The following is a 57,671-nucleotide window of genomic DNA, read 5'->3' as shown; positions in this document are numbered from 1 at the left end:
TATCAAGAGCCCATGTATCACGTTTTGGTAGATTACGAGAAGTGTCTTCGAGACATAAACTTGGAAACTCGCGCATTTGGTCGTCTGTTAGCTTGCCGCTTATATTCGCTAATGGGTGTTTAGGGCTCGCCACACACATCCATGACATAAAACCCATATCACGGAAACTATATCTTTCACCAATCGGTGAGGCTCGAGTAGCTCCAATAGCAACATCTACACGCCCATCAGCAAGTGCATCCCAAACACCATTAAATACCTCAGGATGAATGAAAAGTTCAATATCTGGAAAGTGACGATAGAAATCCAGTATCAATTGCTCTGCTCTCTGTGGTTTTACAATGCAATCAACAGCAATACTAAATTGCCCCCGCCAACCATTAGCAACCTGCTGGCATTGATGCCTTGTATCTGTCATTTTTTTGATAACAGAACGACTTTCCTTGATAAATATCGTTCCAGCTTCTGTAAGAACAACATCGCGATGTCGACGCTCAAATAGGGGAACCGCAAGCCATTCTTCAACTTGCTTGACGGTATAACTGATTGCAGAAGGTACACGGTGTAACTCTTCAGCAGCACCACTAAAGCTCCCTGTTCGGGCAACAGCATCAATCACTTCGAGTGCATGCGCAGACCACATAACCTCTCCTTTCAAAAATTTTGATAGCAAGATCCAAATATTACCGTTTCACAACCTAAAAAAATAGCCTATACAATGGCATCATCATTAACATTTTTTTTAAATATCAGATAAGTAATAATTATGTCGAATACTGTGAAAAAAAATTCCCCTGGATTTATGGTTTACCTTGCAGGACTTAGCATGCTGGGGTTTTTAGCTATTGATATGTATTTACCTGCATTCGGTGCTATGCAAGACACCCTGCATACATCAGAAGGCGCTATCAGTGCTTCTCTCAGTATATTTTTAGCCGGTTTTGCCTTCGCTCAATTGTTATGGGGGCCATTGTCAGACAAACTTGGCCGTAAGCCTGTGCTCATTGTGGGCTTAACTATTTTCATTATCAGTAGCTTAGCTATTTATTGGGTGGAAACCGCAACACAGTTATTAACACTACGATTTTTACAGGCTGTTGGTGTCTGCTCCGCTGCAGTTTTATGGCAAGCTCTTGTTATCGACCGCTATGATGAAGCAAATACCCAAAAAGTTTTTGCTTCTATTATGCCGTTAGTTGCGCTATCCCCTGCTTTAGCACCATTATTAGGAGCATGGGTACTAGAACACCAAACATGGGAAGCAATTTTCCTGATCCTAATGGCTGTGGGTATATTACTTTTATTGCCAACACTCTTTTTGAAAAATGTTTCAGTTAAAACAATAATTGATGACAGCCAACCACAAGCTAAGATTTCTTTCTCAAACTTACTCAGTTCGCCAGTTTTCAGCGGTAATGTGCTCGTTTACGCTTCATGCAGTGCGGGTTTTTTCGCTTGGCTAACCGGCTCGCCTTTTATCTTACGTAATATGGGTTTCAACCCTGCGGATATCGGTTTGAGTTATATTCCACAAACTTTAGCCTTTATTGTTGGTGGGTATGGCTGCCGTATTTTATTAGCAAAAGTCCGAGCAGAAACAATATTTCCATTGTTACTTGTTGGTTATGCGGTAAGCATGTCTATTTTATTCATCATGGCTATTTATACCACACCATCATTAACTATGATCTTGATCCCATTCTGCTTTATGGCAGCTATGAACGGAGCCTCTTACCCAATTGCAGTATCCAAAGCACTAAATGCATTTCCTAGCGCCAGTGGTAAAGCTGCCGCATTACAAAATGCCTTACAACTAGGTTTATGTTTTTTAGCCAGTCTACTTGTTTCTGCTCTTACTTTCGACCCATTGTTAGCAACAACTGGGGTGATGGCAGTAACGATCATTCCAATGGCCATTGGCTATTTTATGCAACGCTGTGCAAGCAAAAATAACCAAACTATTAAGCAGGTTGATTGCCAAACGAATTCATAAAGTATAGCTTACCGACTCAATCATGCCGAATCTTATCGGCATGATTTTTATTTTAGCAAATTCATAAAAATTTCCTTCAGTGTATAGCACTAGTGACCATACGGTAATATATGTTCAGTATTTTGCTATATAACCAATAGCCGATTATTCTTGGCTGGTAAAACCTTACCTTTCTCATCAATTTTCTTAATTCAAAGCGGATTTCACTAAAAATTAAAGTTTTAATTTTGTCATCTACTAAGATATAGATATTTCATGGTTAATTTTCTTGTTAAAAAACGTTATCATTGCGACATTAAATAATGAGTGCTCAAGAATGATGTTAAAACAGTACTATCCACCAGATGAATTAAAATCCTTTGTTAGTTCTATTTTGATAATCAAAGAGTTTACAGAAGCAATTAAAATTTTCCCTGGAACAGGTGCTGAAATCTGGGTTTCATCAGATGCATTTCGCATGACAACTGATAACGATTCAATAACAGACCCTTACCAGCTGATTATTCCTAGGGTTAATACATTTACTGCTAGCCCTAATCATTCAAAAGTAATGGTATTACGTATTCGTCATGATGCCTTACGTTTTCTACTGCCTCAAAAAACATTAAACTATACTGACACCCCAATCGCACTAAATGAGATATGGAAAGACCGCTGGTTTGAAGCTTTAGCTAATTCTTCATTTAAAGAGTTGTTAGATTGCTTTAATAGGACTAAAGCTAAGAAAAAGCCTCACTTCATTGATGAAGTTTTAGAATTACTGTATCGAAATCCAACAAAAAAATCACAGAAATTGCTGAAGAGACAGGATTACACGTCCGAGTCATTCAAAAAGAATTTTTGAAAGAATACGGCATTACACCAAAAAGGTACCAGATCAATTGCCGCTTAGAACATGTTTTAAAAAGTATGGTAGTAGAACAAGACACCTACCGTTGGTTTGAAACAGGGTATTATGATCAATCCCACTTTTACCGTGATTTTAAAAGATACTTTACTATGACGCCGTCGGCATTTTTAAAATCGAGTTATTCGCTTTTTTACAATACAAAAACTAAGTACCCATTAAGATAGTTCTTAATACATAAGGAGAACGGAATGAGTATTGTTGTGTATGCCCAAATTACAACAGAAAGGACAGATGGGTATTTAACGAAAGAAATCGTTCGCGACTTAGCAAAACTGAGCCGCCGAGAGAAAGGATGCATTCAATATGATCTTATGGCTAAAGAAAATGGTTATATTGTTTTTGAGGAATGGGAAGACACTCAAGCATTAGAGATGCATAAAAATAGTCCGCATTTCAGGCGATTAGTTGAAGCAATTGAACGTGATAACGCCAGCTTCTCTGTCAACTTCAGTGAAAAATGATCTATTAATATTGAAAACCGGAACTAGTCATATTTTTTGATAATGTTAATTTTCATTATTTAATAGAACTTCATGACAGACATTCAATAAACAAAGACTAACCATATTTTATTTAGGCTATAGCATAAATCATTATAGCTATAGCCTACTTGGCTGTTTCTTCTGCTATTTTTCTTTAAAGTAAATAACGCGGTTATCACCTTTTACGTCTGTTTACTCTGTTTTCGCTATATCCGCCATCTCTTCTGCTTGCTGTAGTAATTTTTCTTGTTCTTTTTGATTTAAAACACGCTCAACGGTATCAACAATAGCCTGAGTTTGAGGGTCTATCTCAATATTTATTTTATCACCCAATCGTTTTTTACCTAATGTTGTTCTCTCTAATGTTTCAGGGATGAGATGTACGCAGAACCGATTGTTGATTACATCTCCGACCGTTAAACTGATACCGTCAATCGCGACAAAGCCTTTATGCAAAATATATTTCATCAAAGATTTATCACGAATTGATAACCAAATCTGGTGGTTATCTTCAGATGTGAAGATCTTACTAATTTCAGCTGTTGTCATAATATGACCTGAAACAACATGGCCACCGATTTCGTCACCATATTTTGCAGCCCGTTCGATATTAACAACATCACCTTCTTGTAATTCCCCCAAGTTAGTTAATCTCAGGGTTTCTTTAATTAGATCAAAACTAACTCTTTCACCATCAATCTTTGTTACCGTCAAACAACAACCATTATGTGCAACGGAAGCCCCTGTTTCTAAACCTATAAGTAATTCTGGGGTAAATTTCATTACATGAGTTCGAAAGTTGGCCCTTTCTGTAATTTCAACAATAGGAGCAGTCGCTTGAACAATGCCTGTAAACATAATGATTCTCAGTGTAGTGGATTAATAGGCTCAGTTTACATCAGAATTGTTAGAGATCTATCCTATTTGAGTGATAAACAAAACGATAATAAACCTAGTATGTAACAATATATTAGGTTCTAAAATGCTCTTTTATAGTTTGTTACCATATCATTATTGGAATCCATTTAGAAACGGGATAGAATAAGCGGTTTTTAGCAATCGATGTGTTTTTAGTAACTCATTTATTTTTCTAGTTTTTTTCTCTTACTTGCTTTTATTACAAAGGTGTATGCGTGCAGAAATATTTTACAGAAGCGCGTAGCTTGTTGGCACTTGGTATTCCTATCGTTTTAGCTCAATTTTCACAAACTGCAATGGGGTTTGTGGATACGGTTATGGCTGGAAGTGTTAGTGAAATTGAGATGTCCGCAGTTGCAGTTGGGTTTTCCATCTGGCTGCCAGCTATTCTTTTTGGCCAAGGAATTTTGATGGCATTAACCCCAATCGTTGCACAAATGAATGGGTCAGGCCGTCGCAACCTAATAGGCGACCAAATTCAACAAGGTCTATGGTTAGCGCTACTTTTAGCCTTAGGCATTATGTGCCTTCTTTATAACAGTCAGCTTATTATTAGCAATATGCCCCATATTGATAAAGAATTGGCAGATAAATCTGTCCGTTTTTTACATGCCATTATGTGGGGAGCACCAGGCTACTTATTTTACCAAGTATATCGTAGCCAATGTGAAGGGCTTTCAAAAACCAAGCCGGGGATGGTGATTGGTTTTCTTGGCCTAATGATTAATATTCCTATTAACTATATCTTTATTTATGGTCACTTTGGTGCACCTGCTTTAGGTGGTGTGGGTTGTGGTGTCGCCACTGCATCAGTGTATTGGGCTATGTGTCTGATGATGAGATGGTATGTGAAACGTGCTACTGCGCAGCGTGATATTCGCCCTACACTCTCTTTCACATCGCCAAATCCATTAATCTTAAAGCGAATTATCGTGTTAGGTACGCCTATTGGTCTGGCACTTTTCTTTGAAGTCACTTTATTTGCTGTCGTTGCACTGCTAGTCGCCCCATTAGGTGTTGTTGCAGTAGCTGGTCACCAAGTTGCGTTGAATTTCAGTTCTGTGATGTTTATGTTCCCATTATCATTAGGAATAGCAGCAACCATTCGCGTAGGTTATAACTTAGGACAGAAATCGACTGAAGCTGCTAAAGTTTCATCTTATACTGGTATTACTGTTGGCTTAATGGTCGCTTGTTTTACTGCAGTTCTCACCGCCGTTTTCCGTGAGCCGATTGCAATGATGTATAACAAAAACCCAGAGGTAGTTGTTTTAGCAAGCAGCTTAATGTTATACGCCGCTATTTATCAGCTGTCAGATTCTGTGCAAGTTATAGGTGCCGGAATTTTACGTGGTTATAAAGATACTCGTTCCATTTTCTTTATTACCTTCACCGCATATTGGTTACTTGGCTTGCCTTCTGGTTATATTTTAGCGTTAACTGATTTTATCGCACCGGCTATGGGGCCTAAAGGCTTCTGGATTGGCTTTATTATTGGTTTAAGTGCCGCTGCAATAGGAATGGCAACACGAATTATATGGATCCATAAGCAAACAGAGGATGTTGTCTTACTTCGCTCAGCTCGCTAATTGACGGTTTTTTAAGCTTTTTATTATGGGAGAAGATGTATTTCGCACCAGATAGTTTTAAATACGAACAAACTATCGCGAAAATACATTTTCCCCTTGCCAGATGAACTTCATAACGTTAATATTCATCCCCGTTGTCACCTAGATATCTTTTAGATGCGTCCGTAGCTCAGTTGGTTAGAGCACCACCTTGACATGGTGGGGGTCGGTAGTTCGAGTCTACTCGGACGCACCATTTCTAGTGAACACAATGTTAATTTTCAGCGCGTCCGTAGCTCAGTTGGTTAGAGCACCACCTTGACATGGTGGGGGTCGGTAGTTCGAGTCTACTCGGACGCACCATTTCAAATTAACACAATCAAATTTTCCAGTGCGTCCGTAGCTCAGTTGGTTAGAGCACCACCTTGACATGGTGGGGGTCGGTAGTTCGAGTCTACTCGGACGCACCATTTTATTTATCTCCCTGCTACCTAAAATTTCTCTTGATTGTCTATTATTATTCCCTTAATTTGTTGCGCAACAAATTAACTTCCTTAATTTTAAATGAATTTTTGATCTGAATGGTCTCTTCTTTCAATTTAGTAAAATTTGATTTGTCTCACAGTTTTTTGTTGTCTATAATACTCACACTGGCTGAAAGGTTTCACCAGTAGTAAATCAATACGTTAGCTTTAATTGAATTTGTCATCTACACTATAATAAGAAACAAAATGTGACAAATTTAAGTGTAAAAATGCATTAAACACCAGACTGTCGCCTATTCTTATAAATGAGTTGCGCAACAAAATTTACCATGCGTACGATTTATAAAATGTACTAAGCATCGGCGACAATACCGATTTCCTTTATAACATTAGATAGACTGCCATGAAAAAAACCAAAATTGTTTGTACTATCGGTCCAAAAACCGAATCAGAAGAAAAACTGACCCAACTTCTTGATGCTGGCATGAATGTCATGCGCCTCAACTTTTCTCACGGTGACTATGAAGAACATGGTCAACGAATCAAAAACCTTCGTTCTGTTTGCGCCAAAACCGGCAAACAAGCAGCTATTCTGCTAGATACCAAAGGCCCTGAAATTCGCACCATGAAATTGGAAGGTGGTAACGATGTTTCTCTCGTTGCGGGTCAAACTTTTACATTTACTACCGATACCTCTGTTGTAGGCAATAAAGATAAAGTTGCCGTGACCTATGCAGGCTTAACTTCAGATTTAAAAGTTGGCAATACCGTATTAGTTGATGATGGCTTAATCGGCATGAAAGTGACTAATGTCACTGCAACTGAAGTCGTTTGTGAAGTTTTAAATAACGGTGACCTCGGAGAGAAAAAAGGGGTTAACCTGCCAGGCGTTTCTATTGGCTTACCTGCATTAGCAGAGAAAGATAAAGAAGATTTAGTTTTTGGTTGCCAACAAGGTGTTGATTTTGTTGCTGCTTCATTTATTCGTAAACGCTCAGATGTCGAAGAAATTCGAGCTCACCTGAAAAAACATGGTGGTGAGAACATCCAAATCATTTCTAAAATTGAAAACCAAGAAGGTTTGAATAATTTTGATGAGATTTTAGAAGCCTCTGACGGCATCATGGTTGCTCGCGGTGACTTAGGGGTCGAAATCCCGGTTGAAGAAGTTATTTTCGCCCAAAAAATGATGATTGAAAAATGTGTTGCTGCGCGTAAAGTCGTGATTACTGCTACACAAATGTTAGATTCAATGATCAAAAACCCACGCCCTACTCGTGCAGAAGCGGGTGACGTAGCCAATGCTATTTTGGATGGTACTGATGCAGTTATGCTTTCAGGTGAAAGTGCGAAAGGTAAATACCCTGTAGAAGCCGTAACTATTATGGCGACTATCTGTGAGCGTACTGACCGCATCATGCAAACTCGTATCGATAGTCAAAAACCAAGCCAACGCCTACGTGTCACTGAGGCTGTATGTCGTGGTGCAGTGGAAATGTCTGAAAAATTAGATGTTCCACTAATCGTTGTAGCAACCTACGGCGGTAAGTCTGCTAAGTCTGTTCGTAAATATTTCCCTACTGCACCAATCCTCGCGTTAACGACTAATGAAGAAACTGCACGTCAGTTATTGTTAGTAAAAGGTGTGATCCCAATGATAGTTGGTGGATTTACATCTACAGATGACTTTTATCGTGAAGGTAAACGCGCAGCTCTAGAAAGTGGATTAGCGGTTCCTGGTGATGCTGTTGTGATGGTTTCCGGTGCGTTAGTACAAAGCGGTACAACCAATACCTCTTCAGTTCACGTGCTGTAATTAAATTTTATTTGTCTTTTAAAAGGCCGATAGAGATCACTTGAAGTGAACCCATAAAGTTGGACACTTTTAGTTAAGCGGCTTGTAAGGCCTGATTTCGATATTCAATCGGAGTCAGGCCTTTTAATTTGAATTTAACATATAGTGCTGCCCTGATGTAACTATTCATTTATTTCATTTTCTCTAGTAAATATCTTATTGCTATTTAAGCGTAATATCATAAAACGCACTCAAATTGGTCAAATAACAACCTTCATTGATCTTAATTTAAATTTTTCTTCTTTTTCCTAGTACTAAATATAAAGTATTTCTAGCAAAACTTTATATTTAGTACTAGCATAAGACATAGTAAGTGCCATACCCTAATTTTCATTAGGTTGTTTTAAAGGGATATAGCAAGCTGTAAATAACAGTCTTAGCTCTATTGTTTGGTGACTTGCTTTTTATATTTTCAAGATAAATCAATCTAGAGGGTAAAATAATGATTCGTACTAAAATTGTACTGGGCTCTATCGTATTAGCTTCAGCATTACTAGCGGGTTGTTCTAACAGCACTGAAGTGCAAAAACTCTCTTCAGACGTACAAACTCTGAATGGTAAAGTTGATCAACTGAGCAACGACGTTCAGTCTCTGCGTTCTGACGTACAGACAGCTCAAGAAGAAGCAGCACGTGCTAACCAACGTTTAGACAACCAAGTTCGTACTTACAAAAAATAAGTTAGATTTGGTCGTTGTCTAGTTGAAACGGCGCTTCTTTGAAGCTAATAGTATTTATGAGGGCCTATGAAAATAGGCCCTTATTATTTTGGAGTAGTTATTCAACTACAGAGGAAGAGCGATATTTAGTGGGTAGCACTGCGCTGACTTTATGGTCATAGATAGGCTGTGGCTGTGAAATAGTAAAAGGTTCAATAGGCACTAACCCTTCGTGCTGCGTTTCAGAGTCTGAAGAACTATTACCCTTATCATTATTCACACGCACAGGCATCCCAGAACGTCTTGCTAGCTCTTTTTCTACTAAAGCCTTATCAACCCCTTCATTTTCCAGAAAACGCTTGAAATCGTCAGTCAGTTTGATTGGCATTGTTTGTGGGTCATCATTATTTGTCCGAGATAATGGCTGATGCACCTCAATGTAATAACTGCCATCAGTTTCTTTGGAGTATTTTACAGGCTGATCAATAACTTGGACACGAGTTCCTTTTGGTACTGTCTTGAATAACGCTTCAATATCATCAGGACGTAAACGAATACAACCGGAGCTCACCCGCATACCAATACCAAAATCTGCATTAGTACCGTGGATCAGATATTCACCACGCCCATATGCTAGTCGTAATGCATACAAGCCCATTGGGTTTTCAGGACCTGCTGGAACAACAGCAGGAAGCGTTATACCTTCTTTAGCATAATTTTTACGGATGTTCGCCGTTGGCGTCCATGTTGGGTCTTTAATTGATTGGCTTACTGAAGTTACCATTTCAGGTGTATCACGACCTAATTGGCCAATACCTATAGGGTAAACAATCACTTCTTCGCTGTTCGCCGGATAATAATATAAACGCAGCTCTGCTAAGTTAATCACAATTCCGGTTCTTGGCGTTGACGGTAACAACATTTGTGCTGGAATGATAAGCTCTTTTCCAGCTTCAGGAAGATACGGGTCCGTTCCAGGGTTTGCTTCAAGCATGCCTAGTAGCCCAATTTGGTGCTCACTGGCAATGGCTTCCAGTGGACGCCCGTCATTGGGTACGATATACGTGTAATTTTCCCCGATAAGTCGAGTGTTACTGTCAGGTAATGGATATTCTTTTGCTTGAGCTGGAGCCAATAAGGCGCTCATGACAAACAAACTTGCCACCGTCAAAACTCTTTTCATACCTACTCCAAGGAAAATAATGTTCTTACAATAATTCAATGATTATTGTTCATAATAGCAACTATCTCTCATATCTTTAATACTAAATAAATATTTTTATTAAGTATTAATATGGAAGTAGTCTTTTTATGATAACTAAATACGATGACTTTAAAGAATTGCTCGGATAAAGAATAATACCCAAGAAGTAAAATATAAGAGAGGGAGCATAAGGCTCCCTCGGTAAGATTATACTAATTGTGCCGCTCGCGATAAAATTGTGCGGATCATCGCATTCAAACCTTGAGTACGTGAAGGTGTTAAATGCTGCTCTAATGCTAATTGTTCAAAAAATGACTTCACATCAAGTGCTAATATTTGTTGCGCTGTTTTACCTTGAAAAAGAATAATAACAATTGCAACTAGCCCTTTAACGATGGCTGCATCGCTATCACCTGCAAACGTAATTGTCCCGTCCGCTTGTTTTTGCATATCAATCCACACTTGGCTTTGGCATCCAGCGATTAAATTATTATCGCTTCTTTGTGCCTCAGAGAGTTCAGGTAAACGCCCCCCTAGCTCTATCATATAGAGGTAACGCTCCTCCCAGTCCTGACAGCGAGAGAAATTACGTAATAACTTACTTTCATCGGGTAATGCGGGCATGCTCAGTTCCTTTACCATCTGTTTCTTATGTGCTTAGCCTAACAATTTTTTGATGCGCTGTAACGCATTGCATAAAGAATCGATTTCTTCTTTGGTGGTGTATATCCCTACAGAAGCGCGGCACATAGCGGGAACTTGGTAATGTTCCATTAATGGTAAAGCACAATGATGCCCAGTACGGATTGCAATGCCATACCTGTCAAGGAAAGACCCAACATCATAAGCATGGTGCTTGCCTAAATTGAAAGCCAGAACACCTTCCCGTTGGTCATTGCCATATAATATAACTGAAGGTATTTCTTGCAATTTCTTAGAAGCATAAGCCATCACTTCAGCTTCATGAGCAAATACATCAGATAAATTTAGTGCATTTAAATAATCAAATGCCGCCCCTAAACCAATAATTGCGCTTACATTCGGTGTTCCCGCTTCAAAGCGCCAAGGTGCGTCAGCAAAAGTGATCCCTTTGGTCAGGCTGACTTGGCGGATCATCGCCCCACCACCTTCCCATGGTGGCATCATATCCAAAATAGCTTTTTTACCATAAAGGATACCAATACCCGTCGGGCCATATAGCTTGTGACCTGAAAACACATAGAAATCACAGTCTAAGGCTTGTACATCAACCTGCTGATGCATTGCACCTTGCGCACCATCAACCAATACCGTGATTTCACCGCCTTTTGAAGCAGCAATTGCTCGTGCTTGCTTGATTATCTCCTGTACGGGATTAACTGTTCCCAATACATTAGAGATATGTGTAAAGCTCAATAATCGCGTACGTGAATCAATGACATCATTTAATACCTCTAACTGTAGCCTACCATCATCAGAAATTGGGATAACTCGGATTTCAAAACCAATTTCTTCAGCTAACATATACCAAGGTACAATATTCGCATGATGTTCCATTTCAGTGATGACAATATTGTCCCCTTCATGGAAATACTTTCGACCAAAACTATTTGCTACTAGGTTAATACCTTCCGTTGTGCCTTTAACAAACACAATTTCTTCATTTGAAGCTGCGTGAATGAAAGCGGCCGCTTTTTGACGAACCTCTTCCATCATTGTCGTGGCATTTGCACTGAGAGTATGTATGCCGCGGTGAACCGCGGCATATTGATGCAGCGTAAACTCACTTTCTTTTTCAATGACTTGCAAAGGCTTTTGTGCACTTGCTGCACTATCCAAATAGACTAATGGATGATTATTGACAGACTGAGATAAGGCAGGGAAATCCTGCCTGACTGAAGCGACATTGAATAGCATGGGGATTAAACCTCCGCTAAGCGCTGGCGGATGTTTGCCATCACAGCGTGTTTTAACTCTTCCGATTCAATAGATTCTGTAAGTTCTGCAGCAAATGCGATGATAATCATATGTTTTGCTGCTTTACCCTCAATGCCTCTTGAACGCAGATAAAACAGTTGTTCGTCATCAATACGACCGACCGTTGCACCGTGACCACACTTTACGTCGTCCGCATAAATCTCAAGCTGAGGTTTAGTATCAATTTCAGCTTTTTCACCTAACAACAACGTATTGTTAGTCATCTGACCATCTGTTTTCAATGCATTCGGCGCTACTTTAATCATGCCATTAAAGACAGCTTTACTGCTATCCATCGCAATGACTTTATGTAGTTGGCGGCTATTACAGTAACCCTTATTGTGCTCCAAATACGTACGAGTATCTGCAATTTCATTGCCTTTAGGCAGCAATAAACTGTTAAGTTCAAATTCTGTATTTTCACCATCAAGGCGAGCACTGGTATGGTTTCGCGTTAATAATGCGCCAAGTAAAAAGCTCGTACTTTTCACCCGACTATCACGCCCAATAACAATATCATTGTGAGCAAAATGCTGAGCCAGACCATTTTCAATATTTAACTTAAAGTGACTAAAATCTGCATTATCACCGACTTCAACCGTTAAACGACTGCCCGTCATGTGCATTTGGTCATTCAAGCTGACATAATGCTCAATCACTTGAGCTTTGCTGTTCGCATCTAACGTTAAATGGTAGCGATACTGGCTAATATTCGTAGCCTGTTTATCACTGCTACCCGTTGAAATATTCAGCAGATACAATGGTTTCTCTGCTATTTTATTTGCAGCAAGATGAACAACTAACGGTTGTACCGCCAAGCTTTCTGTTAAATGCAAGAAAATCTCGCTATTTACAGGCGAAGGAAGCAAGTCTTGGTTATCAAGCAAAGACACTTGGAATGGCCCCATATCAATGGAGCTTAGTGCTGAACTATAGCGCCCATCAATTAAAACAAGGCGATAGGCGTCAATCGGCAGAGCCAATGCTTCACAGTCTTTTGCTTCAACATCGCTATCACTAAAACGATACTGAGCCTCAAGTACCGTATTTAGTGGTGTATAGTGCCAATCTTCATGGCGAAACGCAGGCAAGCCAACTTGTTTTGCCATTTCCCAATGCGTTTTAGCATGTTGAGAATTCACACCGTGTCGTTGCTCAAACAATTCAGAAAAACGTGACATTGCTTGCTCATTGAGCTTTGCAACTTCAGCACGTTTTTGTGCTCTTTCACTGTTGGTCAATAAGCCAGCCATAACCCTGCTCCTCCAGTTTTTTCGCTAAACTGAAATCACCTGATTTGATGATTTTCCCTTGATATAACACGTGGACAAAGTCAGGCTTTACATAATCCAAAATGCGTTGATAGTGGGTTACGATAATAAATGAACGTTCAGGCGAACGTAATGAATTCACACCGTTAGCCACAATTTTCAGCGCATCAATATCTAAACCGGAGTCAGTTTCATCAAGAATACACAATTGAGGCTCTAGAGCTGCCATCTGCAAGATATCGTTACGTTTTTTCTCACCACCGGAAAAACCCACGTTAACAGAACGAGCAAGTAAATCTTCTGGCATTTCTAATAATTTGATTTTATCTTCAATAAAATCTTGGAAATCAAAACGATCTAATGCTTCTTGCTGGCGATATTCTCTGACCGCATTAACGGCGGTTTGTAAGAAAAATTGGTTACTGACCCCTGGAATTTCAACAGGGTATTGGAATGCGAGGAAAACGCCTTCCCCTGCACGCTCTTCTGGATCTAACTCAAACAGGTCTTTACCTTTAAACGTCACTTCACCGCTATCAATTTCATACTCTTCGCGGCCAGCAAGTGTGGCTGATAATGTACTTTTACCAGAGCCATTTGGGCCCATGATGGCGTGAACTTCCCCTGGTTTTACTTCCAGAGATAACCCTTTTAAAATCTCATTACCTTCTACACTCACGTGTAAATCTTTAACACTTAACATATTTACATGCCTTTAGCGCCTTAGCGCAAATAAACTCGATTAGGATCAACCAACACTGTGCTCTAAGCTGATTGCCAGTAATTTTTGTGCTTCTACGGCAAATTCTAATGGAAGCTCCGAGAACACATCTTTACAGAAACCATTTACAATCATTGATATCGCATCGTCTTCGCTGATACCACGTTGTAAACAGTAAAATAACTGGTCTTCTCCAATACGTGAGGTTGTCGCTTCATGTTCGAGCTGTGCCGTATTATTTTTAACTTCCACATACGGGAAAGTATGTGCACCGCACTGTGTACCAATTAACATAGAGTCACATTGGGTAAAGTTACGAGCATTATGTGCACTTGGTAAAATTTTCACTAAACCGCGATAACTGTTTTGGCTTTTACCTGCTGAAATACCTTTAGAAATAATCGTTGAACGGGTGTTTTTCCCGATATGGATCATTTTCGTTCCGGTATCTGCTTGCTGATTACCATTTGTTAATGCAACAGAGAAAAACTCACCGACAGAGTTATCCCCCTTAAGGATAACGCTTGGGTATTTCCATGTGATGGCAGAGCCAGTTTCTGACTGCGTCCATGACATTTTTGAATTTTCACCTTCACACAATGCACGCTTAGTCACAAAGTTCAGGATCCCACCGGCTTCGCTATCTCCACCGGAGAACCAGTTTTGGACAGTCGAATATTTAACTTCGGCATCTTTATGAATAATCACTTCAACAACCGCCGCATGGAGCTGATAGCTATCACGAACAGGCGCAGAACACCCTTCGATATAACTGACATAACTACCTTCATCGGCAATTAAAATCGTACGCTCAAACTGGCCTGTTTTGGCTGCGTTGATCCTAAAATAAGTTGATAGCTCCATTGGACAATGTACGCCTTTTGGTACATACACAAACGTACCATCTGAAGCTACCGCCGCATTTAATGCCGCAAAAAAGTTATCATGGCTCGAAACGACTGACCCGAGATATTTCTGCACCAGTTCAGGGTACTCTTGAATAGCCTCACTGAACGAACAAAAAATAACCCCATGTTTGGCTAAGTCATCACGGTAAGTTGTAGATACCGAGACCGAGTCAAAAATGGCGTCAACCGCAACAGCCTTCCCTTCACGTACAGGAACACCCAATTGGTTAAAAGCTTCTTCAACTTCAGCCGTTAAATAATTATTGGTTTCCGCTACACCTGTGCCTTGGGTTGCACCAGATTGCGAACCACAGGTATCATCACATGAGCCACAAGATGGCGCAGAATAATAGCTATAGTCTTGATAATCGAGATTTGGGTAATTCGCTTTAAGCCAATGAGGCTCTTCCATGCCTTTCCAGTGATTAAAGGCATCAAGACGGAATTGGAGCATCCACTCAGGCTCATTACGTTTTGCTGAAATTGCGCGGATCACATCTTCGTTGATGCCTTTCGCCATTTCATCAGTCGCGACTTCGGTAAAGAAGCCTTCTTTATAACGCTGGTCATCAAGCCAGCTTTGAACATCATCGCCAACTTCTACATTGCTCTGTGACATAATCTGACTTCACATGTTAAACGCCGAAGCTTTCACCACACCCACAGGCATGTTGGGCTTTCGGGTTATTGAATTTGAAAATTTGATTCAGCCCTTCTTGGACAAAATCAACGACTGTGCCATCAATAAATGGCATTGCTTCTTTTGGCACATAAAGATGTGCGCCATCGAGTTCAAATAACAGGTGTTGCTCTGTTGGGTTTTCGATCATTTCAAATACATAACCAAAACCCGCGCAGCCGGACTGTTTTACGCCAAGTGAAAGCCCTTTAGTGTTTGGGTTTTGCACCATCAATTTTTTGATTTGTTTTGCAGCGCTTTGTGTCAGGCTAACTCCCTGCCAATTGTTTTCATCAAATGAAAATGTCTCTACACCGTCAGTCATATTGACCCCACATTTCTTATGGCTTTTCAGCCTGTTATCAGGAGATTAACTCTGCCTACCCTATGGTAATGATTAGCTAATTGACTTCAACCATTTGTTTTAAGAGGTTATAGCTATTTTAGCTCTTTTCTTGCTCATTATCAGGTTAAAAAACAAACAAGCACCTAGCAAAATAAGATTAACCCATTGATAAATAATGAATAAGTAGAGTTGTGTTTTTTATTCAAATTTGTACTAAATAATACACTTAAATGACACAAATTAATAAAGATGCATTTATTATACAACTTAATTAACTTGATAAAAAATGAATTTATAGAAAGAATGGCCATATAACCATACAAGAACAAGGGTTTTATAGGGTGTTCTGGCATTTAATTAGCCAAAAAACCCTATATATAGAATGGTTATTATTCAAATAATACCGCAGTTGTCAGGCGAGAAGTACAACACAATTTGCCTTGTTCATTGAAAATTTCAATATTCCACACTTGCTGGCGACGTCCTAAATGAATAGGCTTACAAATACCTTTTACAACCCCTGAGCGAGCAGCACGAACATGATTTGCATTGATTTCCAACCCGACCACCTTTTGTTCCCCTTCCGAGCACATATAACCCGCAATTGAACCCAAGGATTCGGCTAACACAACAGAAGCACCGCCATGCAATAACCCAAAAGGCTGTTTGGTACGATGATCGACAGGCATTATTCCCTCTAAATAATCATCTCCAATTGCCGTGATTTCAATGCCAAGATGCCCTAACATGCAGGTTTTTGACATTTCAGCGAGTTGTTGCAAATTAAATTGACGTTTCCAAATCATTAAACTATCTCCAACAGTGCTTGAATCGGATGTTTTATCGATACATTTTCCATTCGCTTAACTTGGCTACGGCAAGAATAACCTGAACTTAAACAGCGATCTTTTGGCAAAGAAGACATCGCGCCTTTCCACGATAAATCATAAATTCCTTTTGAATTTTGAAGATTGGCCACTTCGTGCCCATAAGTCCCTGCCATGCCACAACAGCCAACACTAACATTATTTAATGTTTGCCCAAAGCGAGCAAATAACGCTGCCCATTGATTCGCACTATTAGGTAAAGCCGTTGATTCCGTACAATGACCGAAAAAATACCATGGTTGTGTCGAAGCCACTTGCACATTGTGTGGTTCAGGCAATGTCATTAACCACTCATGCGCCAACATCACCGTAAATTGGCACTGTTCTTTACCTAAAATTTCATGGTATTCATCGCGATAACAAAGTACCAGTGCAGGGTCAACACCGACCATTGGTAACTGCAATTTTGCCACTCGATTTAAAAAGTCCGCTGTCTTGCGAGCTGTTTTAGCAAATTTCGCTAAAAAACCTTTGATGTGTTGCGCTTTTCCATTCGGTGAAAACGGTAACAATACAGGTTTAAGACCTAACTTTTCAATTAAGCGGACAAAATCTGCCACCACTTTGGCATCGTAATAGCTAGTGAAAGGGTCTTGAACCACCAGCACATATTTTTCACGCTGTGAATCCGCCATACTTTCAAGTTGTTCAAGCGTAACAGAAACCGCGGCATGGCCTGAAAGTTCTTGTTTTAATGTGGGTTGAGAAAATAACGGTAAATCCACCATACCAATGGTGTGTTGGCTCAGTTTTTGCACCACCGGTTGACGTAAAAAGAAATTAAATACGCTAGGTACCTTGGAAAGTATTGGTGCACTCGCTTCGACGTTTGCAACAATATGGTCCCGAATAGGTCGCAAATAACGCCCATGATACAATGCTAAAAATTTAGCTCTAAATGATGGCACATCAATTTTAATCGGGCATTGTGTTGAGCAGGCTTTACAGGCGAGGCACCCAGCCATTGAAGCTTTCACTTCATGAGAAAAATCATAATCCCCTTGCTTCGCACGCCAAGTATTACGGGTTTTCTCGATTAAGCCTCTTAATGAAGGCTGGTTGTGCGTAATTCCTTTTTCAAGGTGTTCTGGTGTAACGCCTTGTTCCGCTAGCAACCTTAACCATTCACGAACAAGTGTTGCACGGCCTTTCGGAGAATGGACTCGTTGACCACTCACCTTCATCGATGGGCACATTGGGCTCTTTACATCAAAATTGAAACACAGCCCATTGCCATTACACTCCATAGCACCACGGAACTCTTGGCGCATTTGGACTGGAATTTGCCGGTCATACGTTCCTCGCTTGATGTCATCAACCTGCTTCATCGGTGCATCCAACCCCGCAGGTGGGCAAATTTTACCTGGATTCAAACGGTTATCGGGGTCAAATGCCGCTTTAATATTCCGAAGCTCACCGTATAATACATCGCCAAAAAATTCAGGACTATATTGCGCACGGAAACCTTTCCCATGTTCACCCCACAAAAGCCCACCATATTTAGCGGTTAATGCCACAATTTCATCAGAAATTTGTTTCATCAATACTTCTTGCTGCGGATCACACATATCAAGCGCAGGACGGACATGTAATACCCCTGCGTCCACGTGACCAAACATGCCATAATTCAAGTTGTGACTGTCTAATAATGCACGGAATTCCACTATATAATCAGCAAGATGCTCAGGAGGAACACAAGTATCCTCAACAAACGGAATTGGCTTTGCAGCCCCCTTGCTGTTCCCTAACAGCCCAACTGCTTTTTTACGCATGTTATAAATGCGCGTAATATCTTCAAGGTCATGACAGGTTTGATAACCAATCACGCCGGCTTGGTTATTCGCCATTAACTCATCAAGCCGCTGACAAAGGCTTTCAGTTAATTGGTTAATTTCCGCTTCATCATCACCACTAAACTCAACAATATTCAGCCCCAACATTTCCTTATTTGGAATGTCAGTAATCAATGCTTTAACTGAGTGCCAAACAATATCTTCACGCGCTAAATTCAATACTTTCGAGTCAACTGTTTCAACAGACAAGGCTTTTGCATCAACCATAAAAGGTGCATTACGCAATGCGGACTCAAAAGAGTCATATTTGACGTTTACTAAGCGGCGTACTTTTGGCAAAGGTGTGATATCAAGCGTCGCCTCGGTAATAAAGGCTAAAGACCCTTCAGACCCAGTCAAGATACGGGTAAGGTCAAATTCTGTTAGTTCATCATTAAATACATGACGTAAATCATACCCTGTCAGGAAACGATTTAACTTGGGAAATTTTTCTTCAATTAATGGACGTTGCTCTAAACAGCGTTCTAATACTGTTTTATATATACGCCCCACTGTTGAATCTTCTGACGCAATCGTTTGGGCGAGTTCGATAGGCATAGCACGTGTATCTAGGCATTCTCCACCTAACACCATGGCTTTAACGCCTAACACGTGATCAGAGGTTTTACCATATACTAATGAGCCTTGACCTGATGCGTCAGTGTTGATCATTCCACCTAATGTTGCTCGGTTGCTGGTAGATAGCTCCGGCGAAAAGAAATAACCGTAAGGTTTGAGGTATTGATTTAATTGGTCTTTGATGACCCCAGCCTCAACTTTAACCCAACCTTGCTCTGGGTTTATTTCTAAAATCCTATTCATATAACGGGACATATCCACAACAATCCCTTCAGTTAAGGATTGCCCATTAGTTCCCGTCCCACCACCCCGAGGTGTAAAGCTGAGCTCACGAAATTTCGCTTGCCCCGCAAGCCGAGTGATAATTTGTACATCTGCACTCGAACGCGGAAATACAACCGCTTGGGGTAATAGTTGGTAAATACTATTATCTGTTGCCATGGATAAACGCTCAGCATAGCTGGTGCCGTTATCCCCAGTAAAACCCTGTTCTTGTAGCTCATGCAAGAACTCAATAACTAGATGACTAAGATGAGGAGCTTCTGATATACGCGGGATCATTATTAACGATGACTCTTGTTGTTTAGTGTTCGCATTACTCGTTATGTACTATCTTTATTTTAAGTTGCACAATAGTGTCTTAGGTCTATGATGGGTTACCTTCACAGCCTGTAAAGACAGCACAGCCGCTGATGACATTGTCATTATGAACCATATCACAATATTGTTTTTTTTAACCGTGAAAAAAAATTACGTTATTTTCACCTAAAAATTTGCCACAGACACAGAATTTTCATTTGTAAAGGACCAGTCATTAATGGAAAAATCGCAAAAACGCTTGGATCTTCCCAAACTTATTTTCGGCCTATTATCCATCGTTTTAATGATAGCAGCCTGCTTTTGGGTACTTAATCCATTTATTCTTGGCTTTGTATGGGCTGGAATGATGGTAATTGCTACTTGGCCACTATTATTAAGACTGGAAGCTCGCTTATGGCATAAGCGCTGGTTAGCTACATTGGTGATGGTTCTTCTTATATTACTGCTGTTCGTTATTCCATTGGGTATTCTAATTGGCAGTATCATTGAAAATAGCACACCACTTATTGATTTAGCGAAATCGCCGTCAAGCCTAACATTGCCTGATTTAGAATGGCTCAATACCATTCCAATGGTGGGTGAGAAAATTTACTATGCATGGCATAGCTTAGTCGCCAGTGGGGGGAATGCTTTACTTGCTAAAATTCAACCCTATTTTGGCCAAGCTGCTGGCTGGTTTGCTACACAGGCCATTAGCGCAGGAAGATTTGTTTTTCACTTGATGCTAATGCTGCTATTTAGTGGCTTGCTCTATCTTAAAGGCGAATCTGTCATGGTTAGCATCCGTCACTTTGCGGTCCGTCTCGCAGGGATCCGTGGGGATGCTGCCGTCGTGTTAGCGGCACAATCTATTCGAGCTGTTGCCCTTGGTGTCGTCGTCACCGCGCTAATTCAAGCCATCGTCGGAGGAATTGGACTTGCCTTGTCGGGTATTGGTTATGCGGCCATCTTAACTGTCTTGTTGTTTATATGCTGTGTGGCGCAATTGGGGCCTCTACTCATTATGGTGCCATCCGTCATTTGGCTATTTTGGACAGGTGATACGACATGGGGAATTATCCTTGCTATATGGGCCGCCGTTGTTGCCACTATGGATGGCGTTCTTCGCCCATGGCTCATTAAAATGGGGGCTGACTTACCAATGGTTCTGATCCTTGTTGGTGTTATTGGTGGAATTTTATCATTTGGCATGATTGGTTTGTTTATTGGTCCTGTTGTATTAGCCGTTTCATATAGCTTATTAAAAGCTTGGATGAATGAGGTTGCAGTTCCAAGTGAAGACTTAACAGAAACTGAAAAATTTCTAGAAGAAGAGTTTTCGATTAAAAAGTAGTACGTAGTTGATTAGTAGCAGGCATGTTCAAGCAAGACATGCCTGCTAACTTAATAAGTATTGCTCCATTAATATTTAGAAACAATATTTAACATTCTAACGTTAGTATTTAGTCTAATTTATGTTAACATAAATCTATTGAATTAATTCTCTTTAAGTAACAATGAGTAATATTAATATTGAGAGTGTTCTTAATGATTGTATAATATGAATAGTTTAATATTCTATTATTGAATCATATGGATATAAAAAGCTATGCCCCTCCCTTTTTAGGCATCGCTTTATTTAACTGAATTGCTGTGTGTAGTCTTTGCCTGTCAGCCCATGATAGGCTTTTTTTTTATCCTCATTTAATATGAATATTATTCATATCGTAATCAGAACATCACTTTATAATTATTGATTAATATCAATTTTTGACATAACTAGCAGTTTTCATACTCCTTTAGCGTTATATAATTAAATAACTTTCGTTATTTCTATTTAAGATATATTTTCTGTTCAAATCAAATACACAAAATAAGAGTAATTATATTCGTTTTTTATTTATACCTAAAAAGTATTATATGAATATTTATTTAGAACTGTTTGCTATCAACCTATTAATAATAGTATTAATCAATTTCTGTAATAGGTAATTTTAATCAAATAAATGCGAAGGCTGAATGTTATTCACATTCAGCCTTGATAATTAAAAAACGAGATAACTATTGATTCTCAGCTATCGTCAGCCATGTTTGTACCACGGTATCTGGATTCAAAGATAAACTATCAATACCTTCATCTACCAGCCATTGAGCAAAATCTTGATGGTCGGATGGCCCTTGACCACAAATACCTACATATTTGTTTTGTCGTTTTGCAGCCTGTATAGCCATAGATAACATGGCTTTTACCGCATCGTTTCGTTCATCAAATAACTCAGAAACAACACCAGAATCCCTATCAAGACCTAATGTTAACTGAGTCATATCATTCGAACCGATAGAGAAACCGTCGAAATGTTCGAGGAATTGATCTGCCAGTAAAGCATTTGATGGAATTTCGCACATCATAATGACTTTTAGACCGTTTTCACCACGTTTCAAATCATGTTTAGCCAGCTCAGCAACTACAGACTCAGCTTGTGCAACTGTCCGCACAAATGGGATCATAACTTCAACATTCGTTAACCCCATAGTGTTGCGAACACGTTTAACCGCTTCACATTCTAATGCAAAACAGGCACGGAAGCTGTCAGATACATAGCGCCCTGCACCACGGAAACCTAACATTGGATTTTCTTCTTCAGGTTCATAAATATCCCCACCGACTAAGTTGGCATATTCATTAGACTTGAAGTCAGATAAACGGACAATAACGCGTTTTGGCCAGAAAGCAGCGGCTAGAGTAGAAATCCCTTCGGTTAATTTACCGACATAAAATTCAATCGGGTCATCATAACCCGCCATCATTTGGCGAATTTCTGCTTGTAACTCAGGAGATTGCTGATCAAATTCCAGTAATGCCCTTGGGTGAACACCAATCATACGATTGATGATAAACTCAAGTCTAGCTAGACCCACACCTTCATTAGGTAAGCAAGCAAAATCAAATGCACGGTCAGGGTTACCGACATTCATCATGATTTTGACATCTAGGTTTGGCATATCACTCACTTCAGAACTGTGAATTTCAAACGCCAGTTTACCTTCGTACACAAAACCCGTATCACCTTCTGAACAAGAAACTGTCACTTCTTGGCCTTCTTGCAAACGGTCAGTCGCATCACCACACCCCACAACCGCAGGAATGCCTAATTCACGAGCGATAATCGCAGCATGGCATGTACGTCCACCACGATTCGTAACAATCGCAGCGGCTTTTTTCATGATAGGCTCCCAATCAGGGTCTGTCATATCGGTAACGAGTACATCACCCACTTGAATTCTATCCATTTCACTCAAGTTATGTATGACTTTAACAGCCCCAGAGCCAATACGATGACCGATTGCACGTCCTTCAACTAAAACTTGTCCTTGTTGTTTTAATTGATAACGCTCCATCACTTGTTGATTAGAGCGAACGGTTTCTGGCCTTGCTTGGACAATATACAAACGCCCATTATGACCATCTTTTGCCCACTCAATATCCATTGGGCGACCGTAGTGCTTTTCAATCTGTATAGCTTGGCGTGCAAGCTCTTCCACTTCGAGATCAGTTAAAGAGAAACGATTGCGTAGTGCTTCTGGCACATCTTCAATTTGTACTTGTTTACCGTGCTCTTTACTGTTGGCGTACACCATTTGTAATTTTTTAGAGCCCAGGGTACGGCGCACAATTGCAGGACGGTTATTGGCTAACGTTGGTTTATGGACATAAAACTCGTCTGGATTCACGGCGCCTTGCACCACCATCTCACCTAAACCATACGCAGAGGTAATAAATACGACTTGGTCGAAGCCCGATTCAGTATCAATCGTAAACATAACACCCGATGAGGCTAAATCAGAACGTACCATGCGTTGAACGCCCGCGGACAGAGCTACACCGCGGTGATCATAACCTTGGTGAACACGATATGAAATCGCACGGTCATTAAACAATGAAGCAAAAACGTGTTTAATCGCAACTAATACAGCGTCAATTCCTTGAACGTTAAGGAATGTTTCCTGTTGCCCTGCAAACGAAGCGTCAGGCATGTCCTCAGCAGTTGCCGATGAGCGGACAGCAAATGAAGCTTCCGCTTCACCTTCTGACAGTTGTGCGAAAGCATCACGAATATCTTGTTCCAACTCCTTCGTCAATGGTGTATCAATCACCCATTGACGGATCTGAGCACCTGCTACAGCCAGTTGGTTCACATCATCAATATCCGTTTCATCTAGCAGGTTATAAATGCGTTGATTTACACCGCTCTGCTCCAGAAAATCATTAAACGCCTGTGCGGTTGTCGCGAAACCGTTAGGTACGGATACTCCCAGATCAGATAAGTTAGTGATCATTTCACCGAGAGAAGCATTTTTGCCCCCGACACGGTCAACATCATTCATCCCTAATTGGTTATACCAAAGTACATTACACGGAGTGAGGCCATTTGTGGACATTGAAAGCGATCCTTTTATAGCAATTTAGTGACAGAGTACAAATCGTAAAAAATCTCGTTGGCGAAATTTCGCCTCGTGAAATAGACTAGCACAGACGCTAAGAGAAGATGGACTGGTGAATCGTTCCATCACTGAAGAAAACTTTTTTGTTCTAAAAATCGTTCAAAAAATGGCTATAGTTTCCCCTATAAACTAATTTTTAAACTTTAAACAAAGATAATATTTCCCAATATCCAGTGATAAATACAATAGAGACGAATAATGATGAGCGAATTAGGAGCAATGAATAATATGGTAAGCCAAGTTCAACGTACTGTTTTTTTTATTTCTGATGGAACAGCGATAACCGCTGAAACTTTGGGACACGCCGTACTTTCTCAATTTCCTCTGTCATTTATTTCTTATACTCTGCCGTTTGTAACAAGCGAAGCTCGTGCACATGAAATTAAGCAAAAAATAGATATTATCTTCGAAGAAACCCAGTTGCGTCCTTTAGTGTTCTATTCGATTATCTCCCCTGAAGTTAAGCAAATCATTATCCAGAGTGCAGGTTTTTGCCAAGATATCGTCCAAAGTCTAGTCGCCCCAATTCAGAAGGAAGTCGGCCTAGAACCTGAGCCAAAACTCAACCGAACCCATGGCCTATCCATGCAAAATATGAATCAATATGATGCACGTATAGCTGCTATTGAATACACACTGGCTCACGACGATGGGATTTCTTTACGAAATTTAGACCAAGCTCAAGTGATACTAATTGGTGTTTCGCGTTGTGGCAAAACGCCAACAAGCCTCTACTTAGCGATGCAATTTGGTATCCAAGCGGCAAATTACCCATTTACGGCTGATGATATGGATAATTTACAATTACCTGCAGCATTACGCCCATATACACATAAATTGTTTGGTTTAACTATTAGCCCTGAACGGCTAGCAGCTATCCGCGAAGAGCGCCGTGAAAATAGCCGTTATGCATCCATAAGGCAATGCCGTATTGAGATAGCTGAAGTGGAAGCTTTATTTAGACAAAATAAAATCAACTACTTAAATACAACTAACTATTCTGTTGAAGAAATTTCAGCAAAAGTGATTGATACCATGGGCTTACAAAGACGAATCTTTTAATGAATACAAATAAAAAAAATATTCATTCCTGCTAAGTTGGAGGTTGAAATTAAGCCATATTCGTTTATTGTGATCTTAATCACTTATAGGGCATATGCCTATTAAAGTTCTTTGAGAAAGAAAATGCACAAAACTGATGAATTACGTACTGCGAGAGTGGACAGTTTAATTACCCCACAAACTCTTGCTGATGAGTTTCCTATTTCCCAAAAAGTCGCTGAAAACGTGACAGCGTCACGAAAACGCATAGAACAGATATTATCCGGCCAAGACCCACGTTTACTGGTCATTGTCGGCCCTTGTTCCATTCATGACATTGATGCCGCTATTGAATACGCTAAAAAACTAAATGTGTTAAGAGAGCGTCATCAAGACCGTTTAGAAATTGTCATGCGAACTTACTTTGAAAAACCACGTACTGTCGTTGGTTGGAAAGGGTTAATTTCTGACCCTAACCTCGATAATTCTTGCCAAGTCAACACTGGTATCCGGTTAGCTCGTAAATTATTGATTGAAGTTAACCAGTTAGGGTTAGCCACGGCAACCGAATTCCTTGATATGGTCACGGGCCAATATATTGCCGATCTCATTAGTTGGGGAGCAATTGGCGCTCGCACAACAGAAAGCCAAATCCACCGTGAAATGGCATCCGCATTGTCCTGTCCTGTAGGTTTCAAAAATGGCACCGACGGCAATATTAATATTGCTATTGATGCGATAAGAGCTGCAAAGGCGCAGCATATGTTTTTATCGCCGGATAAGAATGGCCAAATGACCATTTACCAAACCAGTGGTAACCCGCATGGCCATATCATTATGCGTGGCGGTAAACAGCCTAATTACACGGCTGGTGACTTAGCAGCAGCCTGTGACAAACTGCGTAAATTCGAATTACCAGAGCATTTAGTGGTCGATTTCAGCCATGGTAATTGCCAAAAAATTCATCGTCGCCAACTCGAAGTTGCACGAGATATTGCGGAGCAAATAAAAGATGGCTCGACCGCTATCAGTGGAGTGATGGCAGAAAGCTTCTTAGTTGAAGGCACACAAAAAGTGGTTTCTGACCAACCGTTAGTTTATGGCCAATCTATTACCGACCCATGTCTTGGCTGGGAAGATACCGAACAACTTATTGAAATTCTTGCTCAAGCTGTTGAGTCACGCTTTAAATAAGCCAAATCATTCCAATTTTTTTATTATGAGCCCTTTAGTGAACATAGAAACTAAAGGGCTTTTATATTTACAAAAAAAATAATTATCATTTAATGCATAATTAAATAATATAATAATCTAATTAATAAAATAAATACAGAATTTTAATCCAAAAAATCCTTGACCCACCTCGCGCCAACGATAATAATTCTCACTACAAACTAATTTATCCGTTAGAACTTCTGTAGCCTAGCCCATTATTCGCTACGACATTACAGGGCTAAATAGTTCTAATAAATAAATGAGTTACATAAATATTTATTGCATGCCACCCAGATTATTTATCCAGGCAGCCAGCAAATTCTGAAACCAAAGGAAAGGATTTCCTATGCTGTTTAAATCGATGCCTGCATCAATCCATCAAGATCATAAAATATCACTCTCAGCTATTGCTGCCACCGTTGTAATGACCGGGTTTAGCAACACCGCTTTAGGTGAAAACTTATCGACTCCAAAAGCGAATACCCGCGACATTATTCACGTTTCGACCTCACCTCTTAGTTTAGAAAATATCGCTGTAGCAGAACAAGTCGATGTAATTGATGCAAAAGCGCCTGAATATCAATCTGCGACATCCGCCTTAGATTTACTGAAAGGCCAAGCTGGAGTATTTGTTTCTGGTTCTAATAGCACTTATGGCCAGGGCATTCAAATGCGGGGTTATGATTCACGAGGTGTTAAAGTCACCGTTGATAATATCACCCAAGACTTTTATTCCGGCTTATATGAAGCTACATTTATTGACCCCACCTTAGTAAAAAAAGTCTACGTCCATAAAGGCGCATCATCTGTACATCATGGCGGCGGGGCGTTAGCCGGAGTCGTATCATTCAAAACAATAAATGCAGCTGACATATTAAAACCAGGGCAAAAAATCGGTGGTCAGGTCTTTAGCGGTATTAACCGTAATGATCACGGTTACTATGCAGGTGCAACGCTATTAGGCAGAACTGAATCAACAGATACTCTGTTTACCTATAGTCAACGTAAAAAGCACCTACTCGGCTCACCCGAGTTTGAAGAGGTTGATAATACTGAACAGCTAAGCAACTGGATGCTCAAAAGCAGCTGGCTTGCCCACCCTTCATATAACTTGACGTTACAATTAAAAGAATACCGCAACAACAGTTTAGGGGTAAAACAACCCGCTAAACCTTCAGAAAAAAATAGATATCCAAATACACCGCATGAAAGACAAAGCCATCAGCGAGATGTTGCCATTAGCCAATTTTTTACACCCAAAAATGAGGTAAATTGGCAAGCCCAGTGGGATATTTATTATACAGATTTATATTTAGATCAAACTGATACAGTTAAGGTCAAGAGCAAACCAAAAGAGTATGGCTCTGAAACGCGAAATCAATATACCTATGGGACTAAATTTACTAATAGCTTCACTTTACCTATGTATAACTGGGTAAATCATCATATTCAAAGTGGTTTCGAATATTATCAGCAAAAGCAAACGTCAAATCAGTATGCAATAAGTTATCCACCAGCAGAACTTGATAACCTGTCTGGCTGGTTAGTCAATGACATGACATTGCATCAATTACCGTTAACTTTATCAATTGGAACGCGCTTTACACAATACCGTGCATCGAGGAATAATTTCCCTGAAAATAAACATATCAACTTGTCATCCCGTATGGCTGTTAGTATTACTCCAACCCATTGGCTCAATCTTTACTCATCATACGCTGAAGCATACCGTACCCCACGTATGTCCGAGCTTTATAACAATTCTAACCATTTCACTATACCCTTTTTTGGCACTCCCTCGAACTTTCGCCCATCGCCTGATTTACGTCCAGAAACGAATAGAACCCTCGAAACAGGTATAAAAATCAGTTTTGATGGGGTATTTATTGATAATAGCGACCTTCAATTCGGTTCAACCTACTTTAAGACCAAAGCTAAAAACCATATTGCCCTTGAAGGTCTTTATACGCCAAGGTATGGCCAATGGTTCCCAGATGAGCTTTATTATATCAATATCCCCAGCGCATCCATTTATGGCATTGATAGCTTTATAAGCTACAGAACACGGTGGTTTGAATTAAATATCAATCACAATAAAACCACAGGTAGAGAAGACGGCTCACATTATTCTCTTTCGTCTATACGTCCTGAAACACTAACGGCTCGATTCAATGTACCGGTTGCTAGTACTGGCTTTACTCTAGGTTGGATAGGGGAATTCTCTGCAAGAACGCAACTTCAAGGTAACGATAAATATAAAAAGTGGCATCACAGATCTGATAAAGGCTTAGACCGCTATCATAAAGAAGTCATTCAATATGCGGGCTATAGCATTCATGATTTCTATGTGAATTACCAAGCAGATCAATTCATAAAAGGGTTAAGTTCGACTCTCACAATGAAAAATGCATTTGATAAGCCATATCTATCTTCCACTGGCGTACCCCAAGAAGGTCGGAACTTTTATCTCAACATGAATTACAACTGGTAGTTAAGTAGTAAAAAACCATGTTATCAACTGATTTTATTAAATTTATCAGCAGTATAAAAAATAAATCAGTTGATAACTTTTCACTATGTCTTTTAATTTTATTAAGGAAAAATTTGTGAATTCAAACCTCTATAATGATTACCTGCAAGCTAAGAAAATGCACTCTGATAAGCACTCCCAAGAAATAGCGGCCTTACTTAGCGTATCGGAGGCCCAACTAATTCATTGTCGTGTCGGTAAAGATAATGTTCAACGATTGGTCAGTAAACCTATTGATATCTTGCAAGATTTAACCACAATAGGCAAAGCTATAGGGATCACTCGTAATCAGTACGCTGTTAGTATTCAAACGGGTGCATACAATAACCCAAAATTTAGTAACCACGGTGGGCTATTTCTAAACCCTAAAGCATTAGACTTACGCATGTTCTTTGCGCAGTGGAGCTCAGTTTTTGCACTCACTGAAAAAATGCCAGAGGGAACTCGCCACAGTATTCAATTTTTCGATAAATATGGTGATTCGTTACACAAGGTCTTTTCCACCGACAACTCTGATATAGCTGCTTGGCAAGCCATGATAGAGCGCTACAGCACATCAGAGAATCCGCCTATCGAACCTAAAACAATTTCGCTATTTTCAGAACAGAAAATTAGCGAAGAACTCGCCTCTCAATTAGAGCAACAATGGCGTGAGATGACCAATGTTCATCAGTTTTTTGGTATATTAAAGAAACACAATTTAAGTCGTCAGCAAGTTTTTCGTGTCGTTAGCCAAGAATTAGCATGGCAAGTCCCTACTACGGCTTTATCTGAATTACTCTCTCTTGCATACCATGCAAAAAATGAAGTTATGCTCTTTGTAGGAAACCGTGGGTGTGTGCAAATATTTACAGGAAAAATAAATGAACTATCATCACTCTCTGTTGAAAGTTCTCAAACTGATTGGTTAAATGTTTCAAGTACAAACTTTAAACTTCATATCATTGAAAATGGCATTTCTGAGTGCTGGGTCACACGTAAGCCAACTAAAGATGGATTTGTGACAAGTCTTGAGGTCTTTGATACCCAAGGTAACCAAATTATTCAAATGTATGGCCAGCGTATTGAAGGCACTCCTGAACAAATAGAATGGAGCAAGCAAATTCTTTCGATATCTCGCATATAATAAAAGAATAATAAGAAAGTAGATAATCTGTCATGGTAATTTTCTAAATACTTTTCAATCAGAAATTGTGGTTTGAATTAGACATGAAAATTGCCATAGACCCTTTACCTCATTAATTCACGCCACTTTTTGATATAGAAATAGAATAATCATCCATCTCCCGCATAAAGTATTTAACTTACCGCATATATTAGTTATTCATACTACGAAAACTGTAGTTACAAGCACTTTCAATCATAACAATTACCTCGGAATTTCCTGTTTATTGTTATAGAAATACGATTATAAATGAAGCAATAATATTTCAATTATTTACTTGGTTAATAATTTCGAATAGCTTAAACAATTTTTTTGAATATAATGAAAATTTTCTCTTTTTCTCACCTACAAAAATGACATGACAATATAGACACTTGAATTAAAAGAGTTTTAAACATACAATATTGAATGTTTAAAATGTTAATTTTTTCAACATCTATTGTACTGATAGTTATTATCATTAAAAAACCGCACGTTTAGCCTATCGATATATCGGAAAAACAGGAAGAATAGACCCTAATTTCGTGAGTTATTATTAGTTATTAATGAACAATAGCCTACTTGAGTAGGAGGTAAATATGTCAGAAAGTGTAGTCAACGATATTGTTAAATGGCTTGAAAGTCAGTTGCAGCGCAATGAAGGCATCAAAATCGACACAATTGCCGATAAAAGCGGCTATTCAAAATGGCATTTACAGCGTGTTTTCAAAGAAATGAAAGGCTGCACGCTTGGTGAATACGTCCGTAAACGTCGTTTATTAGAAGCAGCTAAATCATTACGTGAAGGCAACTTACCTATTCTTGATATCGCATTGCAATATGGCTTTAGTTCACAGGCGACATTTACCCGCATCTTTAAAAAGCACTTTGATACAACGCCTGCAAAATTTCGCCAATCAGGTGAATTACCTGAATGCAAAAACTTTATGACTTGTAGCTGTCATAACTGATTATTTTAGAACATCCCTTCCTATTAGTTATTTGCAATTTTGAAGTCTATGTCTGAGCCGACTATGTCGGCTCTTTTTTTAACTTAATTCATGAACTAACCAGTTTTCCAAATCAGCTAACTGCTCCTGCAATTGAGGCCATTTTACGGCCATTTGTTTACCTAAAGAGCGTATTGTTTCTGTCTGATATGTTTTACCCGTCAATTGCTCACTTAACCACTCCAAAGGAGATGGGTCTAAGCTATCTGTAAAAAACTGACAGCGATTTATCACGCCTTTTTCGATATCAAAATGAAACTCAATTCCTCCCCAAGAAAAACGTGTATCTGAATAGTGAGTAAACGCTGGTGCTTGCCCAAAATTCCATTCCCAACTACTTTGCTTAGCAAAAGCTTCTGGAAAATTTGGTAAATCAGGGAGTTTTTCAGGAGAAATATACTCCGCTTCGACCGTTTCACCGAAGTAATTAAAAAAACTTTTAATTATTCCCTCACAAACAATTTCATGAGAAATATTAGGAACAAGCTCAGACAAGTTAGCCACACGAGAACGCACTGACGTAATCCCTTTTGCCTGTAATTTTTTAGGATCTGGATTCAGGTAATTAGCTAAACGACTTAAATCTGCATTAATCAGCAAGGTTCCATGGTGAAAACCTCTATCTTTCGTTTCTCTGTATGCAGAACCGGATATTTTTCGCGGACCACTTTCTGTATCTAAAACCAAATCATTGCGACCTGAAATTTGTGCGTTAATACCGACCTGTGCTAATCCATCAACAATGATTTGTGTAGAAACTGTTTTATCATATTCTGGCTTTCCCGCCATAAATGTGAAACAAGTGTTACCTAGATCATGAAAGACAGCACCACCGCCACTACTGCGCCGAGCTAAACGAACATTATCTTCTTCCATCCGCCGTGTATTACATTCTTTCCACGGATTCTGAGCGCGCCCTATGACCACGGTATCCGCATTTCTCCAAAGAAACATAACACGTTGGTCGGTTGGCATTTGTCGGAAAATAGTTTCTTCAACCGCAAGGTTAAACCAAGGGTCGTAGGATTCTGAGATGAGTAAACGTACTGTTGACATTGAGCTATCCTTAAAACAAAACTTGCCCTTAAGATAGCATAATCACTGAATAAAATAGTGAATTTAGATACGTCTTGCTTGCCAAAACACTTTTCGCCAATAAACATTATCCATTGATGAACGAATTACCCCTTTACTCGTTGATGCGTGAATGAATGTATTATCGGTATCGTAAATCCCCACATGCAATCCATTCTCCCCTGAACCTGTTTTAAAGAACACCAAATCCCCTGGCATCAAATCAGATTTATCAATCCGTGTGCCTAATTGAGTTTGATCTACTGTTGTTCGAGGTAACTGAATGGCAAAACGGTCGTTAAATGTGCGATAGACAAAACCGGAACAATCCACACCATTTTGATTCATTCCACCATAATGATAAGGCGTACCATACCACTGCTCTAGCTGGTCTTTTAATTGCGCTATCGTCATGATTGGGTCTGATAATTGTGTTTTTAATGGCGGCGGCGTTCTTTTAACGGATGTCGATGAACAACCAATTAAAACTAAACACAATAATAGTGGTAGGTGTTGTATTTTGATAACCATAAAGCACCTTATTTATCTATCTTATTGCGATAACTTGCTTATATTATAGTGCGTGAAGACTATAATATAAGCAACTAAGAAATTATTCCGTTCTATCACTTGGTGATTTATTGGGCCGGCTAATTAGCCATACCCCTAATAAAATAAAGCCAATTCCAATGGCCTTTAGTCCTGTCGCAGGTTCATTAAACCAAGGTAAGAAAACTGCTAATAAATAAACGAAAACATAGCTTAAGCTAATAAGCGGATAAGCTTTATTCAATGCTATGTGTTTTAAAGCTAATAGCCAACATAACATCGATAACGCATAACAAACTAACCCTAAAAAAATAATTCCTAAGCTAGTAATATTTGCGAGTAACCACTCTAATTGTAGCCAATGCCAGCCAAGTGTGAATGAGGGTAGTTCAACTACCCCGGCTTTTAAGCTCAGTTGAGCGACTGTGACTAATAAAGCACTGCTAATCACCCACAAATAACCCTTGTTCATACGCCGATACTCATTAGCAAAATACCAAACATAATGGCAGCAACCCCTAACCAGTGGTTAAGCCCAGTTTGCTCTTTATAAACAAACTGGCCAATTAAAGTAATTAATACAAAATTAATACTTAACATTGGATAAGCGATACTCAGCGGCATGGTTTCCAATAATTTCAACCAAAACAACATGCCAAGGCCTAGCATAAAAACCGCCAGCACCAGCCACCGTAAGGCTGATGCTGTTTTATTGGTTTTATTACTCTGCCAATTGACGACGGCTTGCTTTTGAGCCACTTGCCCAACGCAGGTCAAAACGCTAACCAGCAATAACAGCAGTAGTTGTGCAATCATTGTTGATGGTAAACCACAATCGCCATACGTGAATTTTTAATGACTTCATCTGGCTTAGGAATATCCGGTAACCCTTCTTTACGGCCTAATAAAAAGACAACAGTTACCTGCCCTTCTTTACGTGCTTTTTCTAGCCACTGTGCAAATTGATCCGGTTTAACTAAGCGATGTTGGCTATCTGGGTATTCCAAACCGTAACTTAGCTCTCCACTACTATTGTATAAATAGATATTGGAATTTTGTGTTTCCCACGCAAGGCCTGCTGCGACCCCAACATTACTTGCCATCAAATATTTGCTATTCATCAGTAAATCATGATTTTGATGAATAAAGTTTTGAGGTAATTTAGAATCGATGGTGTTGTTCGGCAGAGCACTACCAATACACAAACTCACGGCCAAAGAGCACGAGGCTGCCCATAACCAATATTTAGCATTTAATACCGTACATAGGTAACCGATAATCGCCCAAATAGAAAATGCAACGACACCTAACACCATTTTTGACCATTCATCAGGTTCGTATAACGGTTTTTTGATCACCGTGCTCACGACAATTACCGCTATAACCGCAGCGACCCCTAATACAACATTAATGATCCCATTGGCTTTCAATGCTTTCATTTTACCATTACGAACGCAATCAACCCCATACTTCGCCATAAGCAATGCCAATGGCGCCATAAACGGTAACATATACGTTGGTAACTTACCGCGGGAAATACTGAAAAAGATAACAGGAACAACAAACCAGCACAGTAAGAAAAACATATCGGGGCTAGATTTACGTTCTTTCCAGCCTTTCATTATCGCACCTGGCAACAGCCCTGCCCATGGAATAGCGCCAAGAATGATAATTGGAATATAATACCAAAACGGTGCAATATGCTGCGCATCATCTGCTGTGAAACGCTTAATGTGCTCAATCCAAAAGAAATAGTGCCAATAGTCTGGTTCTTGTTTTGCAACCGCCAAAGCCCATGGCAAACTGATAATAACCGCCGAAATTATTGCAAGCGGCCCGTACTTAAGTAACTCAAGGAACCGCTTTTGATAGATTGTGACAGGAAGCATGACTATCACGGGGATCGCAAGGGCTAAAAAGCCTTTAGTCATAAATGCCATGCCACAAGCCAGCCCAAGACAAAGCCATGCCGCTAGTTTAGATTTTACTTCTCTCGATTTCATTGCCCACAAACAACAGAACATGCTTGCCGCTATCCATAAAGACAACATTGGGTCGAGTACACTGTAAGTTCCGATGGAGAATACCAAGAACATTGAGATATAAATGAGGCTAGCAACATAAGCAACGTGGTTATTACGCCACATCATTTTTGCCATACGGTAGACAAGTAATGCACTGAGGAAAATACAAAAAACCGAACCAAAGCGAACAGCAAAATTAGTTTCACCAAAAATCATTTGGCTAATATTGTTTATCCAGTAACCTGCTACTGGTTTTTCGAAATAACGTACATCCAGCATGTAAGGAACAATCCAATCCCCACGCTGTAACATTTCACGGCTAATTTCCGCATATCGTGTTTCATCTGGTTGCCAAAGTAAACGGCTATCCAACGGCAATAAATAGGTTAAGATAAAAAAAAGAGCCAGCAGAGAGGCTCCTACTTTGCTCGCTCGGTTATTCAACATAGGTTGCTTATTCCTCTTCTTGGCAGCCTAGCCAGCCTTCACGCCCAGAGAATGGTGCCCTCACCACACGCCCTTTTGGCAATGAATTCAAATCGTCTGGCAGTAATTCACTCAATGTACAGAATTGGATATCTTCTTGTGTAATTCGTTCCAATAATTGTGAAAATTGTTCCGATTTAGACATCCCTTCCACTTCAGTGTGAATAGTATAAACTGGAATGCCTTGATCTTCTTTAATTGCTTGAAGAATAAAATCATTAAATGCCTCATCACTCACGACTGTTCCCACAACTTCATCGTAAGTCGGCAGTGTTACAGGAATTTGAACTGTCCCTAATGAGCCATCCGCTAAAATTGGCCTAAATGGATATTTACCACGGCAATCACTGTTGTAGTCAAAGTTAAACGTTTGTTTAACTTCCAATACGCGCTCATCGCCTCGCCAACCAGCGACGGCTGAACAAGTCACACGATGCCCAATAGCTTGCTCCAATGCATCAACACCTAGCTTGACCTGCTCAGTCAGTTGCGGTTTGCTCCATTTCGCAACCTTAGCCTGCCAGCCTTGATGATCCCATGCATGTAAGCCAACTTCATGGCCAGCATCCAAGGTTTGTTTCATCAAGTAACCTAAATCCTTAGCAATTTTTTTACCCGGCCATGCTGTGCCCGCTAATAAGATATCTAACCCATAAAGGGATGCTGCATTAGACCTAAGCATTTTCCACAGAAATTTAGGACGCAAAAGGCGCCATAAATGGCGCCCCATGTTATCGGGTCCTACGCTGAAGAAAAAGCTGGCCTGAATATTATGCTCTTTGAGCACTTTGAGTAACTGTGGAACCCCTTTTAATGTACCTTGGTAAGTATCCACATCAATTCTCAAGCCAACTTTTTTCATTAGTCTTTATTACCTAACTCTTCAACAGCACCTTGTAAGAAGAAATCTAATGTTTCTTCAATGGTATCTTTCATATCGATAGTTGGAACCCAGTCTAGTAAACGACGTGCGTTTTCAACACTTGGTTTACGGTGTTCAACGTCTTGATACCCTTGGCCATAATAGCTGCTGCTTTCGATTTCACGGAAACCTGCAAATGGAGGGAATTTTCCACGTTGTGGGTGTTTTTCGAAGCTTTCCAGCAACATTTCCGCTAATTCACGAATACTGGCTTCATTCGTTGGGTTACCGATATTGATGATTTGGCCGTCACACTTACCATCTTTATTTTCGATAATACGGAACAGTGCTTCAATACCGTCTTTAATATCTGTAAAACAGCGTTTTTGTGCACCACCATCAACCAGTTTAATCGGAGAACCTTCAACCAAGTTCAAGATCAACTGTGTAATTGCACGAGAACTACCAATACGCGCAGAGTTCAAGCTATCTAAACGTGGTCCCATCCAGTTAAATGGACGGAATAAGGTGAACTTCAGACCTTCTTTTGCACCGTATGCCCAAATCACTCGGTCAAGTAATTGTTTAGATACTGAGTAAATCCAACGTTGTTTATTGATTGGACCTACGATCAGGCGTGATTCATCTTCATCAAACTCTTTATCATCACACATACCATAAACTTCAGAAGTTGATGGGAAAATGATGCGTTTGTTGTATTTCACACAGTAACGTACAACTTTTAAGTTTTCTTCGAAGTCTAACTCGAAAACACGCAGTGGGTTACGGGTATATTCGATTGGCGTCGCGATCGCAACCAAAGGCAGAATAACGTCACATTTTTTGATGTGATATTCAATCCATTCTGTATGGATGCTAACGTCACCTTCAATAAAGTGGAAACGTGGGTTACCAATAAAACGTTCAATTGCGGAAGAACCGATATCCATACCATAGATATCGTAATTACCGTCTTTTAACAGGCGCTCAGTCAAGTGGTTACCGATAAAGCCGTTAACACCAAGGATCAGAACACGTGTACGACGTTTTACTTGTGCCGTTGGTTTTGCACCAACACGAACATCTGTCACGATACCCATTTCGTTAGCAAGGCGGCTACCTTGCATATATAAACCCGTCTCACTTTGGCCACTAATCACTTCGATAGCACCTTGACCGCAAGCGATACACAGTGGGTCACTCGAAAGTACCGTACCTGCTGGTTTACCTTGGTTATCATCTAAAACGCGTGCGCGCCAAATAACCATTTTGCGTGCACCTAAATAGGTAAACGCACCTGGGTAAGGTTCAGTCACTGCACGAATCAAGCAATTAACGTCTTTTGCACTGTCGTTCCAATTAATCAAACCATCTTCAGCGGTACGGCGACCAAAGTACGTTGCTTGACTTTCGTCTTGTGCAACGGCTTTGTAGCTACCAGCTTCGATTAATGGCAGTGTTTTATCCAGCAAAACTTCCGCCGCTTCACGGACTTTCGCATGTAAAGTCAGGCTAGTGTCTGTATCGGTAATAACCACTTTTTCTTGAGCAATGATATCGCCAGCGTCGGCTTTAGCTACCATTTTATGTAAGGTTACACCTGTTTCGCTTTCGCCTTTTAATAATGCCCAATTAATAGGCGCACGACCGCGATATTTAGGGAGTAATGAACCATGTAAATTAAACGCACCTTTAGGCGCGATAGCTAACAGCTCTTCACTCAACATATCACGATAGTAGAAGGAGAAAATCACATCAGGTTTCATTTCGCGAATACGTTCAATCCACAATGGGTGATTAACGTTTTCAGGCGCAAAAACAGGAAGCTCCATGTCAGCACTTAAACGCGCAACAGAGGAGTAAAAGTGGTTTTCATTTGGGTCATCAGTGTGGGTAAACACTGCTTGGATATCAAAACCTGCTTTTTCAAGCGCTTTTAGCCCTACGCAGCCAATATCATGATAGGCAAAAACAATAGCTTTCATTAGTCTTCTTCCTGATTTTTGTCGGATTTCGCATCTGCTCCAACGACTTTTTGAATAAAATAACGAGGTCTCGCGCGCACATCATTGTAGATCCTACCAATGTATTCGCCCAATAAACCCATGGCAACAAACTGTGCACCAATAAACATAAAGAGTACTGCAAACAGCGTGAATACGCCATCTGCGGCCCACTCTGCGCCAAAAATTAAACGCAATGCAATTAACAATACCGCTAATAAAAAACCGCCAGCGGCGATAATACTACCGACAACACTCAATAAACGCAGTGGTGCCGTAGTCAGGCATGTTAATAAGTCATACATTAAATTAATCAGCTTCATAAAGCTGTATTTAGAATCACCAAACTCGCGTTCTGCATGCGCTACATCAATTTCAATGGTTCTACGTGCAAATGTATTTGCTAAAATAGGAATAAATGTACTTCTTTCATGACATTGCAACATAGCTTGAATAATATGACGGCGATACGCACGTAACATACAGCCATAGTCACCCATAGAGCGGCCTGTTGCTTTGGTGATCATCGCATTAATCATTTTAGACGCTGTTTTGCGAAACCAAGAATCTTGGCGATTCGCACGGCGTGTACCAACTACATCATAACCTTGCATCGCAGTTTGCACTAAACGAGGGATTTCCTCTGGCGGATTTTGCAAATCCGCATCCAAAGTAATTACTAAATCACCATCCGCTTGGTTAAAACCTGCCATAATAGCAGAATGCTGACCATAATTACGGTTTAAAATAATTGCAATAACGTGGTTTTCTGGATTTTCCGCTGCTTCTGTAAGCATTTGCGCTGAACGGTCGCTACTACCATCATCAACTAAAATTAATTCATAAGATTGAGTTAATTGTTTACATGACTTGATAGTACGTTCTAGTAATTGCGGTAAGCTCTGCTCTTCATTATAGACAGGGATTACCACTGAGACTTTTTTTATCTCATCAAATTCATCTGCGTGTGACACTATTTTGACTCCAAAAGAACTGCTTCTACAGCTTTGACAACCCGTTCAACATCTGCATCAGTCATATCAGGGAATAATGGTAAAGAACATAATGTCGCACTATTCCATGTTGACTCAGGCAATGTTAATTCAGGATATTTTTCACGGTAATATTTTTGTGTATGAGCTGCGCGAAAATGTAACCCAGTACCAATATCGTGCTCTTTCAATTTTTCCATAAAAGTGTCACGGTCAATACCACATTGTTTTTTATCTACACGCACCATAAATAAATGATTTGAATGCAAATGAGAATAATCAGGCACACTAAGCATCTGTAATGGGGAATTTTTTAACAATTCACGATAACGAGCTGTCAACTCTGCACGACGCTGGTTTAATTGCTCGACACGAGATAACTGCACAACGGCTATTGCCGCATGGATATCAGACAAATTGTATTTAAAACCGGGCACAACGACTTCGGCTTGTGGTTTGCGACCCTGCATTTGCCTATCAAACGCATCGACGCCTAGACCATGGAATTTGAGTGTACGCACACGCTGAGCTAGCTCATCGTCATCAGTTACAACTAACCCACCTTCTGCACAGGTCACATTTTTAATTGCGTGAAACGAGAAAATAGACGTGCCTTTCTCTCCAACCCACTCGTTTTTATATCGTGTACCAACAGCATGTGCAGCATCTTCAATTAAAGCCACACCCGCTTTTTGAGCAATTAAACGTAACGCGTCTAAATCACAAGGCGCCCCAGCATAGTGAACTGGAATAATTGCTTTGGTTTTTTCCGTTAGCGCATTTTCTACGGCATCGGGTTGGATCATTAATGTGTCACGATCAACATCAATCATCACAGGGGTTGCACCAAGCAATTCAATCATGTTAATCGTAGAAACCCATGTTTGTGATGGTGTAATAATTTCATCACCAGGGCCAATACCTAATGCCATTAAGACAACATGCATCCCCGCTGTTGCAGACGAAAGTGCAATCGCATGCTTACAACCATAACGTTTACAAAAATCTTCTTCTAATTGATGATTCTGTGGGCCTGTTGTTATCCAGCCTGAACGCAGAACTTTTTCAACTGCCTTGACCTCTTCATCACCGATTGCCGGTTTTGAAAATGGTAAGAAATTGCTCATATTGTTTATAGCCTAGTTTTCATTGTGAATAGAATATTCTAGTTAATGATACTTTAACCGAACCTCAACACCTGCAAACATTTGCTGCTTTATCAGATAGAAAAATGTGGGTTGAAAACAATTTTTCTTAATCCGATAAATTTATAATTTGCCACATTCTATTAGATGTGCTCTGACTTAACTTAATTTCAGACATAAAAATGTCAGATAAGTTTTTTTCTGTCATCACATTTTCTGGTTTTCCTGTCACGGTTAGCCTTCCTTGCTTCATCATCCATATATTGGATGCATTTTTATAAGAGTGACTTAAGTCATGTCCACTCATTATAACGGTTCCTGAACAATCACAAAAATTTTTAGTCCATTTATCTAACATTGCTTGCTGAACAATATCTAAATTATTCATGGGCTCGTCAAATAATAGATATTTTCCGCTAAATGCTCCATCATCCCACACTTGTAAAAAGGTAGCGGTAATTCTAACACGTTGCCACTCTCCCCCGGAAAGCTGAACCAAAGGTTTACGTAATAAAGGCGTTAATTGAAAATCTGTACATAGCCGTTCAAAAATAGCAGCAGACAATTTCATATTAGGCAAAAATAACTCTAGGTATTGAAAAACTTTTAAGATTGGGATCTGGCTTACAAGTTGTGGCAGATAAGCCCTCTGAGTCGTTAATTGAGAAACTCGATATTGTTGAAGGGGGATTCTATTAATTATTATTTCACCCTCCACAGGTAAATAACCGCTAAGCGCCTCTAGTAAAGTGCTTTTACCTGCTCCATTCGCTCCTAATAAATGAATTTGCTCCCCAGAAAAAACCTGAGCAGAGAAATTAATTAAGCGTTGTCCCGCACAAATGTTCTTAATATCAATGATTGGTTGGTTACGTACCATATTTACTGCCACCGCTGTTGACGAATGAGTAATATTATAAATATGGGAGCTCCCAACGTGGCGGTAATAACACCGATTGGAACCTCTGCATTCGCAATCAATAAACGTGATAACAAGTCGGCAATCAATAATCCTAAGCCCCCCGCTATTGCACAAGCAGGCAATAATAAACGGTTATCGGTTATACCGATTAATCGTAATATATGAGGAACAACCAAACCAATAAAACTAATTGCACCTGCCATGGCGACACTAAGCCCAATTAATACACCACTGATAATAATCAGTATAAAACGCCATTTACGAATCGAAATACCGAGTTGATAAGCTTGCACCGCTCCAAGAGAGAGATAATTCAATATTTTCCCTTGAAAAAGTACCCAACATAAAAATGGCAGGCTAGCAATGACTAAACCACTTTGGCGCCAATCCACTCCACTGAAACTTCCCATCATCCAATATAGGAGCTGACGCAAATCCAAATTACTACTCATATACACCATCCATGTCATACAAGCGCCGCTAATCACCCCAAGTGCGACACCTACTAGTAACAAACTGGCGTTGTTTAGATTTTTACGGCGAGCAAAATACAGCAAGATAGAGGTAAAAAATAAAGCCCCCATGATAGCGCTGCTACTTAATAACCAATAATGTGTTACGCCAGATGACAATAGTACTGTAAAGACTACAGCAACACCCGCTCCATTGCTTACCCCTAATAACCCAGGCTCGGCTAGTGGGTTTTCAAATAAAGCTTGCATAAGAGCGCCAGTAACAGCTAACGCTGCACCAATAACTATCACGGCTAATAGGCGTGGAAAACGAATTTGCCAAACAAAAAGCTGTGCACTTTCTCCGCCCCATTGATTCGGCCAATACCATATTTCCCCAACACAAAGGTAAAAAACGGACACGATACACAGACTGATAACCAATATAACAATCAAACGTAAGTCCGTTGCTTTTTGTCTATTTTTCAAATGCTCAAGTTGGTTAGCTATCATGATAATAATTTTTTTTCATTAAGTTAATGAATTATAGCTTTTTATGTAAGAGATAGTATATGAATGAATCTAAACTCCTTTAGTTTTTTTACTCTGGAGTAATACATATGAACAGTTCTAAAATAAATTTTTCTACAAATCAGATACACGTTAATAAAGCGAAATCAATTGAAGAAAGACCAAACACGTCTTTTATTCATTCACTAAAAGCCATTAAAAATACAGTAATACAGTCCCTTGCTTCTCTGTATCATGAACTCAAGTTTAAGGTAAAACATAAGTTTGACAATATTAAGATTATAGATAACCCCGCATATATTAAAAGTACAACTGCCTTACCTCCATCAGCCAATAACCAACCTACTAACAACTTTGTAAATCTACCTATTGGACCAATTCATGCGGAGCAGCTTCAGGAACAATATAAACTTGAAGCGAGTGATTTGTCAGCCCAGTACCCAACTGAAGAATGGGCAAGTGCAGCCAACAAGATCTACTTAAAAAATATTGAATTAATCAACCAGTATCCTTATGTATCTGAGGATAAAAAAGCAGAGTTTCATTCCATGAATACGATTATTTTAGCTTTGCTGAGCAACCCAACATTTATTAAACAAGAAGGTATCTTAAGAATAAGCGGTGTTACCTCTAAAATTTCCGACCTCTTAGTAAAACTAACTAATAATGCAAGCTTTAGTCAAAAAATAAGAGCAGATAATAGTTTTACACAAAATGAACTTACCGGCGCCATTAAAGCATTACGAAATAACATAATAACCAAGCATTCAAATGAAGAACACAAACTTAAAAAATTAATAAATATATATAGAGAATCAATCAATCAAGAAAATGAAACAAAAGAATATGTTAAAAATATGGTTCCAAACAAGAGAGATAAAATTTTACAGATAGCCAAAAACAACGCGGATGAAAGATTGCCTAAGCTGCAAGAACTACCATTGCATTTACAAATTTGTATGCCTCTATTTGTTAATATCGCGATACATGCAAAAGAAAACAAAATGGAACCAAAGAATATTGCCATAGCTGTTGGTGGAGGGTTGTCATCAACCAAAAGAACAACTGCCGAATATAATAATTTCAATAAGTTAAGTGAAAAGAAAAAACATAAAGTTATAATGAAAGAAACCGCTTTTAAGAATTCCGCGAATGAACTTCTTATGACGTTAATAGATAGAGAGCTCAAACAATTTATGTGACAAAAAAACAAAGACCGCCTAGGCGGTCTTTTTTCATATCAAACGATATAATTACTCTTTCGGAGTTGCTTTTTCTACACGGCTTTTTAATTTTTGGCCTGGGCGGAAGGTAACAACACGGCGGGCAGTAATTGGAATATCTTCCCCAGTTTTAGGGTTACGTCCGGGACGTTGATTTTTATCACGTAAATCAAAGTTACCGAATCCAGATAATTTTACTTGCTCACCATTTTCTAAGGAAAGGCGAACCTCTTCAAAGAAAGTTTCGACAAGGTCTTTAGCATCACGTTTGCTAACACCCAGTTTTTCAAACAAATTTTCTGACATTTCAGCTTTAGTAAGCGCCATAGGTTTAGTCCCTCAAGGAGGCTTGGAATCGCTGTTTTAACGCAGCAATACACAGATCAACGGTAGCAGTGATCTCTTCTTCTTCCATAGTACGCTGGGTATCTTGGAAGACAAGACTGATAGCAAGGCTCTTATAGCCATCCGCTATTCCTTCACCACAGTACACATCAAATAAGTTTATGCCAACTATATGATTTATGCCAACTTTTTTACACTCTGCTAAAACTTCAGCAGCAGCCACATCTTCTGGCACGACAACAGCGATGTCACGGCGGTTCGATGGATAGCGCGAAATCGCCTTAGCTTCAGGGATGACACGTTGTGCTATCGCATCACTACGAACCTCAAACACCACCGTACGACCATTTAAATCGAGTTTGCGTTCTAATTCTGGGTGAACTACACCAATAAAGCCAATGTGTTCATTTTCCAGATAAATCCCAGCACTTTGACCTGGATGCAATGCAGGATGTGCCTCAGATTTAAATGTAATTTGATTTAGTTTCCCAGTCAATTCAAAAACAGCTTCAAGATCACCTTTTAAGTCAAAGAAGTCAACAACTTGTTTATCTAATGACCAATGTTCTTCAAATCTGTTACCTGTAATGACCCCTGCCAACATAGGTTCTTGGCGAATTCCATATTCTGCTTGATTATCAAGAATAAAGCGCAGACCTGTCTCAAATAAACGAATTCTATTTTGTTGACGATTTTGATTATAGACAACCGTTCCTAATAAACCAGTCAGTAACGATAAACGCATCGCTGACATATCAACAGAAATAGGGTTAGGTAAAAGCAACGCGTCTTGTTGTGGATGCAGTAAAGCTTGAACTTTAGGGTCAACAAAACTATAAGTGATTGCTTCTTGGTAACCACGGTCAACTAACATTGCTTTAATACGTTTTAAAGGTAAGTTAGCTTCTTTGTGGTTAGTCATGGTCAAATCAGCACGTAATGGCACATCAGGGATGCTGTTATAACCATATACACGAGCAACTTCTTCCACTAAGTCTTCTTCGATTTGCATATCGAAGCGCCAACTTGGGGCGACAACATCCCATGTATTAGCAGAAACCGTGACTTTGCACCCTAAACGCGTCAAAATATCAGTAACTAACTCATCTTCAATAAAGTGACCAATCAAACGGTCTAATTTATTGCGTGTCAGTTTAATATTTGCGGCTTTTGGTAAATGCTGTTCACTGGTTACATCAATAATTTCACCGACTTCACCACCACAAATCTCAACAATTAGCGCAGTAGCACGTTCAATCGCTTTAAACTGTAATTGAGGGTCAACACCACGCTCAAAACGGTGAGATGCATCAGTGTGCAAACCGTAATTACGTGCACGACCTGTGATCGATAATGGGTCGAAGAATGCACACTCTAATAAAATATTTTTGGTTTCCGTATTAACACCTGAGTGTTCACCGCCAAAAATACCTGCAATCCCCAGTGCTTTTGATTCATCAGCAATCACTAATGTGTCTGATTTTAACGTTGCTTCACTGCCATCAAGGAGAACTAGTTTCTCCCCTTCTTTTGCCATGCGAGCAACAATAGCACCATCTAAACGGTCTAGATCATAAGCGTGTTGAGGCTGACCCAATTCTAATAAGACGTAGTTGGTAATATCCACAACCGCGTCAATAGAACGGACACCACCACGACGCAACTTTTCTTTCATCCACATTGGTGTTGGTGCAGAGACATCAATATTTTTGATCACACGACCTAAGAAACGTGGGCAGGCATTTGGTGCTTCAACTCGAATTGGGAATGAATCTTTTGTCGTTGCAGATACGGCGTTAATAACTGGTTCATTTAACTCTAATTTATTAATAACAGCGACATCGCGTGCAACCCCAAGAATACTTAAACAATCAGCACGGTTAGGTGTAATACTGATTTCAATCGCATTATCATCAAGTTTTAGATATTCACGAATATCGGTACCGATAGTGGCATCTTGTGGCAATTCAATAATTCCACTGTGGTCATCAGAAATACCCAGTTCAGAATAAGAACACAGCATACCTTCAGAAGGTTCACCACGCAGTTTTGCCGCTTTAATTTTAAAATCACCCGGTAATACCGCGCCAACCGTTGCGACAGCGACTTTCAGGCCTTGACGGCAGTTTGGTGCACCGCAGACGATATCTAATAAACGCTCACCGCCTACATTAACTTTTGTAACGCGCAGTTTATCTGCATTTGGGTGTTGGCCGCACTCAACCACTTCACCTACAACAACACCGTTAAATTGACCTGCTACGCCTTCAACACCATCAACTTCGAGACCCGCCATGGTGATTTGGTCTGATAATGTTTCACTACTGATCGCCGGGTTCACCCATTCGCGTAACCATAGTTCACTGAATTTCATGAGATAACCCCGCCTTATTTAAACTGTTTGAGGAAACGAAGATCATTTTCGAAGAATGCACGTAGGTCAGAAACACCGTAGCGTAGCATTGTTAAGCGCTCCATCCCCATACCAAAGGCAAATCCAGAGTAGACTTCAGGGTCAATACCTACATTGCGCAATACATTTGGATGCACCATTCCGCAGCCTAATACTTCTAACCATTTACCATTTTTACCCATAACATCAACTTCCGCTGAAGGTTCGGTGAATGGGAAATATGATGGTCTGAAACGTACTTGAACTTCCTCTTCAAAGAAGTTATTCAAGAAATCATGCAATGTGCCTTTTAGATTGGTAAAGCTGATATCTTTATCAACAATCAGGCCTTCTGTTTGATGGAACATTGGTGTATGCGTTTGGTCGTAATCATTACGATATACACGACCAGGAGCAATGATACGAATCGGTGGTTGTTGGCCATTCATTGTACGGATTTGTACACCCGATGTTTGCGTACGCAGTAAGCGTTTTGCATCAAACCAAAAAGTATCATGGTCAGCACGCGCGGGATGGTGAGCAGGTATATTTAACGCATCAAAGTTATGATAGTCATCTTCGATTTCTGGACCAGTTTCAACAGAGAAACCTAATTCGCCAAAAAACTCTTCAATTCGCTGAATTGTACGGGTCACTGGGTGTAACCCACCATTTTCCATACGACGCCCAGGTAATGACACATCAATTTTTTCTGATACTAGACGTGCATTAAGAATTTCAGCTTGCATCGCGTCCTTACGGGCGTTCAGTGCATCTTGAACCTGTACTTTAGCTTCATTTATCACAGCCCCTGCTGCTGGGCGTTCCTCAGCAGGCAGATCACGCAACGTTTTCATCTGTAGTGTGAAATGGCCGCTCTTGCCTAAATATTCAACACGCACTGATTCCAACGTAGCAACATCTTGGGCCTGTTCAATGGCTGCTTTTGCCTGTGCAACCAACTCAGCGAGATGTGGCATTGTTTCCCCTTTATGACCACTTGGTCTTTTTGCTAGTTATTCACTATATATATTAAGCTTCACATTCTATTTGGTAATGAATGAATACTTAACTGATTTTACTGCACTTAATCTAAAACTAGAAATGAAAAAGCCTCCCTAAGGAGGCTTTAGCGTAACTTTTCATTTCTTCTTTCTATTTACGCGAAAAAGCCCCCGAAATTCAGGTGCTAAAGTAAAAAAAGAAACGAAAAATCACAGAATGCATGTAATAAACTCTCAATAACTAACTGTATCTAAAGTATTAACACAAATAGCTATAAATGAAAAGAGGAAGTTTCCCTCCTCTTTCCAAGCAAACAATTAAGCTAAAGCGCCTTTCGCTTTTTCAACTAAAGCAGTGAATGCTGCTTTATCGAAAACTGCGATGTCTGCTAAGATCTTACGGTCGATTTCAATTGAAGCTTTTTTCAAGCCATTGATGAAGCGGCTGTAAGACAGACCGTTCTGACGAGCCGCAGCGTTGATACGTGCGATCCACAGTTGACGGAACTGACGTTTACGTTGACGGCGGTCACGGTAAGCGTATTGACCAGCTTTGATTACCGCTTGAAATGCTACGCGGTAAACACGTGAACGTGCACCATAGTAACCTTTCGCTTGCTTCAGAATTTTTTTGTGACGTGCACGGGCGATTACACCACGTTTTGCGCGAGCCATAAGCTATCTCCTATCGTCTTTATCTTATATTAACTAAATTGTTTACTTATGCGTAAGGCAGGCAAGCAACTACCAGACCCAGATCGCCCTTAGATACCATTCCTTTCGGACGTAAATGGCGTTTACGCTTAGTTGACTTTTTAGTCAGGATGTGACGAAGGTTTGCATGCTTACGCTTAAAGCCACCACCTGCAGTTTTTTTAAAGCGCTTTGCTGCGCCACGTACAGTTTTAATCTTTGGCATTTCTTTTATTTCCAACTTCGCATTGTGATTAACTACGAATTAATTAGGCGAATAACATCTATATTGCTATAAACGAGTATTACTTGCAGGCCTAATTATTTCTTCTTCGGTGCCAGCACCATGATCATCTGACGTCCTTCAATTCTTGAAGGGAAAGACTCCACGGATGCCAGTTCTTCCAGATCAGCTTTGATGCGGTTAAGCATTTCCAGACCGATCTGCTGGTGAGCCATTTCACGACCGCGAAAACGCAGTGTAACTTTAGCTTTATCACCATCTTCCAGAAAGCGAGTCAGGTTGCGTAGTTTGACCTGATAATCACCTTCATCTGTACCAGGGCGGAATTTAATTTCCTTCACCTGAACAACTTTTTGTTTCTTTTTTTGCTCTTTTTGAGATTTGCTCTTCTCATAAAGGAATTTGCCGTAATCCATGATACGACAAACTGGCGGTTCAGCATTTGGGCTGATTTCTACTAGGTCTACACCTGCTTCTTCAGCTTTTTCAAGCGCTTCGCGTGCGCTCATGATGCCTAACTGTTCACCGTCTAAACCCGTTAAACGGACCTCTGGAACACGAATTTCATCATTGATACGATTTGGACGTGTTGTTGGGATTCTTTTTCCGCCTTTAATACTTCATTCCTCCAATTGGATAAAGAGATTTGCTTCTCTCAAGCAAATACACTCGTCACTCAATAGTTACTACTTGACGCGTGTACGATATTCTTTGTTTGTCTTTATGCGCTATGCGCCGACAAAGTGATTCGACCGCGGATTTTAATGCTTCTTGCCGGATTACTCAAGTAAATCTTGCAATAAATCACACTGAACTGTTTGAAAACTTGGATTTTGAGGGAAATTTGTAGCATTGAAGCAATTATTTTTACTCATTAGATAAGACAAACAAAATAGAGAAGCAGCGCCCAAATGAGCGCTGCTAGACTCTAGCAATACTTCGCTATAACCATACTGGCTTAATTATTTTTTCTTTGGTGCCAATACCATGATCATCTGGCGTCCTTCAATCCTTGATGGGAATGATTCTACTGATGCCAGTTCATCCAGATCGGTTTTGATGCGGTTAAGCACTTCTAAGCCAATCTGTTGGTGAGCCATTTCGCGACCACGGAAACGCAGTGTCACCTTAGCTTTGTCACCATCTTCCAAAAAGCGAATTAAACTACGTAGTTTAACTTGGTAGTCGCCTTCGTCTGTTCCCGGACGGAATTTAATTTCCTTCACTTGAACAACTTTTTGTTTTTTCTTTTGTTCTTTTTGAGATTTGCTTTTCTCATAAAGATATTTACCGTAGTCCATGATACGACAAACTGGTGGCTCAGCATTTGGGCTGATTTCGACTAAGTCGACACCTGCTTCTTCTGCTTTAAAGAGGGCTTCACGCACACTCATTACACCAAGTTGCTCACCGTCTAAACCAGTGACACGGATTTCTGTTGCGCGAATTTCATCGTTAATACGATTTGGGCGCGCCGTTGGGAGTTTTTTTCCGCCTTTAATACCTTATTCCTCCATCTGATTGAGTTGACGACTGCGGATCTCTTCAAGCAGTTTTGTCATGAATTCGTTGACATCAAGGCTGCCTAAGTCTTTACCACGACGGGTACGTACAGCAACTTTACCTGATTCAACTTCTTTATCACCACATACTAACATGTAAGGGACACGACGCAGCGTGTGTTCACGGATCTTAAAGCCGATTTTCTCGTTACGTAAGTCCGCTTTCGCACGAATGCCAACACTTTGCAGCTTGCTTACTAATTCTTGAACATAATCTGCTTGGCTATCAGTAATGTTCATTACAACCACTTGCTGTGGTGCTAACCATGTTGGGAAAAAGCCTGCATACTCTTCTGTTAAGATACCAATGAAGCGTTCTAGTGAACCTAACACTGCACGGTGGATCATAACAGGAACGATACGTTCGTTATTTTCACCTACATAGGAAGCTGTTAAACGGCCCGGTAAGAAGAAGTCTAACTGGACAGTACCACATTGCCATGCACGGTCAAGGCAGTCGTACAGTGTAAACTCGATTTTCGGACCATAAAATGCGCCTTCACCTGGTTGGTATTCAAACTCAATACCTTTTGATTTCAGTGCATTCGCTAAGTCTTCTTCCGCCCTATCCCACATCTCGTCAGTACCGATACGTTTTTCAGGACGGGTTGATAGTTTTACGACAATCTTTTCGAAACCGAAAGTTGCGTAAACATCATAAATCATTTCAATACAGCTAGTTACTTCGCTTAAGATTTGCTCTTCAGTACAGAAGATATGTGCATCATCTTGAGTAAAGCCACGCACACGCATTAAGCCGTGCAGTGCACCTGACGGCTCATTACGGTGACAGCTACCAAACTCTGCCATACGCAATGGTAAGTCACGGTATGATTTCAAACCTTGGTTGAAAATCTGTACGTGACCTGGGCAGTTCATTGGTTTCACACAATATTCACGGTTTTCAGAAGAAGTCGTAAACATCGCGTCTTTATAGTTATCCCAGTGACCTGTTTTTTCCCACAGCACGCGATCCATCATGAATGGGCCTTTAACTTCTTGATAGTTATAAGCTTTTAGTTTAGTGCGTACAAAGGTTTCCAGCTCACGGAAAATTGTCCAACCGTCATTATGCCAGAATGCCATACCCGGCGCTTCTTCTTGCATATGGTATAAATCTAATTGTTTACCAATTTTACGGTGGTCACGCTTAGCTGCTTCTTCTAAACGTAATAAATAGGCCGCTAATTGTTTTTTATCGGCCCATGCGGTGCCGTAAATACGTTGCAGCATTTTGTTATCGCTGTTACCACGCCAGTATGCGCCAGCCACTTTCTGTAATTTAAAATGGTGGCAAAAACGCATATTCGGTACGTGTGGACCACGACACATATCAACATATTCTTCGTGATGATATAAACCAGGGCGGTCATCTTGGCTAATATTTTGATCTAAAATTTCAACTTTATAGTCTTCGCCACGGGCAACGAAAGTTTCACGAGCTTCGCTCCAAGAAACGCGTTTTTTCACCACATCATAATCTGTTTTGGCAAGCTCAAGCATACGCTTTTCAAGCTTTTCCAAGTCTTCCTGCGTCAGCATATGGTCTAAATCGACATCATAGTAAAAACCATTATCGATAGTAGGGCCAATCGCCATTTTCGTGTTTGGCCATAGTTGTTTAATTGCATGACCTAACAGGTGAGCACAAGAGTGACGAATAATTTCGAGTCCGTCTTCATCTTTACTCGTAATAATGGATACGTTTGCATCATGTTCAATTATTTCACATGCATCGACACGTTCGCCATTAATTCGTCCTGCAATACAGGCTTTAGCTAAACCTGCGCCGATGTCACGAGCAACATCCATCACAGAAACGGGGTGGTCAAACTGACGCTGACTTCCATCAGGAAGAGTAATAACAGGCATTAAAAAATCCTTATCAGCAGTGGTGACCCACACGAAAGATCACTTGCTTGATTATTCCAAAGTTTATAAATCAATACGTTACTAACGATTTCTCACTTCACAATGCAAGACATGTACACAAATATGGGCAATTTAAGTGCCCTATTTCGTTACATCGTGAGTAACTCAACTACTAATGATAACACAGACCTATTTTATGGTGATAGCGTAATGCCGCTAATTGTTCTTCTTCATATGAAAAATCAATACCTTCCCGATTAAATGGCAAATAAGTTATCTAACGCAGGAAATAGTTTCTCTTTTTGCTCAAAAAAAACGCGATACCAATGGGATCCACTAGGTGCGATTAACTCTTCACTGATTATCTTATTTTGTTGAAGAATAATAACCGATTGAATTGATTTCCATAAAGAGTAAATGATGTAGAAAGTGGCTATTAACGAGAGTAATAGTACATAAGTATTATCTAATTTCTCTATTTGCCAAAGTAAATAAATACAAAAGATAATTTGAATTAACGCCCGAATAATAAAGGCAATACTAAAGAATGACTTCGCATGCTGTATCGTTGCAAAACAGGGATTGGAGAGAGTTTGTCTTCTTTCTTGGACTGGAATACCATTCACATATACCATCCAATCAGATGTATCGCTATTTTTTAAGACTATTCCTTTTTCCTTCATTCCATGAATTTTAAATGAGACTACGACAGCCCAAACAACCCCGATGGTAAATAAATAAAGTATAAAACCACTTACCGAAAAAAAAGCAAAAAATACGCTGAACATTATAAAACATGCGAGTTTACTGGAATATATCCAAAATGGCGCCACCTGATAGTTCATGATTATCCTAAATATGTTTTGCGTAAATTCTAAATTTGAAGTGTACAAAACAGATTAAATGATAAAGCGTCTCATTTCCACCAATCTATAACCAACGTCTCGTTTGTTTGCTATATTTTTCCCACTCATTCTTAAATGATGCAGATAAAAAACGTTCTTCCTGTGGGATCGTGTATAAATCAGTAATCAGCCAAAATACTAACCCTGCGACCAAAAAATAAGGAGAATGTGAAAAGAAAGCTAAAGCCAAGCTCATTGATGTAAAAGCTAAATACATTGGATTACGTGAAAATCGGTAAGGCCCGTTAGTCACTAAATGCGTTGCCTTAACCGTAGGATTTGGTGATGTTTTATGTTTATAAAAGTAGTAAAGGCTTGTCGCGACCCAACTCACACTCTCCAGTGCAATTAATATACCTAAAATTCCCATCCAACCAGAAAACGTCCAGTCTAAAAGACCTTGCTTGGAAAGAAAATATACAGCGACCCCATTAGCGACTAACCAATTCAATAATGGCAATTTAAATATATTCATTGCGTTACCTGTAAGCCAAAATGATGCTATTAGCATACCATAAATGAATATATAAATTTGAGTGGAGGAACATATAGAGGAGTGATATTAACTACAAAAATAATTAGTTATTGGGAGTTAAGGAAAACACACTCTTTAAACCTTCTAATTTACTATATTCTTGCTGGCAAACTAAATTTCGTACATCACTGGGCATAGAATCAATTCTGGTTTGAATATTGGCAAGTTGTTCATCTAAACTATTCATTCCCTTTACATCAACAATGTCCTGATTCACTTTAAGATAATCAGTAAAACTTTGCAGGTTATCCTCTAGACTATTACAAATATCATTACTGGCTAAACTCTGCGGTAAAATAGCACTGAGGGATGTTGGTAAGACTTGGGATATATTCGGATAAATGCTTTGCTTCCACTGCTGAGGAAAAACGATTAGTAACATGGCGGCAGCCAAAACTAATAGCATCGACGCCCCGGCTAATGTCGCTATAAGTTTTTTCATTCTTTTTCCTATTACTCAAAATTAACTGAAAATAGGATAACCAACTCTGCGTAAAGCTATTTTTAAAACTAAAAATCCTTTGTAAAGAAATCCATAACTCTTTTTAATAAAATTTCATTTCTTCATACGGTTTTTCTTGGCAGCTCTTTAAGCGCTGTAATAAGCCGCCTACATGCAATTCTAATTTGTGGCCATCTGGATCAAGAAAGTAAAAAGAATCTCCTTCACTTTTATTTTCTTTCCAGACAATGACATTTGCTTGCATTAGCCTATCAACAACGATAAGAAAGTCTTTCGCATCAACGTTAAAGGCATAGTGTGTGTAATCCGTTTTTTCTGGGGACGAAAATTGGCGAGTTATATCTAATGATAAACATAACCATAAATCGCCACAGGAAATATAGGCGCCCTTTTTCCAACTCGCATGTAACTTCATACCAAGTAGTGATTGATAAAAACCAATACTTTTTTCTAAATCAGTTACAGCTAAAGTTAAATGGTTGATTCCGTTTAACATATTTTTTTACCCTTTACTTGTCTGTCACAGTGAATTCTTTTAATGAATTTACATAAATTATCAGTAAATAACATTGCAGCAGATATACTGTATCCCATATCAACTTAAAGACAACCTGTTACGAAATGCCCTTAACCTTTTTATCCCCCATAAAAAGGTTTTTTTTTGCCTTTAAAAATTGAATACTTTTACCACAATCACTCATCTTGCTGTTATTTAACAAATAAAATAAGTTATTCACAGATGAAAGCCATTGTTATCCACAATTAATGTGAACAACTCTTATTATCTACAAACTAATAAATGATAGTTAATATTAACTCTTACTCATCAGTATGCTAACCACCTCCTACCATAAAATATCTCACTAGATATAAATGCTAACCTACAGATCTATAAGAAATTTTGCTATCATTTGAGATAAGGTATTTTATTCACATTAATCAGGAGCTTGAATCTAACTTCCATGACAAATTTTCTTGAGCTATTTCAAGCCGTTGGTATTGGTCTGGTACTGTTACTTCCTCTCGCCAACCCTTTAACTGCAATTGCAGTCATGTTAAGCATCTCTGCTAATATGACAAAAGAGCAGCGTGACCATCAATCGTTATTGGCTTCTATTTATGTGTTCGCAATTATGACTATCGCTTTTTATGCAGGCCAGTTAGTTATGAATACATTTGGAATATCAATACCAGGTCTTAGAATTGCAGGTGGGTTAATTGTGGCATTTATTGGCTTTGGCATGCTGTTTCCTAGCAGTGATGTTGGGGAAGACCCGACTACCAATGCCCTTGATGACCCGAATGTTCCCAAAAAACGCCAAGAATCCCCTAGTATTGCTTTTGTTCCCCTTGCGATGCCGAGTACTGCTGGCCCTGGTACTATCGCCATGATCATCAGCTCCACTGCATCATTACAAAGTAATGTTAGTTTCGCTCCATGGGTTTTAAAAGTCGCCCCCGTTATCACCTTTTTTATTGCAAGCTTTATCGTTTGGATTGGTTTAAAAGGCGCAACTTCGATTATGAGGTGGTTAGGTAATAGCGGTATTGATGCAATCGCTCGGGTGATGGGGTTCTTATTAATCTGTATGGGAGTGCAATTTGTTATCAACGGCATCGTTGAAATTGTCGCGCAGCTCCCATATTTAATGAAGGAATATCAATAAGACATCGCTAATGCATTGTAAGCATTTTTAACTTTCCACAAATAGCGTGGGGCTTGCGGTGCAGGATGCTTTGTTTGCACGTGTTGATAAAATTCTTCCGGCGATAAGCTGTTAATCATTGCAATCGCCCGGCCTTTATCATTATCAAATGTTCTTAATAATGCCCCCGCCCCGTTCACATAAGCGACAACCGTTGCATAATATAATGTCTGAGGGTGGCTAATTCCAGCAAGATGTTGCTCCTTTAAAATACGAATATAAGTTGTACCAATATCAATATTTTTTTGTGGATCTTTTAAGTCACGAGAACTCGGCTCTCCCGACTTTCCCTGATAACGATATGCGTCACGTCCCGCTGTCGAAGCTTTAATCTGCATCAAACCTATTGCATTTGATTTACTGACAACTTCAGGCCTAAAGTTGGATTCGACCTCAATAATGGCCCTAATTAAAGCTTCATCAACACTGTAACGAGCCGCAGACTCACGAATAAACTCATCAAAAGGCGTTCTTGGGAATGTCGTATTTTGTGCTGTTACAGGCCCTGTAGGCTCTAGCATCCGCTGTTTTGTTACAGGCCTATCTGGCTCGCTTGAACAACCTGCAAGTAGCAGTAGCGCAAAAGTGCCGCCAATTATTTTTTTCACTGTCGAATCCTCTACGATGGAAGCCGATGGCAGAATAACTAATCCTAAGAAAAATAAAATAATTTTTACTTAACTTTTACTTCAGGACGTGTTTTAGTCATACAAATAACCATGGGACTTAGAAGCCCATAATGACGAATAATGCTATTCCACATTTTTTATGTTTATTTTCCTCAATTGATATTGATAATCATTATCAGTTGAGATATAAAATATAATTGTTATAAACCTTAACAACTGTATGTTAAAAAACGCTAAACCAATAATGTCAGGGTCAACTTTTATGAAGAAGAACGTATCTCGATTATCTGCACCTTTACTAACCAGTATGTTTGCTTTGATAGCAGTCATCTTTTTTAGTCAGCCGGCTTTTGCTAAAAAATTTAAAGTCGTTACCACTTTTACCATTATCCAAGATATCGCTCAAAATGTAGCTGGAGATGCGGCAATTGTCGAGTCTATAACGAAGCCTGGAGCAGAAATCCACGGTTATCAACCGACGCCTAAAGATATTATGAAAGCCTATGACGCAGATTTAATCTTATGGAATGGGATGAATTTGGAAGTTTGGTTCCAACGTTTCTTTGAAAACTTTAAGAATGTCCCTGCTGTCGTAGTCACTGAAGGTATTGAGCCAATGCCAATCCGTGAAGGTGAGTATAAAGACAACCCGAACCCACATGCCTGGATGTCTCCTGCTAATGCTAAAATTTATATTGAAAATATTCGCCAAGCTCTAGTTAAATATGATCCTGAAAATGCAGAAACATATAATGCCAATGCGAAAAAATATGCGCAGCAAATTGCAGAGCTTGATACCCCTTTACGTGAACGCTTAAACCGTATTCCAGAAAATGAACGTTGGTTAGTCTCAAGTGAAGGCGCATTTAGCTATTTAACGAAAGATTACGGCTTTAAAGAAGTCTATTTATGGCCAATCAATGCAGAAGAGCAAGGCTCTCCTCAACAAGTGAAAAAAGTGATTGATACTGTCCGCAAATACAACATCCCTGTGGTATTCAGTGAAAGTACAATTTCTGATAAGCCTGCTCGCCAAGTCAGTAAAGAAACCGGGGCAAAATACGGCGGCGTATTATATGTTGACTCATTATCAACTGCCGATGGCCCAGTACCAACCTATATAGATCTTTTAAATACGACTGTAGACACGATAGCGAAAGGATTTTCACAGTAATATGAATCATTCAAGTCAATTCGAACACCCGAATCTTATCGTCGATGATGCGACTGTAACATATAATAATGGTCACACCGCTATCTACGACGCAAGCTTTACTATCTCTGGTGGCTCTATTTGTGCCTTAGTTGGCGTAAATGGCAGTGGCAAATCAACGCTATTTAAAACCATTATGGGGCTTGTCACCCCATCTTCAGGCAGTGTGACATTAAATGATCAGCCAATAAAAACGGCACTGAAAGAAAACGTGATTGCATACGTCCCACAAACGGAAGAAGTTGACTGGAACTTCCCCGTTCTCGTTTCTGATGTTGTGATGATGGGGCGTTATGGCAAAATGGGTTTTTTCCGCATCCCTAAACAAGCCGATAAAGATGCGGTCAAAATGGCATTAGAACGGGTTGACCTTGCAGGGCTTGAACATCGCCAAATAGGCGAGCTTTCAGGTGGTCAGAAAAAACGGGTTTTTTTAGCGCGAGCGCTCGCACAAGAAGGTAAAGTTTTACTCCTTGATGAACCCTTTACTGGGGTTGATGTTAAAACTGAAAATGCCATTATTGACCTGCTGCGTAGTTTGCGTGACGAAGGCCATCTAATCCTCGTTTCA

General features: G+C 39.8%; 54 protein-coding genes, 3 tRNA genes and 1 other annotated feature (2 of these 58 cut by a window edge). Of the genes, 20 read left to right on the top strand and 37 right to left on the bottom strand.

Going from position 1 to position 57,671, the window contains the following annotated elements:
- Positions 1-643: the 5' portion of a DNA-binding transcriptional activator PunR gene (punR, locus tag M1F25_RS09845; RefSeq protein ID WP_112307415.1), read on the bottom strand. It extends 263 nt beyond the left edge of the window; 643 of the gene's 906 nt are visible here — the first part of the coding sequence; the start codon lies at positions 641-643; its stop codon lies off the left edge, out of view.
- Between the two features lie 123 nt (positions 644-766).
- Between punR and punC the strand changes: the two genes are divergently transcribed.
- From punC to M1F25_RS09825, 4 genes are all read left to right on the top strand, one after another.
- On the top strand, positions 767-1,993 hold the full coding sequence (gene punC, locus M1F25_RS09840; protein WP_094961763.1) for a purine nucleoside transporter PunC: 1,227 nt from the start codon (positions 767-769) through the stop codon (positions 1,991-1,993).
- A gap of 316 nt (positions 1,994-2,309) precedes the next feature.
- Positions 2,310-2,837, top strand: coding sequence for a hypothetical protein (locus M1F25_RS09835; protein ID WP_232368742.1), 528 nt, complete (start codon positions 2,310-2,312; stop codon positions 2,835-2,837).
- The gene (locus M1F25_RS09830; protein ID WP_232368741.1) at positions 2,834-3,067 is read left to right on the top strand and encodes a helix-turn-helix domain-containing protein; all 234 of its coding nucleotides are present in this window, start codon (positions 2,834-2,836) and stop codon (positions 3,065-3,067) included. Before M1F25_RS09835 ends, M1F25_RS09830 begins: the two co-directional genes overlap by 4 nt.
- A 24-nt stretch (positions 3,068-3,091) precedes the next feature.
- Entirely contained in the window at positions 3,092-3,364 is a 273-nt protein-coding gene (locus M1F25_RS09825) for a putative quinol monooxygenase (protein ID WP_004263806.1), read from the top strand.
- A 213-nt stretch (positions 3,365-3,577) separates the two neighbouring features.
- On the opposite strand, the gene M1F25_RS09820 is transcribed toward M1F25_RS09825, so the two are convergent.
- Positions 3,578-4,243: a riboflavin synthase gene (locus tag M1F25_RS09820; protein ID WP_004263802.1), complete on the bottom strand. Its 666-nt coding sequence runs from the start codon at positions 4,241-4,243 to the stop codon at positions 3,578-3,580.
- Between the two features lie 275 nt (positions 4,244-4,518).
- Here M1F25_RS09820 and M1F25_RS09815 point away from each other — a divergent pair, with 275 nt between their 5' ends.
- From M1F25_RS09815 to M1F25_RS09790, 6 genes are all read left to right on the top strand, one after another.
- Positions 4,519-5,892, top strand: coding sequence for an MATE family efflux transporter (locus M1F25_RS09815; protein ID WP_094961762.1), 1,374 nt, complete (start codon positions 4,519-4,521; stop codon positions 5,890-5,892).
- 158 nt (positions 5,893-6,050) lie between these two features.
- A tRNA-Val gene (locus M1F25_RS09810) sits at positions 6,051-6,127 on the top strand.
- A 30-nt stretch (positions 6,128-6,157) separates the two neighbouring features.
- Positions 6,158-6,234 (top strand) — tRNA-Val (locus M1F25_RS09805).
- 30 nt (positions 6,235-6,264) lie between these two features.
- Positions 6,265-6,341, top strand: a tRNA-Val gene (locus M1F25_RS09800).
- A 418-nt stretch (positions 6,342-6,759) separates the two neighbouring features.
- Positions 6,760-8,172: a pyruvate kinase PykF gene (pykF, locus tag M1F25_RS09795; RefSeq protein ID WP_181489631.1), complete on the top strand. Its 1,413-nt coding sequence runs from the start codon at positions 6,760-6,762 to the stop codon at positions 8,170-8,172.
- Positions 8,173-8,653: 481 nt separating this feature from the next.
- Positions 8,654-8,890, top strand: coding sequence for a major outer membrane lipoprotein (locus M1F25_RS09790; protein ID WP_004263789.1), 237 nt, complete (start codon positions 8,654-8,656; stop codon positions 8,888-8,890).
- A gap of 97 nt (positions 8,891-8,987) precedes the next feature.
- Here M1F25_RS09790 and M1F25_RS09785 read toward each other — a convergent pair whose 3' ends face one another.
- The 9 genes from M1F25_RS09785 to M1F25_RS09745 form a co-directional block, all read right to left on the bottom strand.
- Positions 8,988-10,052 carry a L,D-transpeptidase family protein gene (locus M1F25_RS09785; protein WP_181489630.1) on the bottom strand — a complete coding sequence of 355 codons (1,065 nt, stop codon included), beginning with the start codon at positions 10,050-10,052 and terminating at the stop codon, positions 8,988-8,990.
- 228 nt (positions 10,053-10,280) lie between these two features.
- Positions 10,281-10,697, bottom strand: a complete 417-nt coding sequence (gene sufE, locus M1F25_RS09780; protein WP_036958665.1) for a cysteine desulfuration protein SufE — start codon at positions 10,695-10,697, stop codon at positions 10,281-10,283.
- A gap of 33 nt (positions 10,698-10,730) precedes the next feature.
- Positions 10,731-11,969, bottom strand: coding sequence for a cysteine desulfurase SufS (gene sufS, locus M1F25_RS09775; protein ID WP_094961760.1), 1,239 nt, complete (start codon positions 11,967-11,969; stop codon positions 10,731-10,733).
- 5 nt (positions 11,970-11,974) lie between these two features.
- On the bottom strand, positions 11,975-13,282 hold the full coding sequence (gene sufD, locus M1F25_RS09770; RefSeq protein WP_112307417.1) for a Fe-S cluster assembly protein SufD: 1,308 nt from the start codon (positions 13,280-13,282) through the stop codon (positions 11,975-11,977).
- Entirely contained in the window at positions 13,257-14,003 is a 747-nt protein-coding gene (gene sufC / locus M1F25_RS09765; protein ID WP_004263776.1) for a Fe-S cluster assembly ATPase SufC, read from the bottom strand. The genes sufD and sufC overlap by 26 nt, the downstream gene beginning before the upstream one ends.
- 45 nt (positions 14,004-14,048) lie before the next feature.
- Entirely contained in the window at positions 14,049-15,548 is a 1,500-nt protein-coding gene (sufB, locus tag M1F25_RS09760; protein ID WP_004263774.1) for a Fe-S cluster assembly protein SufB, read from the bottom strand.
- Positions 15,549-15,564: 16 nt separating this feature from the next.
- A complete protein-coding gene (gene sufA / locus M1F25_RS09755; RefSeq protein ID WP_004263773.1) occupies positions 15,565-15,933 on the bottom strand; it encodes a Fe-S cluster assembly scaffold SufA in 369 nt (122 codons plus the stop codon).
- Positions 15,934-16,343: 410 nt separating this feature from the next.
- Positions 16,344-16,760, bottom strand: a complete 417-nt coding sequence (gene menI / locus M1F25_RS09750) for a 1,4-dihydroxy-2-naphthoyl-CoA hydrolase (protein WP_094961759.1) — start codon at positions 16,758-16,760, stop codon at positions 16,344-16,346.
- On the bottom strand, positions 16,760-19,813 hold the full coding sequence (locus tag M1F25_RS09745) for an FAD-binding and (Fe-S)-binding domain-containing protein (RefSeq protein WP_004263769.1): 3,054 nt from the start codon (positions 19,811-19,813) through the stop codon (positions 16,760-16,762). The genes menI and M1F25_RS09745 overlap by 1 nt, the downstream gene beginning before the upstream one ends.
- Positions 19,814-20,069: 256 nt before the next feature.
- Between M1F25_RS09745 and ydiK the strand changes: the two genes are divergently transcribed.
- Positions 20,070-21,185, top strand: coding sequence for an AI-2E family transporter YdiK (gene ydiK / locus M1F25_RS09740; RefSeq protein ID WP_004263767.1), 1,116 nt, complete (start codon positions 20,070-20,072; stop codon positions 21,183-21,185).
- A gap of 707 nt (positions 21,186-21,892) precedes the next feature.
- Here the strand turns inward: ydiK and ppsA are convergent.
- Positions 21,893-24,271, bottom strand: coding sequence for a phosphoenolpyruvate synthase (gene ppsA, locus M1F25_RS09735; protein ID WP_004263765.1), 2,379 nt, complete (start codon positions 24,269-24,271; stop codon positions 21,893-21,895).
- 291 nt (positions 24,272-24,562) lie between these two features.
- Here ppsA and M1F25_RS09730 point away from each other — a divergent pair, with 291 nt between their 5' ends.
- The 5 genes from M1F25_RS09730 to M1F25_RS09710 all read left to right on the top strand — a co-directional run bounded on the left by M1F25_RS09730 (position 24,563) and on the right by M1F25_RS09710 (position 31,235).
- Entirely contained in the window at positions 24,563-25,396 is an 834-nt protein-coding gene (locus M1F25_RS09730; protein WP_164565710.1) for a pyruvate, water dikinase regulatory protein, read from the top strand.
- A 123-nt stretch (positions 25,397-25,519) separates the two neighbouring features.
- Positions 25,520-26,569 carry a 3-deoxy-7-phosphoheptulonate synthase gene (locus tag M1F25_RS09725; protein WP_004263759.1) on the top strand — a complete coding sequence of 350 codons (1,050 nt, stop codon included), beginning with the start codon at positions 25,520-25,522 and terminating at the stop codon, positions 26,567-26,569.
- Between the two features lie 367 nt (positions 26,570-26,936).
- On the top strand, positions 26,937-29,081 hold the full coding sequence (locus M1F25_RS09720) for a TonB-dependent receptor domain-containing protein (protein ID WP_094961755.1): 2,145 nt from the start codon (positions 26,937-26,939) through the stop codon (positions 29,079-29,081).
- A gap of 115 nt (positions 29,082-29,196) precedes the next feature.
- Positions 29,197-30,246, top strand: coding sequence for a hemin-degrading factor (locus tag M1F25_RS09715; protein ID WP_181489629.1), 1,050 nt, complete (start codon positions 29,197-29,199; stop codon positions 30,244-30,246).
- A gap of 617 nt (positions 30,247-30,863) precedes the next feature.
- Positions 30,864-31,235 carry a helix-turn-helix domain-containing protein gene (locus M1F25_RS09710; RefSeq protein WP_004910390.1) on the top strand — a complete coding sequence of 124 codons (372 nt, stop codon included), beginning with the start codon at positions 30,864-30,866 and terminating at the stop codon, positions 31,233-31,235.
- Between the two features lie 78 nt (positions 31,236-31,313).
- On the opposite strand, the gene M1F25_RS09705 is transcribed toward M1F25_RS09710, so the two are convergent.
- The 11 genes from M1F25_RS09705 to btuC form a co-directional block, all read right to left on the bottom strand.
- Complete coding sequence (locus M1F25_RS09705) at positions 31,314-32,330, bottom strand: lipoate--protein ligase A (protein ID WP_112307420.1); 1,017 nt, start codon at positions 32,328-32,330, stop codon at positions 31,314-31,316.
- A 63-nt stretch (positions 32,331-32,393) separates the two neighbouring features.
- Positions 32,394-32,879 (bottom strand): C40 family peptidase, encoded by a 486-nt coding sequence (locus M1F25_RS09700; RefSeq protein WP_036958662.1) that lies wholly within the window; start codon positions 32,877-32,879, stop codon positions 32,394-32,396.
- A gap of 82 nt (positions 32,880-32,961) precedes the next feature.
- Positions 32,962-33,369: a 4-amino-4-deoxy-L-arabinose-phosphoundecaprenol flippase subunit ArnF gene (arnF, locus tag M1F25_RS09695; RefSeq protein WP_004263744.1), complete on the bottom strand. Its 408-nt coding sequence runs from the start codon at positions 33,367-33,369 to the stop codon at positions 32,962-32,964.
- On the bottom strand, positions 33,366-33,713 hold the full coding sequence (arnE, locus tag M1F25_RS09690; protein WP_181489628.1) for a 4-amino-4-deoxy-L-arabinose-phosphoundecaprenol flippase subunit ArnE: 348 nt from the start codon (positions 33,711-33,713) through the stop codon (positions 33,366-33,368). Before arnE ends, arnF begins: the two co-directional genes overlap by 4 nt.
- Positions 33,710-35,368 (bottom strand): lipid IV(A) 4-amino-4-deoxy-L-arabinosyltransferase, encoded by a 1,659-nt coding sequence (gene arnT, locus M1F25_RS09685; RefSeq protein WP_181489627.1) that lies wholly within the window; start codon positions 35,366-35,368, stop codon positions 33,710-33,712. The genes arnE and arnT overlap by 4 nt, the downstream gene beginning before the upstream one ends.
- A 7-nt stretch (positions 35,369-35,375) precedes the next feature.
- Positions 35,376-36,269 carry a 4-deoxy-4-formamido-L-arabinose-phosphoundecaprenol deformylase gene (gene arnD, locus M1F25_RS09680; RefSeq protein ID WP_181489626.1) on the bottom strand — a complete coding sequence of 298 codons (894 nt, stop codon included), beginning with the start codon at positions 36,267-36,269 and terminating at the stop codon, positions 35,376-35,378.
- The gene (arnA, locus tag M1F25_RS09675) at positions 36,269-38,254 is read right to left on the bottom strand and encodes a bifunctional UDP-4-amino-4-deoxy-L-arabinose formyltransferase/UDP-glucuronic acid oxidase ArnA (RefSeq protein WP_094961752.1); all 1,986 of its coding nucleotides are present in this window, start codon (positions 38,252-38,254) and stop codon (positions 36,269-36,271) included. The genes arnD and arnA overlap by 1 nt, the downstream gene beginning before the upstream one ends.
- Positions 38,254-39,246, bottom strand: a complete 993-nt coding sequence (gene arnC, locus M1F25_RS09670) for an undecaprenyl-phosphate 4-deoxy-4-formamido-L-arabinose transferase (RefSeq protein WP_004263733.1) — start codon at positions 39,244-39,246, stop codon at positions 38,254-38,256. Before arnC ends, arnA begins: the two co-directional genes overlap by 1 nt.
- A complete protein-coding gene (arnB, locus tag M1F25_RS09665; protein WP_181489625.1) occupies positions 39,246-40,391 on the bottom strand; it encodes a UDP-4-amino-4-deoxy-L-arabinose aminotransferase in 1,146 nt (381 codons plus the stop codon). The genes arnC and arnB overlap by 1 nt, the downstream gene beginning before the upstream one ends.
- Positions 40,392-40,518: 127 nt before the next feature.
- A complete protein-coding gene (locus M1F25_RS09660; RefSeq protein WP_181489624.1) occupies positions 40,519-41,289 on the bottom strand; it encodes an ATP-binding cassette domain-containing protein in 771 nt (256 codons plus the stop codon).
- 2 nt (positions 41,290-41,291) lie between these two features.
- Positions 41,292-42,296, bottom strand: a complete 1,005-nt coding sequence (gene btuC, locus M1F25_RS09655; protein ID WP_181489623.1) for a vitamin B12 ABC transporter permease BtuC — start codon at positions 42,294-42,296, stop codon at positions 41,292-41,294.
- A gap of 107 nt (positions 42,297-42,403) precedes the next feature.
- Between btuC and M1F25_RS09650 the strand changes: the two genes are divergently transcribed.
- Positions 42,404-43,516 carry a RhoGAP domain-containing protein gene (locus M1F25_RS09650; protein ID WP_272514979.1) on the top strand — a complete coding sequence of 371 codons (1,113 nt, stop codon included), beginning with the start codon at positions 42,404-42,406 and terminating at the stop codon, positions 43,514-43,516.
- 51 nt (positions 43,517-43,567) lie between these two features.
- Here M1F25_RS09650 and ihfA read toward each other — a convergent pair whose 3' ends face one another.
- From ihfA to fos, 13 genes are all read right to left on the bottom strand, one after another.
- Positions 43,568-43,864 (bottom strand): integration host factor subunit alpha, encoded by a 297-nt coding sequence (ihfA, locus tag M1F25_RS09645; protein WP_004263721.1) that lies wholly within the window; start codon positions 43,862-43,864, stop codon positions 43,568-43,570.
- A gap of 4 nt (positions 43,865-43,868) precedes the next feature.
- Positions 43,869-46,256: a phenylalanine--tRNA ligase subunit beta gene (gene pheT / locus M1F25_RS09640; RefSeq protein ID WP_181489621.1), complete on the bottom strand. Its 2,388-nt coding sequence runs from the start codon at positions 46,254-46,256 to the stop codon at positions 43,869-43,871.
- Positions 46,257-46,270: 14 nt separating this feature from the next.
- Positions 46,271-47,254: a phenylalanine--tRNA ligase subunit alpha gene (pheS, locus tag M1F25_RS09635; protein ID WP_004263717.1), complete on the bottom strand. Its 984-nt coding sequence runs from the start codon at positions 47,252-47,254 to the stop codon at positions 46,271-46,273.
- Positions 47,255-47,377: 123 nt separating this feature from the next.
- Positions 47,378-47,507: a sequence feature (Phe leader region), on the bottom strand.
- The gene (gene pheM / locus M1F25_RS22465; RefSeq protein WP_136134757.1) at positions 47,457-47,501 is read right to left on the bottom strand and encodes a pheST operon leader peptide PheM; all 45 of its coding nucleotides are present in this window, start codon (positions 47,499-47,501) and stop codon (positions 47,457-47,459) included. (Overlaps the previous feature by 45 nt.)
- Positions 47,508-47,596: 89 nt before the next feature.
- Positions 47,597-47,953, bottom strand: a complete 357-nt coding sequence (gene rplT / locus M1F25_RS09630; RefSeq protein WP_004263714.1) for a 50S ribosomal protein L20 — start codon at positions 47,951-47,953, stop codon at positions 47,597-47,599.
- A gap of 46 nt (positions 47,954-47,999) precedes the next feature.
- Positions 48,000-48,197, bottom strand: coding sequence for a 50S ribosomal protein L35 (rpmI, locus tag M1F25_RS09625; protein ID WP_004263702.1), 198 nt, complete (start codon positions 48,195-48,197; stop codon positions 48,000-48,002).
- A gap of 95 nt (positions 48,198-48,292) precedes the next feature.
- The gene (infC, locus tag M1F25_RS09620) at positions 48,293-48,832 is read right to left on the bottom strand and encodes a translation initiation factor IF-3 (protein ID WP_071524539.1); all 540 of its coding nucleotides are present in this window, start codon (positions 48,830-48,832) and stop codon (positions 48,293-48,295) included.
- A 345-nt stretch (positions 48,833-49,177) separates the two neighbouring features.
- A complete protein-coding gene (infC, locus tag M1F25_RS09615; protein ID WP_071524538.1) occupies positions 49,178-49,717 on the bottom strand; it encodes a translation initiation factor IF-3 in 540 nt (179 codons plus the stop codon).
- 3 nt (positions 49,718-49,720) lie between these two features.
- Positions 49,721-51,649 (bottom strand): threonine--tRNA ligase, encoded by a 1,929-nt coding sequence (gene thrS / locus M1F25_RS09610; protein WP_004910357.1) that lies wholly within the window; start codon positions 51,647-51,649, stop codon positions 49,721-49,723.
- Positions 51,650-51,906: 257 nt separating this feature from the next.
- A complete protein-coding gene (locus M1F25_RS09605) occupies positions 51,907-52,494 on the bottom strand; it encodes a hypothetical protein (RefSeq protein WP_110591604.1) in 588 nt (195 codons plus the stop codon).
- An 85-nt stretch (positions 52,495-52,579) separates the two neighbouring features.
- Positions 52,580-53,029, bottom strand: coding sequence for a methyltransferase family protein (locus tag M1F25_RS09600; protein WP_096863950.1), 450 nt, complete (start codon positions 53,027-53,029; stop codon positions 52,580-52,582).
- A 103-nt stretch (positions 53,030-53,132) separates the two neighbouring features.
- Complete coding sequence (locus tag M1F25_RS09595) at positions 53,133-53,531, bottom strand: hypothetical protein (protein ID WP_094961745.1); 399 nt, start codon at positions 53,529-53,531, stop codon at positions 53,133-53,135.
- Positions 53,532-53,634: 103 nt separating this feature from the next.
- Entirely contained in the window at positions 53,635-54,048 is a 414-nt protein-coding gene (gene fos, locus M1F25_RS09590) for a fosfomycin resistance glutathione transferase (protein WP_004263671.1), read from the bottom strand.
- Between the two features lie 466 nt (positions 54,049-54,514).
- On the opposite strand from fos, the gene M1F25_RS09585 reads away from it, so the two are divergent.
- The gene (locus tag M1F25_RS09585) at positions 54,515-55,219 is read left to right on the top strand and encodes a MarC family NAAT transporter (protein ID WP_181489620.1); all 705 of its coding nucleotides are present in this window, start codon (positions 54,515-54,517) and stop codon (positions 55,217-55,219) included.
- On the opposite strand, the gene M1F25_RS09580 is transcribed toward M1F25_RS09585, so the two are convergent.
- A complete protein-coding gene (locus M1F25_RS09580; protein WP_102139216.1) occupies positions 55,213-55,866 on the bottom strand; it encodes a transglycosylase SLT domain-containing protein in 654 nt (217 codons plus the stop codon). The genes M1F25_RS09585 and M1F25_RS09580 overlap by 7 nt on opposite strands.
- Before the next feature lie 283 nt (positions 55,867-56,149).
- On the opposite strand from M1F25_RS09580, the gene M1F25_RS09575 reads away from it, so the two are divergent.
- Both M1F25_RS09575 and M1F25_RS09570 read left to right on the top strand, forming a co-directional pair.
- Positions 56,150-57,061, top strand: coding sequence for a metal ABC transporter substrate-binding protein (locus tag M1F25_RS09575; RefSeq protein ID WP_102139217.1), 912 nt, complete (start codon positions 56,150-56,152; stop codon positions 57,059-57,061).
- Position 57,062: 1 nt separating this feature from the next.
- Positions 57,063-57,671: the 5' portion of a manganese/iron ABC transporter ATP-binding protein gene (locus M1F25_RS09570; RefSeq protein ID WP_109911242.1), read on the top strand. Its footprint extends 282 nt past the window's final position; 609 of the gene's 891 nt are visible here — the first part of the coding sequence; its start codon is at positions 57,063-57,065; its stop codon lies off the right edge, out of view.

Origin of the sequence: Providencia sp. PROV109 (assembly GCF_033681625.1) — a bacterium.
Classification (GTDB): Bacteria; Pseudomonadota; Gammaproteobacteria; order Enterobacterales; family Enterobacteriaceae; genus Providencia; species Providencia hangzhouensis.
This window is presented reverse-complemented; position numbering and strand designations above follow the sequence as displayed.

Coding starts and splice junctions, on each gene's coding strand:
- punC (WP_094961763.1), top strand. CDS start 767: ATGTCGAATACTGTGAAAAAAAATTCCCCTGGATTTATGGTTTACCTT.
- M1F25_RS09835 (WP_232368742.1), top strand. CDS start 2,310: ATGATGTTAAAACAGTACTATCCACCAGATGAATTAAAATCCTTTGTT.
- M1F25_RS09825 (WP_004263806.1), top strand. CDS start 3,092: ATGAGTATTGTTGTGTATGCCCAAATTACAACAGAAAGGACAGATGGG.
- M1F25_RS09820 (WP_004263802.1), bottom strand. CDS start 4,243: ATGTTTACAGGCATTGTTCAAGCGACTGCTCCTATTGTTGAAATTACA.
- pykF (WP_181489631.1), top strand. CDS start 6,760: ATGAAAAAAACCAAAATTGTTTGTACTATCGGTCCAAAAACCGAATCA.
- M1F25_RS09790 (WP_004263789.1), top strand. CDS start 8,654: ATGATTCGTACTAAAATTGTACTGGGCTCTATCGTATTAGCTTCAGCA.
- M1F25_RS09785 (WP_181489630.1), bottom strand. CDS start 10,052: ATGAAAAGAGTTTTGACGGTGGCAAGTTTGTTTGTCATGAGCGCCTTA.
- sufE (WP_036958665.1), bottom strand. CDS start 10,697: ATGCCCGCATTACCCGATGAAAGTAAGTTATTACGTAATTTCTCTCGC.
- sufS (WP_094961760.1), bottom strand. CDS start 11,969: ATGCTATTCAATGTCGCTTCAGTCAGGCAGGATTTCCCTGCCTTATCT.
- sufD (WP_112307417.1), bottom strand. CDS start 13,282: ATGGCTGGCTTATTGACCAACAGTGAAAGAGCACAAAAACGTGCTGAA.
- sufC (WP_004263776.1), bottom strand. CDS start 14,003: ATGTTAAGTGTTAAAGATTTACACGTGAGTGTAGAAGGTAATGAGATT.
- sufB (WP_004263774.1), bottom strand. CDS start 15,548: ATGTCACAGAGCAATGTAGAAGTTGGCGATGATGTTCAAAGCTGGCTT.
- sufA (WP_004263773.1), bottom strand. CDS start 15,933: ATGACTGACGGTGTAGAGACATTTTCATTTGATGAAAACAATTGGCAG.
- menI (WP_094961759.1), bottom strand. CDS start 16,760: ATGATTTGGAAACGTCAATTTAATTTGCAACAACTCGCTGAAATGTCA.
- M1F25_RS09745 (WP_004263769.1), bottom strand. CDS start 19,813: ATGATCCCGCGTATATCAGAAGCTCCTCATCTTAGTCATCTAGTTATT.
- ydiK (WP_004263767.1), top strand. CDS start 20,070: ATGGAAAAATCGCAAAAACGCTTGGATCTTCCCAAACTTATTTTCGGC.
- ppsA (WP_004263765.1), bottom strand. CDS start 24,271: ATGTCCACAAATGGCCTCACTCCGTGTAATGTACTTTGGTATAACCAA.
- M1F25_RS09730 (WP_164565710.1), top strand. CDS start 24,563: ATGGTAAGCCAAGTTCAACGTACTGTTTTTTTTATTTCTGATGGAACA.
- M1F25_RS09725 (WP_004263759.1), top strand. CDS start 25,520: ATGCACAAAACTGATGAATTACGTACTGCGAGAGTGGACAGTTTAATT.
- M1F25_RS09720 (WP_094961755.1), top strand. CDS start 26,937: ATGCTGTTTAAATCGATGCCTGCATCAATCCATCAAGATCATAAAATA.
- M1F25_RS09710 (WP_004910390.1), top strand. CDS start 30,864: ATGTCAGAAAGTGTAGTCAACGATATTGTTAAATGGCTTGAAAGTCAG.
- M1F25_RS09705 (WP_112307420.1), bottom strand. CDS start 32,330: ATGTCAACAGTACGTTTACTCATCTCAGAATCCTACGACCCTTGGTTT.
- M1F25_RS09700 (WP_036958662.1), bottom strand. CDS start 32,879: ATGGTTATCAAAATACAACACCTACCACTATTATTGTGTTTAGTTTTA.
- arnF (WP_004263744.1), bottom strand. CDS start 33,369: ATGAACAAGGGTTATTTGTGGGTGATTAGCAGTGCTTTATTAGTCACA.
- arnE (WP_181489628.1), bottom strand. CDS start 33,713: ATGATTGCACAACTACTGCTGTTATTGCTGGTTAGCGTTTTGACCTGC.
- arnT (WP_181489627.1), bottom strand. CDS start 35,368: ATGTTGAATAACCGAGCGAGCAAAGTAGGAGCCTCTCTGCTGGCTCTT.
- arnD (WP_181489626.1), bottom strand. CDS start 36,269: ATGAAAAAAGTTGGCTTGAGAATTGATGTGGATACTTACCAAGGTACA.
- arnA (WP_094961752.1), bottom strand. CDS start 38,254: ATGAAAGCTATTGTTTTTGCCTATCATGATATTGGCTGCGTAGGGCTA.
- arnB (WP_181489625.1), bottom strand. CDS start 40,391: ATGAGCAATTTCTTACCATTTTCAAAACCGGCAATCGGTGATGAAGAG.
- M1F25_RS09660 (WP_181489624.1), bottom strand. CDS start 41,289: ATGGTACGTAACCAACCAATCATTGATATTAAGAACATTTGTGCGGGA.
- btuC (WP_181489623.1), bottom strand. CDS start 42,296: ATGATAGCTAACCAACTTGAGCATTTGAAAAATAGACAAAAAGCAACG.
- M1F25_RS09650 (WP_272514979.1), top strand. CDS start 42,404: ATGAACAGTTCTAAAATAAATTTTTCTACAAATCAGATACACGTTAAT.
- ihfA (WP_004263721.1), bottom strand. CDS start 43,864: ATGGCGCTTACTAAAGCTGAAATGTCAGAAAATTTGTTTGAAAAACTG.
- pheT (WP_181489621.1), bottom strand. CDS start 46,256: ATGAAATTCAGTGAACTATGGTTACGCGAATGGGTGAACCCGGCGATC.
- pheS (WP_004263717.1), bottom strand. CDS start 47,254: ATGCCACATCTCGCTGAGTTGGTTGCACAGGCAAAAGCAGCCATTGAA.
- rplT (WP_004263714.1), bottom strand. CDS start 47,953: ATGGCTCGCGCAAAACGTGGTGTAATCGCCCGTGCACGTCACAAAAAA.
- rpmI (WP_004263702.1), bottom strand. CDS start 48,197: ATGCCAAAGATTAAAACTGTACGTGGCGCAGCAAAGCGCTTTAAAAAA.
- thrS (WP_004910357.1), bottom strand. CDS start 51,649: ATGCCTGTTATTACTCTTCCTGATGGAAGTCAGCGTCAGTTTGACCAC.
- M1F25_RS09605 (WP_110591604.1), bottom strand. CDS start 52,494: ATGAACTATCAGGTGGCGCCATTTTGGATATATTCCAGTAAACTCGCA.
- M1F25_RS09600 (WP_096863950.1), bottom strand. CDS start 53,029: ATGAATATATTTAAATTGCCATTATTGAATTGGTTAGTCGCTAATGGG.
- M1F25_RS09595 (WP_094961745.1), bottom strand. CDS start 53,531: ATGAAAAAACTTATAGCGACATTAGCCGGGGCGTCGATGCTATTAGTT.
- fos (WP_004263671.1), bottom strand. CDS start 54,048: ATGTTAAACGGAATCAACCATTTAACTTTAGCTGTAACTGATTTAGAA.
- M1F25_RS09585 (WP_181489620.1), top strand. CDS start 54,515: ATGACAAATTTTCTTGAGCTATTTCAAGCCGTTGGTATTGGTCTGGTA.
- M1F25_RS09575 (WP_102139217.1), top strand. CDS start 56,150: ATGAAGAAGAACGTATCTCGATTATCTGCACCTTTACTAACCAGTATG.